Origin of the sequence: Pseudomonas rhodesiae (assembly GCF_007858255.1) — a bacterium.
GTDB classification, from domain to species: domain Bacteria; phylum Pseudomonadota; class Gammaproteobacteria; order Pseudomonadales; family Pseudomonadaceae; genus Aquipseudomonas; species Aquipseudomonas rhodesiae.
Map to the genome: position 1 here is coordinate 111,723 of NZ_VFEU01000011.1, position 51,693 is coordinate 163,415.

76 protein-coding genes, 3 tRNA genes and 1 pseudogene (2 of these 80 running past the window's edge) are annotated in these 51,693 nt (G+C 57.5%); 51 read left to right on the plus strand and 29 right to left on the minus strand.

Annotated features, from left to right (window positions below; translation table 11 throughout):
- The 5 genes from pheS to FIV35_RS17500 all read left to right on the plus strand — a co-directional run.
- Nucleotides 1–75: the 3' end of a phenylalanine--tRNA ligase subunit alpha gene (gene pheS, locus FIV35_RS17480; protein ID WP_034136894.1), read on the plus strand. It extends 942 nt beyond the left edge of the window; only the last 75 of its 1,017 coding nucleotides appear in the window; its start codon lies off the left edge, out of view; it ends in the stop codon at nt 73–75.
- A gap of 26 nt (nt 76–101) precedes the next feature.
- Nucleotides 102–2,480, plus strand: a complete 2,379-nt coding sequence (gene pheT / locus FIV35_RS17485; RefSeq protein ID WP_034136895.1) for a phenylalanine--tRNA ligase subunit beta — start codon at nt 102–104, stop codon at nt 2,478–2,480.
- A gap of 3 nt (nt 2,481–2,483) precedes the next feature.
- Nucleotides 2,484–2,786 (plus strand): integration host factor subunit alpha, encoded by a 303-nt coding sequence (gene ihfA, locus FIV35_RS17490; RefSeq protein WP_002553164.1) that lies wholly within the window; start codon nt 2,484–2,486, stop codon nt 2,784–2,786.
- The gene (locus tag FIV35_RS17495) at nt 2,767–3,123 is read left to right on the plus strand and encodes a MerR family transcriptional regulator (protein WP_003174972.1); all 357 of its coding nucleotides are present in this window, start codon (nt 2,767–2,769) and stop codon (nt 3,121–3,123) included. Before ihfA ends, FIV35_RS17495 begins: the two co-directional genes overlap by 20 nt.
- Nucleotides 3,124–3,213: 90 nt before the next feature.
- Nucleotides 3,214–3,290 (plus strand) — tRNA-Pro (locus tag FIV35_RS17500).
- An 82-nt stretch (nt 3,291–3,372) separates the two neighbouring features.
- Here the strand turns inward: FIV35_RS17500 and FIV35_RS17505 are convergent.
- The 4 genes from FIV35_RS17505 to FIV35_RS30330 are packed head-to-tail and all read right to left on the minus strand — an operon-like array spanning nt 3,373 to nt 5,645.
- A complete protein-coding gene (locus FIV35_RS17505; protein WP_231980927.1) occupies nt 3,373–4,524 on the minus strand; it encodes a tyrosine-type recombinase/integrase in 1,152 nt (383 codons plus the stop codon).
- Nucleotides 4,425–4,841 (minus strand): hypothetical protein, encoded by a 417-nt coding sequence (locus tag FIV35_RS29910; RefSeq protein ID WP_231980910.1) that lies wholly within the window; start codon nt 4,839–4,841, stop codon nt 4,425–4,427. The genes FIV35_RS17505 and FIV35_RS29910 overlap by 100 nt, the downstream gene beginning before the upstream one ends.
- 2 nt (nt 4,842–4,843) lie before the next feature.
- Nucleotides 4,844–5,065 (minus strand): hypothetical protein, encoded by a 222-nt coding sequence (locus FIV35_RS17510; RefSeq protein ID WP_083377796.1) that lies wholly within the window; start codon nt 5,063–5,065, stop codon nt 4,844–4,846.
- 43 nt (nt 5,066–5,108) lie between these two features.
- Entirely contained in the window at nt 5,109–5,645 is a 537-nt protein-coding gene (locus FIV35_RS30330) for a DUF7694 domain-containing protein (RefSeq protein WP_425543017.1), read from the minus strand.
- On the opposite strand from FIV35_RS30330, the gene FIV35_RS17520 reads away from it, so the two are divergent.
- Entirely contained in the window at nt 5,637–5,879 is a 243-nt protein-coding gene (locus FIV35_RS17520) for a hypothetical protein (protein WP_083377797.1), read from the plus strand. The two genes, FIV35_RS30330 and FIV35_RS17520, sit on opposite strands and share 9 nt — an antisense overlap.
- 35 nt (nt 5,880–5,914) lie before the next feature.
- On the opposite strand, the gene FIV35_RS17525 is transcribed toward FIV35_RS17520, so the two are convergent.
- The 23 genes and pseudogenes from FIV35_RS17525 to FIV35_RS17635 form a co-directional block, all read right to left on the minus strand.
- The gene (locus tag FIV35_RS17525; protein ID WP_083377798.1) at nt 5,915–6,094 is read right to left on the minus strand and encodes a hypothetical protein; all 180 of its coding nucleotides are present in this window, start codon (nt 6,092–6,094) and stop codon (nt 5,915–5,917) included.
- Nucleotides 6,091–6,285 carry a hypothetical protein gene (locus FIV35_RS17530; RefSeq protein WP_083377799.1) on the minus strand — a complete coding sequence of 65 codons (195 nt, stop codon included), beginning with the start codon at nt 6,283–6,285 and terminating at the stop codon, nt 6,091–6,093. The genes FIV35_RS17525 and FIV35_RS17530 overlap by 4 nt, the downstream gene beginning before the upstream one ends.
- Nucleotides 6,286–6,334: 49 nt before the next feature.
- Nucleotides 6,335–6,712: an ASCH domain-containing protein gene (locus FIV35_RS17535; protein WP_083377800.1), complete on the minus strand. Its 378-nt coding sequence runs from the start codon at nt 6,710–6,712 to the stop codon at nt 6,335–6,337.
- A gap of 118 nt (nt 6,713–6,830) precedes the next feature.
- Nucleotides 6,831–7,235, minus strand: coding sequence for a hypothetical protein (locus tag FIV35_RS17540; RefSeq protein WP_083377801.1), 405 nt, complete (start codon nt 7,233–7,235; stop codon nt 6,831–6,833).
- Nucleotides 7,232–7,912, minus strand: coding sequence for a phiTE_072 family protein (locus FIV35_RS17545; protein WP_083377802.1), 681 nt, complete (start codon nt 7,910–7,912; stop codon nt 7,232–7,234). Before FIV35_RS17545 ends, FIV35_RS17540 begins: the two co-directional genes overlap by 4 nt.
- Nucleotides 7,913–7,955: 43 nt before the next feature.
- Nucleotides 7,956–8,087, minus strand: a pseudogene (locus tag FIV35_RS29915) (reverse transcriptase); the annotation flags it as partial.
- 4 nt (nt 8,088–8,091) lie between these two features.
- Nucleotides 8,092–8,589: an HNH endonuclease gene (locus FIV35_RS17555; protein WP_083377803.1), complete on the minus strand. Its 498-nt coding sequence runs from the start codon at nt 8,587–8,589 to the stop codon at nt 8,092–8,094.
- 9 nt (nt 8,590–8,598) lie between these two features.
- Nucleotides 8,599–9,078 (minus strand): hypothetical protein, encoded by a 480-nt coding sequence (locus tag FIV35_RS17560; protein ID WP_083377804.1) that lies wholly within the window; start codon nt 9,076–9,078, stop codon nt 8,599–8,601.
- A 57-nt stretch (nt 9,079–9,135) separates the two neighbouring features.
- On the minus strand, nt 9,136–9,621 hold the full coding sequence (locus tag FIV35_RS17565; protein ID WP_083377805.1) for a protein kinase family protein: 486 nt from the start codon (nt 9,619–9,621) through the stop codon (nt 9,136–9,138).
- A 69-nt stretch (nt 9,622–9,690) separates the two neighbouring features.
- The gene (locus tag FIV35_RS17570) at nt 9,691–10,161 is read right to left on the minus strand and encodes a hypothetical protein (protein WP_083377806.1); all 471 of its coding nucleotides are present in this window, start codon (nt 10,159–10,161) and stop codon (nt 9,691–9,693) included.
- Nucleotides 10,158–10,406, minus strand: coding sequence for a hypothetical protein (locus FIV35_RS17575; RefSeq protein ID WP_083377807.1), 249 nt, complete (start codon nt 10,404–10,406; stop codon nt 10,158–10,160). The genes FIV35_RS17570 and FIV35_RS17575 overlap by 4 nt, the downstream gene beginning before the upstream one ends.
- Nucleotides 10,403–11,035, minus strand: a complete 633-nt coding sequence (locus FIV35_RS17580) for a lambda exonuclease family protein (protein ID WP_083377808.1) — start codon at nt 11,033–11,035, stop codon at nt 10,403–10,405. Before FIV35_RS17580 ends, FIV35_RS17575 begins: the two co-directional genes overlap by 4 nt.
- The gene (locus tag FIV35_RS17585) at nt 11,022–11,966 is read right to left on the minus strand and encodes a recombinase RecT (RefSeq protein ID WP_060773040.1); all 945 of its coding nucleotides are present in this window, start codon (nt 11,964–11,966) and stop codon (nt 11,022–11,024) included. The genes FIV35_RS17580 and FIV35_RS17585 overlap by 14 nt, the downstream gene beginning before the upstream one ends.
- 7 nt (nt 11,967–11,973) lie before the next feature.
- Nucleotides 11,974–13,131 (minus strand): hypothetical protein, encoded by a 1,158-nt coding sequence (locus FIV35_RS17590; protein WP_083377809.1) that lies wholly within the window; start codon nt 13,129–13,131, stop codon nt 11,974–11,976.
- Nucleotides 13,132–13,496: 365 nt separating this feature from the next.
- A complete protein-coding gene (locus tag FIV35_RS17595; RefSeq protein ID WP_083377810.1) occupies nt 13,497–13,700 on the minus strand; it encodes a hypothetical protein in 204 nt (67 codons plus the stop codon).
- Nucleotides 13,697–13,912, minus strand: a complete 216-nt coding sequence (locus FIV35_RS17600) for a hypothetical protein (protein ID WP_083377811.1) — start codon at nt 13,910–13,912, stop codon at nt 13,697–13,699. The genes FIV35_RS17595 and FIV35_RS17600 overlap by 4 nt, the downstream gene beginning before the upstream one ends.
- Entirely contained in the window at nt 13,909–14,334 is a 426-nt protein-coding gene (locus FIV35_RS17605) for a hypothetical protein (RefSeq protein WP_083377812.1), read from the minus strand. Before FIV35_RS17605 ends, FIV35_RS17600 begins: the two co-directional genes overlap by 4 nt.
- A gap of 19 nt (nt 14,335–14,353) precedes the next feature.
- Entirely contained in the window at nt 14,354–14,626 is a 273-nt protein-coding gene (locus FIV35_RS17610) for a hypothetical protein (protein ID WP_083377813.1), read from the minus strand.
- 21 nt (nt 14,627–14,647) lie between these two features.
- Nucleotides 14,648–15,061, minus strand: coding sequence for a DNA-directed RNA polymerase subunit alpha C-terminal domain-containing protein (locus FIV35_RS17615; protein WP_083377814.1), 414 nt, complete (start codon nt 15,059–15,061; stop codon nt 14,648–14,650).
- Between the two features lie 264 nt (nt 15,062–15,325).
- A complete protein-coding gene (locus FIV35_RS17620; RefSeq protein WP_083377815.1) occupies nt 15,326–15,565 on the minus strand; it encodes a hypothetical protein in 240 nt (79 codons plus the stop codon).
- Between the two features lie 413 nt (nt 15,566–15,978).
- Entirely contained in the window at nt 15,979–16,230 is a 252-nt protein-coding gene (locus FIV35_RS17625; RefSeq protein ID WP_057978916.1) for a DUF1654 domain-containing protein, read from the minus strand.
- 228 nt (nt 16,231–16,458) lie between these two features.
- Nucleotides 16,459–17,121 carry a DUF3800 domain-containing protein gene (locus FIV35_RS17630; protein ID WP_057978913.1) on the minus strand — a complete coding sequence of 221 codons (663 nt, stop codon included), beginning with the start codon at nt 17,119–17,121 and terminating at the stop codon, nt 16,459–16,461.
- A 192-nt stretch (nt 17,122–17,313) separates the two neighbouring features.
- The gene (locus FIV35_RS17635; RefSeq protein ID WP_057978923.1) at nt 17,314–18,135 is read right to left on the minus strand and encodes an XRE family transcriptional regulator; all 822 of its coding nucleotides are present in this window, start codon (nt 18,133–18,135) and stop codon (nt 17,314–17,316) included.
- Nucleotides 18,136–18,249: 114 nt separating this feature from the next.
- Between FIV35_RS17635 and FIV35_RS17640 the strand changes: the two genes are divergently transcribed.
- From FIV35_RS17640 to FIV35_RS17840, 43 genes are all read left to right on the plus strand, one after another.
- The gene (locus FIV35_RS17640) at nt 18,250–18,447 is read left to right on the plus strand and encodes a Cro/CI family transcriptional regulator (RefSeq protein ID WP_057978911.1); all 198 of its coding nucleotides are present in this window, start codon (nt 18,250–18,252) and stop codon (nt 18,445–18,447) included.
- Between the two features lie 29 nt (nt 18,448–18,476).
- Nucleotides 18,477–18,668 (plus strand): hypothetical protein, encoded by a 192-nt coding sequence (locus FIV35_RS17645; protein WP_042559999.1) that lies wholly within the window; start codon nt 18,477–18,479, stop codon nt 18,666–18,668.
- Nucleotides 18,669–18,686: 18 nt separating this feature from the next.
- On the plus strand, nt 18,687–18,875 hold the full coding sequence (locus FIV35_RS17650) for a hypothetical protein (protein WP_042559998.1): 189 nt from the start codon (nt 18,687–18,689) through the stop codon (nt 18,873–18,875).
- A gap of 127 nt (nt 18,876–19,002) precedes the next feature.
- Complete coding sequence (locus FIV35_RS17655) at nt 19,003–19,221, plus strand: hypothetical protein (RefSeq protein WP_083377816.1); 219 nt, start codon at nt 19,003–19,005, stop codon at nt 19,219–19,221.
- Nucleotides 19,218–20,225 (plus strand): replication protein, encoded by a 1,008-nt coding sequence (locus FIV35_RS17660; protein WP_083377817.1) that lies wholly within the window; start codon nt 19,218–19,220, stop codon nt 20,223–20,225. Before FIV35_RS17655 ends, FIV35_RS17660 begins: the two co-directional genes overlap by 4 nt.
- Nucleotides 20,222–21,562: a replicative DNA helicase gene (gene dnaB / locus FIV35_RS17665; protein WP_083377818.1), complete on the plus strand. Its 1,341-nt coding sequence runs from the start codon at nt 20,222–20,224 to the stop codon at nt 21,560–21,562. Before FIV35_RS17660 ends, dnaB begins: the two co-directional genes overlap by 4 nt.
- A complete protein-coding gene (locus FIV35_RS17670; protein WP_083377819.1) occupies nt 21,562–22,215 on the plus strand; it encodes a PDDEXK family nuclease in 654 nt (217 codons plus the stop codon). Before dnaB ends, FIV35_RS17670 begins: the two co-directional genes overlap by 1 nt.
- Nucleotides 22,212–22,400 carry a DUF1382 family protein gene (locus FIV35_RS17675; protein ID WP_083377820.1) on the plus strand — a complete coding sequence of 63 codons (189 nt, stop codon included), beginning with the start codon at nt 22,212–22,214 and terminating at the stop codon, nt 22,398–22,400. Before FIV35_RS17670 ends, FIV35_RS17675 begins: the two co-directional genes overlap by 4 nt.
- Nucleotides 22,397–22,996 carry a hypothetical protein gene (locus tag FIV35_RS29920; protein ID WP_083377821.1) on the plus strand — a complete coding sequence of 200 codons (600 nt, stop codon included), beginning with the start codon at nt 22,397–22,399 and terminating at the stop codon, nt 22,994–22,996. Before FIV35_RS17675 ends, FIV35_RS29920 begins: the two co-directional genes overlap by 4 nt.
- On the plus strand, nt 22,954–23,079 hold the full coding sequence (locus FIV35_RS30110; protein ID WP_282960453.1) for a hypothetical protein: 126 nt from the start codon (nt 22,954–22,956) through the stop codon (nt 23,077–23,079). Before FIV35_RS29920 ends, FIV35_RS30110 begins: the two co-directional genes overlap by 43 nt.
- Entirely contained in the window at nt 23,076–23,492 is a 417-nt protein-coding gene (locus FIV35_RS17685; RefSeq protein WP_083377822.1) for a recombination protein NinB, read from the plus strand. Before FIV35_RS30110 ends, FIV35_RS17685 begins: the two co-directional genes overlap by 4 nt.
- Entirely contained in the window at nt 23,492–24,136 is a 645-nt protein-coding gene (locus FIV35_RS17690; RefSeq protein ID WP_083377823.1) for a recombination protein NinG, read from the plus strand. The genes FIV35_RS17685 and FIV35_RS17690 overlap by 1 nt, the downstream gene beginning before the upstream one ends.
- Nucleotides 24,133–24,714 carry a hypothetical protein gene (locus FIV35_RS17695; RefSeq protein WP_083377824.1) on the plus strand — a complete coding sequence of 194 codons (582 nt, stop codon included), beginning with the start codon at nt 24,133–24,135 and terminating at the stop codon, nt 24,712–24,714. The genes FIV35_RS17690 and FIV35_RS17695 overlap by 4 nt, the downstream gene beginning before the upstream one ends.
- A 144-nt stretch (nt 24,715–24,858) precedes the next feature.
- The gene (locus FIV35_RS29625; protein WP_156796363.1) at nt 24,859–25,023 is read left to right on the plus strand and encodes a hypothetical protein; all 165 of its coding nucleotides are present in this window, start codon (nt 24,859–24,861) and stop codon (nt 25,021–25,023) included.
- A gap of 16 nt (nt 25,024–25,039) precedes the next feature.
- A tRNA-Met gene (locus tag FIV35_RS17700) sits at nt 25,040–25,115 on the plus strand.
- Between the two features lie 192 nt (nt 25,116–25,307).
- Complete coding sequence (locus tag FIV35_RS17705) at nt 25,308–25,559, plus strand: holin (RefSeq protein WP_083377825.1); 252 nt, start codon at nt 25,308–25,310, stop codon at nt 25,557–25,559.
- Nucleotides 25,556–26,071 (plus strand): glycoside hydrolase family protein, encoded by a 516-nt coding sequence (locus FIV35_RS17710; protein WP_083377826.1) that lies wholly within the window; start codon nt 25,556–25,558, stop codon nt 26,069–26,071. Before FIV35_RS17705 ends, FIV35_RS17710 begins: the two co-directional genes overlap by 4 nt.
- A complete protein-coding gene (locus FIV35_RS17715) occupies nt 26,068–26,565 on the plus strand; it encodes a DUF2514 family protein (RefSeq protein ID WP_083377827.1) in 498 nt (165 codons plus the stop codon). Before FIV35_RS17710 ends, FIV35_RS17715 begins: the two co-directional genes overlap by 4 nt.
- A gap of 57 nt (nt 26,566–26,622) precedes the next feature.
- A complete protein-coding gene (locus tag FIV35_RS17720; RefSeq protein WP_162276697.1) occupies nt 26,623–28,029 on the plus strand; it encodes a DUF1073 domain-containing protein in 1,407 nt (468 codons plus the stop codon).
- A 67-nt stretch (nt 28,030–28,096) separates the two neighbouring features.
- On the plus strand, nt 28,097–28,885 hold the full coding sequence (locus FIV35_RS17725; protein WP_083377988.1) for a phage head morphogenesis protein: 789 nt from the start codon (nt 28,097–28,099) through the stop codon (nt 28,883–28,885).
- Nucleotides 28,886–28,889: 4 nt separating this feature from the next.
- On the plus strand, nt 28,890–30,005 hold the full coding sequence (locus tag FIV35_RS17730) for a DUF2213 domain-containing protein (protein ID WP_083377829.1): 1,116 nt from the start codon (nt 28,890–28,892) through the stop codon (nt 30,003–30,005).
- A complete protein-coding gene (locus FIV35_RS17735; RefSeq protein WP_083377830.1) occupies nt 30,005–30,514 on the plus strand; it encodes a structural cement protein Gp24 in 510 nt (169 codons plus the stop codon). The genes FIV35_RS17730 and FIV35_RS17735 overlap by 1 nt, the downstream gene beginning before the upstream one ends.
- Nucleotides 30,515–30,526: 12 nt before the next feature.
- Nucleotides 30,527–31,504: a major capsid family protein gene (locus FIV35_RS17740; protein WP_083377831.1), complete on the plus strand. Its 978-nt coding sequence runs from the start codon at nt 30,527–30,529 to the stop codon at nt 31,502–31,504.
- A gap of 9 nt (nt 31,505–31,513) precedes the next feature.
- The gene (locus FIV35_RS17745) at nt 31,514–31,858 is read left to right on the plus strand and encodes a hypothetical protein (protein WP_083377832.1); all 345 of its coding nucleotides are present in this window, start codon (nt 31,514–31,516) and stop codon (nt 31,856–31,858) included.
- 52 nt (nt 31,859–31,910) lie between these two features.
- Entirely contained in the window at nt 31,911–32,354 is a 444-nt protein-coding gene (locus FIV35_RS17750; protein ID WP_231980911.1) for a DUF4054 domain-containing protein, read from the plus strand.
- On the plus strand, nt 32,351–32,848 hold the full coding sequence (locus FIV35_RS17755) for a hypothetical protein (protein ID WP_083377833.1): 498 nt from the start codon (nt 32,351–32,353) through the stop codon (nt 32,846–32,848). The genes FIV35_RS17750 and FIV35_RS17755 overlap by 4 nt, the downstream gene beginning before the upstream one ends.
- 11 nt (nt 32,849–32,859) lie before the next feature.
- Complete coding sequence (locus tag FIV35_RS17760) at nt 32,860–33,267, plus strand: hypothetical protein (RefSeq protein ID WP_146375026.1); 408 nt, start codon at nt 32,860–32,862, stop codon at nt 33,265–33,267.
- The gene (locus FIV35_RS17765; protein ID WP_083377835.1) at nt 33,260–33,817 is read left to right on the plus strand and encodes a phage neck terminator protein; all 558 of its coding nucleotides are present in this window, start codon (nt 33,260–33,262) and stop codon (nt 33,815–33,817) included. The genes FIV35_RS17760 and FIV35_RS17765 overlap by 8 nt, the downstream gene beginning before the upstream one ends.
- Entirely contained in the window at nt 33,801–34,931 is a 1,131-nt protein-coding gene (locus FIV35_RS17770) for a DUF3383 family protein (RefSeq protein WP_083377836.1), read from the plus strand. Before FIV35_RS17765 ends, FIV35_RS17770 begins: the two co-directional genes overlap by 17 nt.
- Nucleotides 34,932–34,944: 13 nt before the next feature.
- Nucleotides 34,945–35,349, plus strand: coding sequence for a hypothetical protein (locus FIV35_RS17775; RefSeq protein WP_083377837.1), 405 nt, complete (start codon nt 34,945–34,947; stop codon nt 35,347–35,349).
- Complete coding sequence (locus FIV35_RS17780; protein ID WP_083377838.1) at nt 35,346–35,792, plus strand: phage tail assembly chaperone; 447 nt, start codon at nt 35,346–35,348, stop codon at nt 35,790–35,792. Before FIV35_RS17775 ends, FIV35_RS17780 begins: the two co-directional genes overlap by 4 nt.
- A gap of 226 nt (nt 35,793–36,018) precedes the next feature.
- A complete protein-coding gene (locus tag FIV35_RS29780) occupies nt 36,019–37,560 on the plus strand; it encodes a phage tail tip lysozyme (protein ID WP_083377839.1) in 1,542 nt (513 codons plus the stop codon).
- Nucleotides 37,557–38,177, plus strand: a complete 621-nt coding sequence (locus FIV35_RS17790; RefSeq protein ID WP_083377840.1) for a phage baseplate protein — start codon at nt 37,557–37,559, stop codon at nt 38,175–38,177. Before FIV35_RS29780 ends, FIV35_RS17790 begins: the two co-directional genes overlap by 4 nt.
- Nucleotides 38,174–38,476 (plus strand): phage baseplate plug family protein, encoded by a 303-nt coding sequence (locus tag FIV35_RS17795; protein ID WP_083377841.1) that lies wholly within the window; start codon nt 38,174–38,176, stop codon nt 38,474–38,476. Before FIV35_RS17790 ends, FIV35_RS17795 begins: the two co-directional genes overlap by 4 nt.
- Nucleotides 38,469–39,419 carry a baseplate hub protein gene (locus FIV35_RS17800; protein ID WP_083377842.1) on the plus strand — a complete coding sequence of 317 codons (951 nt, stop codon included), beginning with the start codon at nt 38,469–38,471 and terminating at the stop codon, nt 39,417–39,419. The genes FIV35_RS17795 and FIV35_RS17800 overlap by 8 nt, the downstream gene beginning before the upstream one ends.
- Nucleotides 39,416–40,072, plus strand: coding sequence for a Gp138 family membrane-puncturing spike protein (locus FIV35_RS17805; protein WP_083377843.1), 657 nt, complete (start codon nt 39,416–39,418; stop codon nt 40,070–40,072). Before FIV35_RS17800 ends, FIV35_RS17805 begins: the two co-directional genes overlap by 4 nt.
- Entirely contained in the window at nt 40,069–40,434 is a 366-nt protein-coding gene (locus FIV35_RS17810) for a contractile injection system sheath initiator (protein ID WP_083377844.1), read from the plus strand. Before FIV35_RS17805 ends, FIV35_RS17810 begins: the two co-directional genes overlap by 4 nt.
- The gene (locus tag FIV35_RS17815) at nt 40,434–41,693 is read left to right on the plus strand and encodes a baseplate J/gp47 family protein (RefSeq protein WP_083377845.1); all 1,260 of its coding nucleotides are present in this window, start codon (nt 40,434–40,436) and stop codon (nt 41,691–41,693) included. Before FIV35_RS17810 ends, FIV35_RS17815 begins: the two co-directional genes overlap by 1 nt.
- The gene (locus tag FIV35_RS17820) at nt 41,690–42,349 is read left to right on the plus strand and encodes a baseplate wedge 1 family protein (RefSeq protein ID WP_083377846.1); all 660 of its coding nucleotides are present in this window, start codon (nt 41,690–41,692) and stop codon (nt 42,347–42,349) included. Before FIV35_RS17815 ends, FIV35_RS17820 begins: the two co-directional genes overlap by 4 nt.
- Entirely contained in the window at nt 42,349–43,200 is an 852-nt protein-coding gene (locus tag FIV35_RS17825) for a phage tail protein (RefSeq protein WP_083377847.1), read from the plus strand. The genes FIV35_RS17820 and FIV35_RS17825 overlap by 1 nt, the downstream gene beginning before the upstream one ends.
- Before the next feature lie 216 nt (nt 43,201–43,416).
- The gene (locus FIV35_RS17830) at nt 43,417–43,866 is read left to right on the plus strand and encodes a terminase small subunit (RefSeq protein WP_083377848.1); all 450 of its coding nucleotides are present in this window, start codon (nt 43,417–43,419) and stop codon (nt 43,864–43,866) included.
- Nucleotides 43,863–45,473 (plus strand): phage terminase large subunit, encoded by a 1,611-nt coding sequence (gene terL / locus FIV35_RS17835; protein WP_083377849.1) that lies wholly within the window; start codon nt 43,863–43,865, stop codon nt 45,471–45,473. The genes FIV35_RS17830 and terL overlap by 4 nt, the downstream gene beginning before the upstream one ends.
- A 76-nt stretch (nt 45,474–45,549) precedes the next feature.
- Nucleotides 45,550–48,093, plus strand: coding sequence for a phage tailspike polysaccharide lyase family protein (locus tag FIV35_RS17840; RefSeq protein WP_083377850.1), 2,544 nt, complete (start codon nt 45,550–45,552; stop codon nt 48,091–48,093).
- Between the two features lie 31 nt (nt 48,094–48,124).
- Here the strand turns inward: FIV35_RS17840 and FIV35_RS17845 are convergent, their stop codons facing one another.
- Both FIV35_RS17845 and FIV35_RS17850 read right to left on the minus strand, forming a co-directional pair.
- Entirely contained in the window at nt 48,125–49,306 is a 1,182-nt protein-coding gene (locus FIV35_RS17845; RefSeq protein WP_083377851.1) for an O-antigen ligase family protein, read from the minus strand.
- Between the two features lie 41 nt (nt 49,307–49,347).
- Entirely contained in the window at nt 49,348–50,460 is a 1,113-nt protein-coding gene (locus FIV35_RS17850) for a hypothetical protein (RefSeq protein WP_146375028.1), read from the minus strand.
- Between the two features lie 342 nt (nt 50,461–50,802).
- Between FIV35_RS17850 and FIV35_RS29635 the strand changes: the two genes are divergently transcribed.
- Nucleotides 50,803–50,871, plus strand: a tRNA-Pro gene (locus FIV35_RS29635).
- A gap of 503 nt (nt 50,872–51,374) precedes the next feature.
- Nucleotides 51,375–51,693, plus strand: partial view of a TonB-dependent receptor gene (locus FIV35_RS17855; protein ID WP_034136896.1) — the 5' portion only. The gene runs 2,087 nt beyond the window's last position; only the first 319 of its 2,406 coding nucleotides appear in the window; its start codon is at nt 51,375–51,377; its stop codon lies off the right edge, out of view.

Sequence of the window (51,693 nt, forward strand, 5' to 3'; positions counted from 1 at the left end):
ATGCTGCGTTACGGCGTGAATGACTTGCGTCTGTTCTTCGACAACGACTTGCGGTTCCTCGCGCAATTTCGCTAGTCGTAACGAATCTTTAGGAGAGCAGGATGAAATTCAGTGAACAATGGCTGCGTGGCTGGGTAAGCCCGCAGGTAGATCGCGACGAGCTGGTTGCTCGTCTGTCGATGGCCGGTCTTGAGGTCGATAGCGTTACGCCGGCCGCCGGTGTCTTCAGCGGCGTGGTAGTGGGCGAGGTGCTGAGCACCGAGCAGCATCCGGATGCCGATAAGTTGCGTGTGTGCCAAGTGAGCAACGGCGCGGAAACCTTTCAGGTTGTGTGCGGAGCGCCCAATGTGCGCCCGGGCCTGAAGATTCCTTTCGCCATGATCGGCGCCGAGTTGCCGGGCGACTTCAAAATCAAGAAGGCCAAGCTGCGTGGCGTCGAGTCCAACGGCATGCTGTGTTCCCAGGCGGAACTGCAGGTGGGTGAAGGTTACGATGGTTTGATGGAGCTGCCGGCCGATGCGCCGGTAGGTCAGGACATCCGCGTCTACCTGGAGCTGGAGGATGCCAGCATTGAGGTCGATCTGACCCCGAACCGCGGTGACTGCCTGTCCCTCGCCGGTCTGGCCCGTGAAGTCGGGGCTCTTTACAACGTGCCGGTAACTCGGCCCGTAGTGGCTGCCGTGCCTGCGGTGCATGACGAAGTGCGCCCGATCGAAGTGCTGGCACCGAATGCTTGCCCACGTTATCTGGGCCGTGTGATCCGTAATGTCGACCTGTCCAAGCCTACCCCGTTGTGGATGGTCGAGCGTCTGCGTCGCGCTGATGTCCGTAGCATCGACGCTGCCGTCGATATCACCAACTACGTGATGCTGGAGCTGGGCCAGCCGTTGCACGCATTTGATCTCGCCGAAATCAACGGCGGCATTCGTGTGCGCATGGCCGAAGAAGGCGAAAAGCTGGTACTGCTCGACGGCCAGGAAGTGTCCCTGCGCGCCGATACACTGGTCATCGCCGACCACTCTCGCGCGCTGGCGATTGCCGGCGTGATGGGTGGCGAGCACAGCGGCGTGTCCGCGACCACCCGCGACGTATTCCTGGAAAGTGCGTTCTTCGATCAGATCGCCATTGCTGGTAAAGCTCGCTCCTACGGCTTGCACACCGATGCTTCGCACCGCTACGAGCGCGGTGTGGACTGGAAGCTGGCCCGTGAAGCCATGGAGCGCGCCACTGGCCTGCTGTTGGAGATTACCGGCGGTGAAGCCGGCCCAATCACCGAAGCTGTCAGCGAACAGCATCTGCCAAGTGTGGCGCCGATTACCCTGCGCGCTAAAAGCGTTGAGCAGATGCTTGGCCTGGTGATCGAGCCTGCTGAAATCGAGCAGTTGTTGTCAGCCCTCGGCCTTGGCATTGCTAAGGGCGGGGAAGGGCAGTGGCAGGTAGAGGTGCCAAGCCATCGCTTCGATATCAGCCTTGAAGTCGACCTGATCGAAGAACTGGCGCGCCTGTACGGTTATAACCGTTTGCCGGTCCGTTACCCGCAAGCTCGTCTTGCTCCTCAGCCAAAGGCTGAGGCGCGTGCGCACTTGCCTGAGCTGCGTCGTCTGCTGGTTGCTCGTGGTTACCAAGAAGCGGTGACCTATAGTTTCATTGATCCAAAGCAGTTCGAACTGTTCAATCCAGGCGTCGAGCCGCTGTTGCTGGCCAACCCGATCTCCAACGATATGGCCGCCATGCGTTCGTCCCTGTGGCCAGGTTTGGTGAAAGCGCTTTCTCACAACCTGAACCGCCAACAAGATCGCGTGCGCCTGTTCGAAAGTGGCCTGCGTTTTGTAGGGCAGTTGGATGGCTTGGAGCAAGAGCCGATGCTGGCCGGTGTAGTCTGTGGCAGCCGGTTGCCGGAAGGCTGGGCCCAAGGCCGCGAAGCCGTGGACTTCTTCGACGTTAAGGCTGACGTAGAAGCCGTGCTGGGCTTTGCCGGTGCGTTGGACGCGTTCACCTTTGTTCCGGGTAGCCACCCGGCGCTGCATCCGGGTCAGACTGCGCGCATCGAGCGTGAGGGACGTTTGGTCGGTTTCGTCGGCGCGATTCACCCGGAACTGTCGAAAACTCTCGGCCTTGATCGCCCGGTATTTGTATTCGAGCTGGTGTTGGCTGAAGTGGCGACTGGCAAGATGCCCAAATTCAGCGAGTTGTCGCGTTTCCCTGAAGTGCGCCGAGACTTGGCGCTGATCGCCGATCGCGATGTCGCCGCTACTGCCGTTCTGGATGTAATCCGTGAAAATGCAGGGGAATGGCTGACGGACCTCAGGCTATTTGACGTCTATCAGGGTAAAGGTATTGATCCGCATAGAAAAAGCCTCGCAGTCGGCTTGACCTGGCAGCATCCATCGCGCACTCTTAATGACGATGAGGTGAATACCACGACACAAAATATCCTCACCTCGCTTGAACAAAGGTTAAACGCCACGTTAAGGAAGTGACGTATGGGGGCTTTGACGAAAGCTGAGATGGCGGAACGTCTGTACGAAGAGCTGGGTCTTAACAAGCGCGAGGCCAAGGAATTGGTCGAGCTGTTTTTTGAAGAGATCCGCCATGCTCTGGAAGACAACGAACAGGTCAAATTGTCTGGTTTCGGCAATTTTGACCTGCGGGACAAACGCCAGCGGCCTGGCCGCAATCCAAAAACGGGAGAAGAAATCCCGATCACGGCTCGCCGTGTGGTCACCTTTCGTCCAGGGCAGAAGTTGAAGGCCCGAGTTGAGGCTTATGCTGGAACCAAGTCATAACGACGAACTACCCGTCATCCCAGGCAAGCGCTACTTCACCATTGGTGAAGTCAGCGAGCTGTGTGCGGTAAAGCCGCATGTGCTGCGCTATTGGGAGCAGGAGTTTCCTCAACTCAACCCCGTCAAACGCACCGGGAACCGTCGGTATTATCAGCGCCAGGATGTGCTGATGATCCGACAGATCCGTGCGTTGCTGTACGACCAAGGGTTCACCATCAGTGGTGCGCGTCAGCGCATGTCCGGTGATGAAGCCAAGGACGACACCACTCAGTACAAGCAACTGATCCGCCAGATGATCTCCGAGCTCGAAGATGTGCTGGTGGTTTTGAAGAAGTAAATCCGGCTTTTAAAATACTTCCACATTTCAAAAGCTTGCGGTATATTCCTGATCGCTTCGTTGCGAAGCGAACCCAGTAACACGCCTAGTCGGGGCGTAGCGCAGTCCGGTAGCGCACTAGCATGGGGTGCTAGGGGTCGAGTGTTCGAATCACTCCGTCCCGACCATATTTTTCAATGACTTAGCCGCTTTTTAGCGGCTTTGTTGTTTCTGCCATAGTGACTTTTCGAGTGACCTTGGCCTTTTTCTTCACGCTTCCCTCCTTTTCAGAATCGTCAGCGCTGGTGCGCGCGAGTCGGTTGCTGATACCTTGTTTGCCGCCGCAATAAGCTGATCCAGTTCCGCTGCCGAGTAGTGGCTGGTGATGCTTCCGTTCTTGTGGCCGAGCAGTGCTTTCCGATCCTCCTCTGTCACCCCTGCAGCACGTAGCCTTCTCCCAAAGGTGTGCTTCAAGTCGTGAATGCGGATTCTGGCAAAGCCATCATGTGCCGGCCGCAAGAACTTCTCCTGCCACTTCTTCGCCGCCCGAATCCTCGCTTTCTTCCAGGCTGAGTCGTTCATGCGGTGAACCGTCGTTTCATTCCCCTCGCCATCTGGCTTGCCAAACGGGAACACGTAGAGCGGATGCTTGCCGCGCTGCTTCTCGATCACTGACTTGGCAACGTCATTCATCACGACCAGGCGCTCGTCGCGGTTCTTCACACCAGCCCTTGCGCTCCGCCCTCCAAATCCAGCCGGTATCAGGAACACACTCGCTCCCAGCTCAGGTACGGCAATCTCCCAATTCCACTGAAGTTTGCAAACCTCCTGCTCCCGGCACCCCGTGTTGACCTTGAACATTGCCATGGTCTGAAGGTGCGCCGGAAGCTCGGCGAACAGGATCGACTGCTCTTCCCACGAAAGCGGGTAGGGCTTCCGGCTGTTCGTCTTCTCATCAAGCAGAGAAATCATCGGAACCACATCAAGCAATGGTCGGCGCTCCTCATCTCTCCATTTGCGTGCGCAGAGGTTCAAAACCCGGATAACCCGCTGTAGCGCGATATTCACAGTCCTGTTCGTGACCGGCTTGCCCGTCGCCGGGTTCAGCTTCGATCGTACATATGGGGCAAGCGCATCGTCATCAATGTGAGTCAGCGGCATATCGCCAATGAACGGGTCGAGCTGCTCCATATAGGTCGCCGAAATATGGATGGACGCCTGATCCTTTACTTCCAGCAGGAAGCGAGTCGCCGCCTCCCGCCAGGTCCTAACCCGCCGAATGCCGTAAACCTTCTGCTGGCGCAACTTCTCCAGCTTGTGGATCAGGTACTGCTCTGCTTCGGCGCGGTCACAAGTGCCAGTACTCTCTTGAATTCGCTCTCCTCTGTATTTTTTGTCGATCTTCCAGATGCCGTTCGGCATTTGCTGGAGGCCGGTGATTGCTTTTTGGGCCATGGCGCTGCTCCTGTGGCCCGCGCCTGGCGCTCGCTGCGGGGCTGATTGTTGTCTTGATTGGTCGCCTTTTCAATCGACTTACTCTCGACGTAGGCGTCAGCCCATGCGTCAAGCTCCAACCGATCAAACCCGACCCCCTGTTTTCCAATAGGGAATTCGCGGACGTTAGGGCGTACCGTCTTGTTGAATTCGTCCCGGCACATGCCGAGGTAGCCGTAGGCATCACCGGCCCGGATGAATCGCGGGAGGATTGGCGCAGTCTGGGCCGCGCTTCGATTTGACATAGCTACCTCCCGCCGCCCGCTGTGGGCCGCGCTGTCTTGATGATTTGGATGACCAGGCCGAAGGTGATCAGCATCCAGGCACAGGTGCCGGCGAATGCGCCGAGTAGCGCCTCGGTGGTGCCGGTGCTGAGCAGGTCAGGGCCGAGCCAGGCGAACCAGTAGCCGGTGCCGGCCAGGTACAGCAAAGCGCCAAGCAGGATCAGGGTGAGTTTCGTTGCGAACATGGGGTGTCCTTGCCGCGCTGGGCGGCAGAAGGTGGTTAGTGATTTATCGAGGCGCAGACCACTTAAAGGTCAATGGTTCTGGCGGAAAGAACAGGTGCCGCATGTTCGCGACATTCACGATGTCCTGATCTGCAGGGAAAACCTCAACGGCATCCAGGCCTCCACGCCCGCACTCGCGCTTTAGGCGCATCAGCTCATCCCAGGTGACTTGGTCAACCCAGCTATCCCCGTTGTGGACGGACCGGCAGATGCTCATTCGTTGGTAGCCTGATGGCTCTGTGTATATCTGGACGAGAAAGCCGCGCGATCGCCAAACTTCAACCAGGTCTGGCGGCTTTAAGCGTGGCCACTCATCCGGTGGAACTCGCTGGAGATATGGCGGCAGCTTGGCGTTTTGCTTTTCGAGCAGGCGCCGTTGATTTCTATCCGTGTTCATGGCGATAGCTATCCTCGCCCGCCGTTCACCGGCAGGCATGTAGGGGAATGGAGTAATGGCGTTTTGCCTAGATATCTCTGTCGTTTGGATGGGTGTAAAACGGGTATTCATCCCACCCAGTCGCCAGGAGGGCGCGTGCCACATCAACTAGATGCGCCAATTGCGCACGCGTACCGCGGCCAAACGATGTTTCTCAAGTTCGTCTGGCGGCGCCCTAACGACAAAGCACCGGTCGCTGCCAAGATCATCGAGCCGGCGCCCATTCATGGCCTGGGCGAAGTCGCTGCCGAACTGATGGGGCCTTGGCCCGACTACCCAGCGGCGCTGAGTGAAGCTATGGCTGCAGCTGAGCGATGGGTCGACAGTCAGTTGCCCTGAATTACCGCACCGGCAGGCATTTAGGGGGATTGGGGTTAGGGGTAGTTCTTGCTGATCCGCTGGGCGATGGCTTCGAGCTTTTCGGCCATGCTCCACATGTCGTTGTTGTCGCGACGGGATACCACTGCTGCGCGTTGGACGTTGCGATCGATCAGGATCTTGGCTGCCAGCAGGATCAGCCAGGCTTCGGCCTTGCGCCGGAAGAACCGCTTCACGACTTCACCGCTGCGTGCCACTTCGCTTTGTACTCAGCGATGAAGTTCGCCGGGAATTGCGATACCCAGTTGCAGTAGGGGCACTTGAACTGTTCGCCGGTCCAATTGGTGCGCGGCATGCTGCAATGACCGTTGCCGCAGTACGGGGTGTAGCCAGGACGAGTCATCAAGTTTTCGCGAACTATGTTCATGGCCTACCCACCTTGTAGATGAAGACGTAGGCGAACCAGAGGGTGGCGATCATGGCGTCACCAGTTCGTCAGGTACGTCGAAGAAGTTGAGGCGACCTTTGATCGGTGAAAATGGCAACGGCTTCGGATCGCGGAGGGCAAACGCCTTCTCTCCCATGTACCAGGGCGAGGCGCTGGTATCGAGGCTATCGACCAGCTCGACCGAGCCAATGATGCCGCCGCGCTGCATATCATCCCGGTCCGGCATCGGTAATCCTCGCTCCGAGCAGTACAGCAGTGCCTGGGTGAACTCGTTGCTGGTCATGCCTTTGGCAGCATGTACCAGGAAACGACCGCGAAACTTGGTGTGCCAGCTTCGGTTTTCGATGTCCTTGCCGCCGTGGATGATCAGCCAGGCCCAGGGCTGGCGAATGGAAAGGGCTTTCATCGGCAACACTTTTCCTTGCCGCTATAGCGGCTGACTTTGAAGGGGGAGGGGTTACAGAGGTTTCAGCAAATCAGTTGTGCCAGTGCCAGCAGGCACCAGCAGTAGGCGGGGAGTTGGGTCATGGCTTCTTCTCGTAACGGGCGATCATGTCAGCCAAGCTGATGCTCTGGCCCTGTTTGGTATTGATTCGAACGAATACCTTTTTAAAGTCCTCGCGATCTTCTTCAAGGGTGGTGTCATCGCCAACACCCTCTGCTGGCTTGAGTGCGGCGTCGACACTTGCGAACAGGGTCGGATAGCCGTTTGCCCAGTCTTGCTTGCGCGCCGACTTCTGGACCTCACGCAACAACCCCTCCAGCACATCCGCCCGCTCATCCGCTGCGGTCAGGCGCTGTTGCAGTGCGTCACGCTCGGCGACAACGCGGTCATACGCCCAGTCCTTCACAACGCAAGTGTCGTCCTGATGCCAGCCTTCCTGTACCAGCCTGCTGGGGGCGATCCAGTAGCGCTCGACTTCGCTCATACAGCCTCCCTCGTTACCAGATCATGGGCATTCATAGCCGTCATGCCGGCCTGCTGTTCCTGGCGCAGCGCCTGCTGTACTGCCTCGACAACCCGCCGCAGGTACGTGAACTTGTGGTTTTCTTCGACAGCCTTGCCGTAGAGCGGGTAGTGCCATTCCTCACCGAACAGCTCGGTCAACAATCTGCTCTGGTGCCAGCATTCGTTCGGGCTCTCGATACTGCGCAATGAGTCGATGTCGTGCCAAAGCTCGCGGGCCTCGCTCTTGCTCAGCTCGCCCAGCTCCCATTCGTGTCGACCGGTCTGTTGCCGTCGGCGCTGGATGATGCACTTCTTAGCCAAGTCGTGCAGCGCGTCACCGCTGAAGACGGTGGGGCTGATTCCCCGATCCAGGCAATTCAGCACATAGTCCCAACCGCAGTTCGTGACGAACTCCGCAACGGTGCGCGGGCCCATACCACCCCAGTACGCATTCCAACTGTTGTCCCAGCAGTTGATGGTGATCTTGCCCTGGGCGGTCTGGTAGTTCGGATCGGATTCGATCGGGCAGTCGCGCCGGCCGAAGTCCTCGAGGAAGACGGTGATCGGGTCCAGCCGCGGCGCGCCGGTGATGACCAGCTTTGTGACTGTCGAGCGCTCGACCTGGAGCTGCTCGGCGACTTTGTTTTCTGTAGGCATGGGGAGTCCTAGCCGGGCCAGGCCTGGCTGTGGAGTGGGGGAGTTACTTGTTCTGAAAGGTCTTGGTGAGCGCGGCGTTGACGCTGTTGCCACGCTTCAGCACGACGCGGGCGAGTGCTGCCCGGTCTTTGTGGCTATGGCTGGCCTGGCTGAGCAGGCCGAAGTAGCTGTTTGCTGGGTTATGCCACGTGCTTCCAGATCCGTCGGCATACAATCGCGCTGATCAGCGCCTGAGTTACCCCGTACCGTTTCGCCAAGACGACGCCGCCGAACTCTCGGCTATGCGGTTTGAACATAGACCTGATCTCAATGACCTGTGCCTCGGTCAGCTTCGCCGCCGGGTGTCGCTCGCCTGTGCCGTCGGTCCCGTGGAGCTTCTTGTCGGCCTCGTTCTGGGTCGGCGTGCCATAGGCAAGATTGCCGACGCGACCGTTGGTTTTGTCGCCATCCAGGTGGCGGCAAATGTGGCCGTCCGGGATAGGCCCTATGAAGTGAATGGCGACCAAGCGGTGGATCAGGAAGCCCTTGGAAACCTGTCTGTTCCAAAGCTTTACTTTCGGATACCCCTTCCTGTCGAAGTAGTGGCTCTTGATGTGAGAGCCGCGCCTGACCCGCCCGTGACTGCTTACCTCGTAGTCCGGCCAATCCGATACTCGTCGCCATTGCTCTTCAGTCATGTTCAGTCCTCAGGAGGTGACATAGATACGGCGGACAGGGCGCGCGAGCCGCTCGGTGCTCTTGCCGTCGTAGAGGAGCCAGCCATCTCCAAAGGCCATGAAGTAGGCGCTGTAGGCGGAGCGCTGCGTGCTCAGCCAGTGGTATCGATCATCTCGAAGCTCCACCAGGCCATCAGCCTTGGCCGCCATCAGCAGTTGGCCCTCAAGGCAGGACGGAATAAAGCCGCCCAGTTCCAGCGCTTTTACGGCGATCTCGCTGCCGGCCTCGGCCATGGCGCGGGTGTTAGCTTCGCCGTCGCTATAGCTGCCGGCGCCTTCGATCTTTACGCCATACTCACCCCAGACACCGTTGAGCTCGTCAGGCAGAAGGATCAGGGCGCGCTCTACGCCGTTGAGCCAGTAGCGGGTGACGAATACGCCGCCGGCCAGAGGTTGGCCGCGCTCAGGGAGTTCGGCGGCGAGGGCGGTTTGCTGTGCTTGCTTGGTCATGGGGTTGCTCCGGGTAAGCGCCGCCCTCCGGTTACCGGATGCAGCGAGTAGGGTGGGTTATTCGTCGCCGTCGTCTTCGGCGTTCATTTGGAGCGATTCGGCAAAACCTGCTTGCCGCAATTTGAGCGCCACGTTTTCTGTTATCTCGTAGCCGTGGGGCTTAATTTCGAATAGAGGGGCGGACTTCTCCGCACCCAACGAGTGGGCATATGCGATCAGTCGCCAGATGGTTGTTCGGTCTTTTGCCTCACCCAGTTCTGCGGTGAGCTCGTCCAAACGGTCACGCATTCCCTGGCGGAAGTAGTGACGGATGATGTCGGACGGCCCTTTTACCTTGGGTGCTGCTGGCGGCAGATCTTCTGCCTTGGCATTGCGCACCAGCAGTTGCACTGCCTCGCCCACTTCCTTGATCTCATGCCAGAGCATCAAGTCGTCGAGCATCTGTCGGGTGCCGCAAGGCGTCGTATGCCGCAACTCCTGCTCGCCAAGCTCCTGCCGCTTCTCGGCCAGCCTGGCTGTTCGTTCTTCCTGGGTCACAGCCATGGCCTACCTCTTCTATTCCGCTGGCCGGCAGTGCGAGCCAGGTTTGTCGTTTGCGTTGCTGGGTGCGGGCTATGCGGCGCATGAATCGACCTTCACCTGGCGCCAAGCACCGACCGCTTCGAAGATTCGCGCGGCGTGTTCCTCGTCCAGCGACAGAGTGTCGGGGATGGCGATCCAGCCGGAGGCCACCATCTGGCTTTGGTTGGCCTCGGCGCGCAGCTTCATGTAGCAATGCTCGATCACGTCTTCCAGGTGGTCGGACAGGTAAACCCCGTCCGGCGCCAGTTCCAGCGACTTGCTGTAGCGGTCGCCGCGAGCGTCAATGCACATTGCGCTCATGTAGATCGTCCAGCGGTGAGGGATTCCGCACACGGCCTGGCCAATCTTCCCTGGGGCGATGTTCTTGAGTGACTTGTAATTGATCATGCCCTGGCGGCCGCTGGGATCGATGTTCACCACCGCGACATGGTTGGATGTCAGGAGTGACCGGCACGACCGGGCGATGCGCGCCTGCAGGTTGTGAGGCTTACGCTTGCTCATAATGCCTCCGCCAATTTGCGCAGCGCGTTACGCTCAGCCCTGGTGATGGCTGGCTTTCGGCGCTTGAGGATGGTTTCGGGATCAATCTTCGCGGATCGCTTGGGAGGGATCGGATTGCCCGCCAGGCTTGGCACCTGGGCGACGTTCCCGCCGGCAGCCAGGAACTGCGCGGTGCGTTCCGATATTGAGTCGGCGTGCTGGCGGTGCTGCTCTACCAGGCTTAGGTGGTTGCTGACGTAGGTCATGCTGCTTTGCTCCTCATCCGCTCCCGCATTTCCTTCTCAAGGTCGGCCAGCTCTTCCAGAAATGCCGTGATTTCGGATTCCATCTCGCGGGCTCGCTTGAAGTCGAACTCGTACCGGAAGCAAACGTACTGAAGCTCTTCAGGCAAGCGGTCGTCGTAGCTCACGAAGTCGGCCCACTTGCGGCCGGTGCAAGCCATCTGGGCCAGCATCTGCCATTCGTACTGAGGGTCATGCTTGCCTGACTGCATCGTCGCGATGTGGGTTGCGGTGTTCGGGCACTTGATTTCAAGAACGCCATCATCACCTGCAAGCCCATCTGGTGATGCACCGAAGCCCTGGATCTTGGGGTGCATGACAAGCCCGGTCTCTTCCACCATCAGACCCTTATCAGCCTCGTAGGCCATGCAGGCGAACGGCTCAAGCTCGACGCCGCGCTGTACTGCAGCGTTGCGCGAAAGGTCGCTACCGCCTTGCTGTCCGGTCAGGCGCTCACAGAGCAGCTCCATCATGTAATTTTTGCGAGTGGCAGAAGGTGCGCCGCCGCGCCCGCTGGCCATCACATCCTTGACGCGGCTGGCCGTGACGTTGCCCAGCCTTGCCGCAAACCATTCAGCGCTACGCTGTTCCATCTAACACCTCCTCAGCTTCACCTTCGATTGGCTCGGCTGCTGCTTTCAGGGTTTCGCTGCGCTTGGTCACTTCCGCCTTAAAGCGGGCGTGACCAGCAGCATCTTTGGCTTGCTTCATCGCGGCCGTGCCGTTGTGGTAAACCTCGGCGAGTGACTCCAGACTTCCGGCGCGCATAGCCAAATCAATCCAGTCGTTCACCATCTCAGGGTCGGTTGGAGCCGAGCCTTGAATCGATGCGAGGCCTTCGCCGCCATCGGTGTTCAGGTGATGGATGGCCTGCTCAAGTCGCTCCGTCTTCGGCCAATACTTGTAGCCGCGCTTCACCACGGTTTTCTTTGCCATTTCACCCGGGTCGGTAACCCATGGGCAGGATGACTTCTTGCTGATCCATGCTTTCCAAGCGCTTGAACGGTCACGGATCGCGTTCACGTCGTCGATGCTCATCGTCTCGGTGAGGTAGTCGCCGTCTGCCGTCTTGACCACCACATAAACGCCGACAGCCTCGCCACGATCCTTTGCGAACGGGTTGTATGAGTGGGTCGGCGGCTTGTCGAAGCCGTTGAGAGCGAAGGAGTCAGCCGTATAAACCAGCTCGGCCTGGGCCCAGCGAATTGCGCCAGTGGCCATGGCCAGGTCCATCAGACCGATATAGCTGATGTCCAAGCAGATCTTGCCGTCCCGAGGAACCAGATAGGCCTGCTTCTTCGCAGGGTTCAAGCTGATACCGATGGCGGCGATGTTCGTGATTGCGTTGACCACTGACTGCCGGTTCTGTACGGCGATCTTGGTGGCGTACTCGCTGGAGGTGATCACCTGAATGGCGAATTCAGCCTCGCGCTCGAAGTTCAGCGAGCGGTCGGTCAGGACGTTGGCGAACTGATTGCGCGCACCGTAGATGTCCTGAGTGATTGTTGCGACGGCTTGGCTCATGGCGACCTCAGTAGGAAATGGATACGGCTGGAATCTTGCGCTGGGCAATCAACTTAACGGCCTGCTTGGCGCACTCTTCTGGCATGCCGCCAGCAATAAAGGCGTCCAGGGCTGCACGGTTGATTGCGCGGCGATGCGCTTCATCAGCTTCGCGGGCCTGGGCCTGCTCCAGTTCGAACGCTACGGCTGCGGCCTGGCGTGCCAGTTCGTTCTGGCGTGCTTGCTCGACTGCCTGCTCCTGGCGCTGCGCTGCGGCGGCACGATCTTGCTCGGCGCGCTGTTCGGCGGACAGACGGCTTGACTCGGCCTGCGCCGCTGCTGCACGGGCCTGCTCGGCCTGTAGTTCAAGTCGCATGCGCTGGCGCTCGGCGGCGGCCTCGGCATCCAGTACGGCTTGAGCGGCGGCGCGCTGTGCGGCGGCGGCCTGATCAAGTAGATCCTGTTCTCGGCGGGCGGCGGCCAAGCGCTCAGTCTCAGCACGCTCAGCTGCTTCACGGCGGGCCTGATCAGCGGCGGCCTGGGCGATAGCAGCGTCACGGTCTCGCTGGGCCTGGGCTTCTGCTTCGGCGCGCAACCGGACGAGTTCGGCCTGCTCGGCTTCGTGCTGGGTGCGCTCGGCATGTATTGCGCGCAATAGTGAGAGGGTGCGGTCTTTCGCCTGGGCTGCTTCTGGCAGGAACTCTTCCCAGGAGTCGCCAAGCTCGATGGCTTCCAGCTGGACAATCACTTGCGCCACTGCAGCTGCAGTCGGCGTGGCGCCAAACACTTCCATGTCCTTGATGGCCTGGATGTTGTCGACGTGCCGGTCCTTGCGGACCTGCTCGGCATTTTCCCAGTCGGTCAGGGGCTGGCGGGTTGCATCGCGCAGGCTGTCCATCTTGGTGACGAACTCGCGTAGCTCGGCCTCGACGACCTTTGGCATTTCCTTGAGGCGCTTGAGGTAGTCGCGACCAGGCTTCTCGACAGCAGCCTTGGACTTGCTCACCGTTGCTGCCAAGGAGGCGATGCGAGCGCGACCTTTCACAGTGGTCAGATCGGGCACCTCTCCGGTGACTTCTGCTTTCACCGCTTCGAAGAACTGGCCCAGGCCGCCGGCCACGTAGATGGCCGGAGCATTGTCGGCGCTGATGTCGTCGATGGTGATTACTTGCTGTTGTGCGGACACGGTGACTCCCTGCCGCGATGCTCGCAGCGATTAGAGGTGTTGTTTATTGAGTGATCAGGCCACCGATAGCGGGGCCCAGTAGAACGATGGTGAGGAAGGTCAGGCCAACGATGGCCGACAGAGCGCGGATGGCGCGGCGCCGGTGCCGCTGGTGGGTGGTCATGTCGACCGCTGCGCCTGTGCGCGGCGCGTAGGGCCGAAAGCCATGTTCCAGCGCGAAACTTGGCGCTGGTGCGGTGTTGCATCGGCGCCCGGGTAGACCTCTTGTCCGCAGCGCGGGCAGTTGGCTTGATCGTCACAAATTGCCACCTGGCAGCAGCGCGTGAACATCGTGCTGTTAGTGGGTGAGCAGAGAAATACGCTGATCATGCCTTCACCTCATAAGCAACTGTCCACTCGCCACACATGCAGGCCCGGCCACTCCATGCGTGCACGTTGGGGATACCGGCGTCATGTGCCAACGACAGGGCTCCAAGCCACTTGGGATGGGTGAAGGCCAAGATCATGCGGTCGGCGGGCAGCTCTTCGATTTGCTCGTCGATCAGCGATTTCACGATTGGCGTGGTCATGCTGCAGCCCTCTTGAGCTCGGTATTGCGCTCGACGAACTTGGCGTCCAGCGCATCGCGGTAACGGTTGGCGGTAGGGGAGTCGACCAGGTCGGCGAACTCGGCCATTTCGATCATGCCCATGACGAAGGTGCGATCCGGTACCGGAGTGAAGGACTTCTTCATCTTGGCGATTTCCAGGCCCAGGCGGGCGAGGGCGGTAGGGGTGTTCATAGTTCGTCGTCCTCGGCCTGGGCGGCCAATGCATCGTCAGCTAGGGGCCGAAGTAGGGCCTCTGCAATTTCGCCAAGCTTGCCGAAGGGGTGGTCGCTTCGCCCCAGCAACTCGGCGGCTGCGTCTTTGTCGGCCCGCCCGCAGTTGTTGGCGATCAGCATCCAGCCAAGTGCCGGGGTGCCGACCTCACAGCTCGCCTGCCGGCTGTTCGCCAGCTCGTCCGCCGCCAGTGCCAGTTGTGCGACCGTGACGGCCTGAGGCCTACGCAGGCGACGCTGGAACTTCACATCCTGACCGAAGCGCACCAGCTGCTCGGTGGCGTTGTACAGCCACTCTGCCCGCGCAAGCTCACGAGGGGTTTCACTCACTGGAGGCGGCAGATGGTTATCGAATTCACTTTGTGCGAGCGCTGTTGCGTTCATGGTCGCCTCCAGGGTGGCGTTATTCGGTGGGCGGGGTGACTGCTCGCGTCATCGAGTATTCGTGGTAAGCCGGCTCCTGATCACGCCAAGTCCGCGCTTCGACGTCGATGATTCCATTTGTCCAAACAGTGGTAATCGGTCCGTATTGCGGGTCGCTGTTCGTGCGAGCCAAGGTGAAGTGTTTCTTTGGCTCGCTTGCCAGCATCCCAGCCATGACGTGGATCAGGTTCAGCATGCGGTAGGCGTCACCACCGTCACGGCTATTCGCGTGGATCGGTTTGATATCGCTCATGGCGACCTCCAGTGTTTGTGATTAGGCGAAACGGGCGGCGAGCATGGCGTCGGCCATTGCGTAGGAAATTTCCGCAACCGTTGCCATCTGCTGGGCAGAGCTTTCGCCGAGTGAATCAAGCGTCTCTGCCTGCCATGCGTTGGCGAGATAGCCCTGCATGGCCTTGGCGGCGAAGTAGTCGCGAAGATTCATCTCGAGAGGCCGGGAGCTTTCAGTGGCAGCTTGTCGGGCGCTCGGCGCAGGACCGTCCTTTAAGCGAAGGCCGTGGGCTTGAATTGCGTTAGCGATTTCTTGAGCAGATTTTTTGCCCATGTTTGGTATTTGCAGAAGGTCCAGATGGCTTCGCTTTACAAGCTCATCAAGGGTCAAAATGTTTTCGCACTTCAGAACGTTTATCGTCCGAACGGTGAGCCCCATCGACTCGAAAATATTCATATCGCCTCCAAGTTGGCGGGTTGTTCACCTGTATTCGTCAACACTCATGCCTCCCGCTGGTTGCCGATGGGCGCGGTGGAGGAGTGCTGACGTAATAGGGGCGCATAAAAAAGCCCGAACATTGCCCGGGCTTTACCTTCGTACGTGACTGCCGGGCGCATGTGGCGTCGGGCAGATATTGGCTAGTCCATGATGGGGATCCTCGATTGTGCGGTTGTTTTCCCGATGACCACCGCTCTGGATGGGCATCAGTGAAAAGGTCCGTCACGCCAAAGCGTTGTTGTCGTACTGCCGGGCGCCTATGTCGCAATGACTATGGCCTTGGGCAATGGCGTCGTAGTGGTAGAACAGCGAACCAGTAGCGCGGCACTCTCCGCTTTCTTCATCAGCGATCACGACCGCTGTGATCCGAGTGTTTCGAGCGCTGCTGGTGAAGTGAGCGCTGTATTCACCCAGGCGGGCGATGGTCTTGCCGTTTTCTTCTGTACTGGTGAAGTTGAACATTGCATCGCCCTCCAGGGCTCGGTTGTCATCCCAAGCAGCCCTCGCAAGAAGGCTGCTCAGTGATGCTTTCCGCCGTGACCCGCTACTGGCGTCGGTCACCGGCTTGAATCGAATGTCGCGTCTCGCCGTTTGCGTCGGTTCCCCGATCACCCCAGCTCAACTTTCCGTCTTACTTAAAGAACTTGGTTCCAGTCGGTCCCCTTGTCGGGGGCTGGGAGATCATTTCGCTGATCCCGGGCTATCTGGCGGCTTCACCAGTCGTGTGGCGAGCCTCTTTGAGGCCCTTCGCAGGGACTGTGTCGCTGCGATGGGTGAAAATTAGCACTGCTGTTATCTAATGTAAACAGCAGTGCTGATATTATTTTCACCAGTCGTAAAAAAGCCCGCACAGGACGGGCTCTCTCAGCGGGTTCTCAATCTTCTTTGGGGACGGTCCAGAAGATGCGGACATTGCCGTCGTCGTGATGGGCAAGGGTCACGTTGTCGTTCTCGGCGATCTCAGCAAGCATTTGATCCCAGTCCTCTGGTGAATCATTTGCTGATCGCTCCAGCAGGGCTGACTTGGCCACCTGCGAGCGTGGATTGTTGATCACGCGCTGAATGCGCATGCCCAGCAATTCGTAGGATGTTGGTTCTTTCGGTGCTTGGGACTTCTGCTTTGCCATGGGTAACCCTCCTTAATGAACTGTACGGATAAACAGTATTTCATGCTGATCGGAAGGGCAAGCTGAAAAGAGTACAGATGTACTCTTTCGAATCGCAGGCAATAAAAAACCCGGCTCTAGGCAGGGCTGCAACACACTCACGTCGCTGTTCCCTCAGCTGCTGTCAGGGTTAGCTCCGGGGAAGGAAGCGTTGCCAGCCAGAGACAAGAAGCTCGGCAGTAGGCCAGGCTATCGGTTGTAGATCAAAAAAGGCCTGAAGTGGCGAGCCAAAACTCGTAAGGGCTCAGAGCTTCTGTCTTCGTAGTGGCCTTGAGCGATGCCTGAGATCATGTCGGCGAATTGCACGCATAGATTCTTAGAGCTATCGCAGGGGACGGTTTTCAGCTCTGTGGCAACCCCGCGCTCCATCCACAACTGTGTTTGCAAATAGTCATGAAGGCTATTCCCGCTCTGCACCTTTATGCTGCGATCATCGGGCGCGAAGATCACCTCGTCAGCCCTGGCCATGTGATCCAACAGGAGCATGCCGATCATATAGTTGTAGAGCTTGTTGGGGTCGCGCCGTATGTGCGGCATCACATTTTCTTTTTTTGCTGTGATTGACACGTATTGGATCGAGCCAGCATTACCGGCGCATAGCTTTGCTGCCAAACGCGCAAATTCAAGCCTCTCTTCGGGGGTCATTCGCGCCCACTTCTTTTCTTTGTCTGTGGGCCACTTGAATTTGTCGTAGAGCTTTCGCATAACGCGAGCAGGCAATCGGACCGATTGCTCGGAAGCAAGTAATGCAGAGATTGTGAGATATCGGCTGGATCCGCCATCCCGATACGGGAGGTCAAATTTCCAGCCTAGATCACCGCTTTCATCCAGGAAAATGAATAATTTCGTCATTGAACGCGGTTTCAGAAGAAGGGCGGTGCATTCCCTAAGGCCGACGCTCTTACAGAGCGCTTACGATACAAATCATGCTTCGCGGTTGTCTCAGGATTTACATGCACCGTGACTGAATGTTAAGAACCAATGGTTCGTATGTCAAGAAGTGCTTGAACGTTGCGCAAAAAATGTGCTTGGTCGCAGTAAAACCTACAGATCACCCCCGCGCCATATGACTCGGCCGATGATCCGGTGCTCGTTGATCTCGCTACGTGACAGCATCAGATCTGGATACTCGCCCTTGTCTTCGTTATCGCTACGGATGATCCATCCTCCCAACGGGCTCTGCACCAGGCGTTTAACGATCACGCCCTTGTCTGCGCTTGCCATCACGAAGATCTGACCGTCGGCCGGCTCTGCACGCGACTTGTCCACCAGCAGCACATCGTGGTCGTCGATGGTCGGCCACATGCTTTCGCCGTCTGCATAGATGACGATCAGGTTCTTGGGGTTTACACCCTTGATGCGCAGCCACTCACGCTTGAACGCAAGGGTTGCCACCGATTCGACGTGTGGGTTTTCATGACCCAGTCCGGCTGCAGCTTTAGCGGAGTACTGAGGGACGAAGGCGTATTTCTCATCAACAGGCTCTATGTCAGCGCCGCCAGGGAAGGGCGTGTCTGTAGGTGAGGAGTTTGCAGCTGCGGCATTTCTTGCTGGCTTAGCTGGGCTGTCTACCGCGCGGGTAATGCCCTTCGCGAGGGTCGGACTGACGTCGGCTGGTTCGAAATCCAGCGCGACAGAAAGCTTCACAAGCGCTTCAAGATTCAGCGCCACCTTCCCATTCAAATACTGACTTACGGTGCTCTGAGGTGATTTCCATTCGCAGCGCTCGCCAACTTCCGTCTGATTTAACGTTGGCTTATCACCGCGCTCACGAGACTCCTTCACACGCTCGACGTATTTCGCGCGTAAGCGCTCGGCATCCGCAAGCTGGCAGGCCGACAAAGGGGTTCGTGTAGGTTTTTTCATGCTCGCGATTAAGTAGCACCGCTGTTGCTTTCGCAAACAGCAGTGCTAATCAACTCCTTGTTTTCTGCAAAACAGCAGTGCTAATATCACCCCAAATTAACCGGAGACCTATCAATGCAGACCGTAACCCTTGGGGAGTACCTGGCATTACACGGCACCCAGAGCGATCTCGCCAAGGCTCTGGGTGTCCAGCAGAGCGCCGTTTCTCAAATGCACCGCTCGAACCGGACGATCACCATCACGCTGATGGATGACGGGTCGATCCAAGCGAATGAGATTCGGCCTATCCCCGCCCGAAAGACAGCTGCTTAACCCACTTCCAACCACACAAGGAAACACAGATGTCGTACTTCGCACCTGACCACCTCCACGACAAGCCGACCAAGGTTCGCCTGGACGAGGCGGCTGACGACCTGCTGACAGCGATGGCCCGCTTTCAGCGGACCCAGAAAGCTGTGCTCGCTCGCGAAATCCTGGAGCGCGGCCTGAACCAAATGATGGAAGAGCTTAACGCGAAAACAGACGTGGCCTGAAGTAGCCGAGGAGGCCCTGTGCCTGAAAGAAAGCCGCTGGAAATCCAGCTCGACTGGCAGGGACTCGCTGATCTGGAGCTATTAGCCAGACGCAACGGGGTAACGCCAGAAGAGATGGCCGCAACAATCATGAACCGGGCGCTGGATCGAATGACCCGGCCACCAAAGAGCCGGAGCAACGTCGCTTCCATAGGACGCAAGGGCTGATTAGCCCCTCAGGGACTATTGAGGATCTGCCAATGAAACACCCATCAACCAAATCACAGGCACAAAAAAGCCAGGTTCGCGGCCTGGCTTTTCGTGCAGCACATACAACTAATGTCTGGAGCGAATAATGCCTATTCCCCAATCGATCGTCAACAGCAACGAATGCGCGCCACGATTTCTGCAATCGCAAAACGTGGCGCGTAGCAATTTTCACCTCAATGCCGCAATGAGCGCCGCGAAGCAGATTCGCTTCCAGTACTCCAAGCCATCCAAAAATAAGCTCGTGCATGAGTGCCTTGATCAGCTCCAGGCATTCCTGGCCTCCTCGAAAGGCGTCCGCCCATGAGCAATGTCATTCCTCTCAAAATCACCGGGGGTTTCACCCGGATGGAAAACAAGCTCATCGAGGCCTTGATGGTTGTCGATCTGCCTGGGCGCGAACTGAAGGTTGCGCTGTACGTTGCCAGAGCCACCATAGGCTATCAGGTGGCCGAAGCTCGCATCCAGGCTACCGAGATATCCAAGGCGACCAACATCCACCCTGACGTGGCTTCCAAGGCCATCAGCCACCTATTGAAACGCCGTATCCTCTATCGGGTTGGCGGGGCGCGTGGCGATATCGGCATCAGCGAGCCTTCCGAATGGATCTTCTACGACACCAAAAAAGAATGTCCGACTCAGACCATATCGTCCGACTCGGATCATTCAAGCCGAGTCGTCAGCATTGCGAGACAGACCAAATCCGACGACTCCCTTCTTTATACAAAGAAAGAACCCCTAGTAACTGTTTCTACGAAACAGATTACTGCCCCCCAGGGGGCGGAACCCGCTCAGCCTGAAATCAAAATCGGAAAAGCGGCATGTGGGGTTTTGTTCGATGGTGAAGATTTTGAAGTCGACGCCACCCTGATCACCAAGTGGGCAGAAGCCTACTCGCCGATTGACGTTGAAGCCGAGATCAAGCGTGCCGCCGCCTGGGCCAGTGGGAGCAAGCCGAAGAAGGACTGGCGCCGCTTCCTGGTCAACTGGCTGGGTCGCGAGTTCAAGAAGAACCCAAGCGGCGCATCCGAGGCCGGTGTGCCGGTGGACAAGATTATCGACCTGTACCACAAGGTCTGCCCGAACCTGCCGACCGTCACCGTTGCGAGCGACAAGGTATTGCGCAGCATGATCGCCGAGCGCTGGAACGAATCAGCATCGCACCAGAGCGGGCAGGGCTTCTGGCTCCCGTTTTTCCAGAAGGCAAATAACCGCAGCCAGGTGTTCTTCCGTGGTGCCAACGTTGCGCCGAGACTTGAGTCCCTGGTCAGTCGCGCCGTTTTCCGTGAAGTATCGGAGGCTGCTCAATGATGGATCTCCAAAGCCTTGAGGCTGAACACGGCGTGATTGGCGCCATGCTCTGCCAGCCGCACCTGATCGACGTGCTGAGCGACGACCTGTCCGCCGATGCGTTCGCATGGGAAGACAACGCCGAACTGTACCGCCTGATCCTGGAAATGCACGCCGATGGCCAGCCGGTTGACGTAGTGACGCTTCATGACCGCCGCGCCGAGCTGTCGAGCGGTGTTCGTGTGGCCGCCTACGCCGCCGAAATCCAGGCCAGCACACCCAGTGTTGCGAATGCTCAGGTGTACGCCAAGATCATTCGCCAGCGGGCCGTGTGCCGCCTGATGTCCGCCGCCGCCGCCCGAATCAACGAGATTGCCCATGAAGAGGCGAGCATCGAGGACAAGATCTCCCTTGCTCAATCCATAGTGCTTGGCCTAGACAGCACCGGTAGCGACGGTGAGTGCCAGATGATCGGCGACATCCTGATCCAGCACGTTGAGATTCTGCAGGATCGTCTGGACAAGTTCGCCGCCGGGATCGTAATCGACGGACTAGGTACCGGCATTCCGGATCTGGATGCGTACACGCAAGGGCTCAAGTCCGGACAGATGGTGGTTGTCGCCGGCCGGCCAGCGATGGGCAAGACCACCCTGGCCATGAACATCGCCGCCGACGTGGCGATCAATCAGAAAAAGCCCGTGCTGGTGATCAGCCTGGAAATGAGCAAGACCCAGCTGATGGATCGCCTGCTTGCAGCCGTAGGCGGGATTCCTCTCCCATCGCTGAAGACTGGTGAGTGCAGTAACGACCACTCCACCGAGCTGAACATGGCGGTCATGCGCCTGCGTGACGCGCCTATCGCTGTGTCGGACGTTCCGGTCATGACTATGCCGCGCATCCGCTCAATTTCCCGTCGCCAGTCGCACCGCATGGGCTCGTTGGGCCTCGTGGTGATCGACTACCTGGGTTTGGTTGAGGGTGAAGGGAAGGGTAGGACTGAGGACGTTACCGCCATGTCCCGCCAAATCAAGCTGCTGGCCCGTGAGCTTGATTGCCCAGTGATCATCCTATCGCAACTCAACCGAGGCTGTGAAAGCCGTCCAGACAAGCGCCCGGTACTCAGCGACCTGCGCGAGTCCGGCGCTATCGAGCAGGACGCAGACATCGTCATGTTCGTTTATCGCGATGAGGTTTACCACCCAAACACCCAGGACAAGGGTATTGGCGAAATCATCATCCGCAAGAACCGGGATGGCGAGATCGGCACTGTGCCGACAGCCTTCCAGGGCGCCAAGTCCAGATTCCTGCCGCTGGCCAACCACGCCCGCCAAGACAACGTCGTGAAGGTGAATTTCTGATGAGAGAGCGCAGAACGGTTTATCACCACCAAGGCTATCGCCTTAGGTCGTACACGGAGTTGCTTTGGGCGCGGGTGCTTGAGGCGGCCGATATTTTCTACCTCTACGAGCCTGATCTGGTACGTGTGGATGACGGGTTTTACTTGCCCGACTTCTGGCTTCCGAATGTCGGGATTTATGTGGAAGTCAAGGGCGACTGGCCAACTGAGGAAGAGGTTCGCAAAGCCGATGCAGTCATGGCACGCACTGGTTGTGAGGTAGTTTTCCTTTGCGGCAAGCCTGAGTCCGATATGGAAAGTCTTATCAACTGCGGAATGTACGCCCGTGGCGCAAACGGCTGGCACAGCAATATTTCGCCTTCAGACCTTCACCGCCTTGTTCGTGATCATGTAGGGCTTGCCGCTTGGGGCCTGATAAGGGCCTCGGTGCAGTCGGATGATATGGATTGGGTTAGACCGGTCGGCCACATCATTGAGGAGTTCTTTCTCAAACAGGCTGATCGGTCCGACATGGAGAAGGTTCTTCGATCCACGCACGCAGAAGCCAACTCAGATCGCTTGGCAATTGCCCGAGAAATTTCAACCTGCGAGCGTGGCCTGAAATGGTTCTTAGATCGCCAGGAGTTCCGAAAATCTCAGAGGGCGGCAGCATGAAACGAGCAAACCCAGCACAGCTACGCCAATCCCTTGAGATGGCGAACACCATGGTCAAGCACGGGATTTGTTTCGTGTGCATGCCGGTGGTGGATGAGGCGGACATGGCCAATCTCGCCAGCCAGGCCGCTGAGCGCTTTGAGCGCCTGGCATTGATCGCAGAAGCAGCGGAGAAGCGGGCATGAGCGACTACAAGGACCTACAGAAGGCCGCCGAATACGCCGCGCAGGAAACAATCAAGTTCGCCGACGAAAACGAGGAAATGCGTGCGCTCCAGCAGTTCCACGAAGAGGTCGATCCGGAAACGATCCTGGCCCTGATCGCCGAGAACCAGGCCTTGAAGGGACCGCATGACTGGCTGGCTGAAGACCTGATCAAAGAGCTGGTCGATAACGCTCAAGCGATACAGGAAAACGCTGACGATGGAGAAGATGATCCATTTGTCATTGTTCTTCTTGCTTCGGCCTCACGGATCCGTAGGCAGGAAGTGAACATCGACCAGCTCCGCGCCGAAGTCGCCGGCCTCCGCACCGGCTACGAAGCCTACGAGCGGGTGAATGCTGAGCTGAAGGCTGAGAACGAGGCGCTGCGAGGGGTTATGAGCGCCGTAGTCAGTGAGATTCCAGGTGCGCGCATCAGCCGTGCTGGGAATGCCCCCGGCCACTGTCACTCAATTCCAGGTGTATGGGATGAAGACAACGGCTCCAAGGCCGGCAAGGAGTGCGCATGGTGCAAGGTTTGGAATTACGCCGTCTCCATGGGCAAGGGAGACCGGCCATGACCACCTTCGGCGTATTCGTGCTGGGCCTGCTGATCGGTGGTGCCCTGGTGTTCTACCTCGAAAGCCTGGAGAAGCGGCCATGACCAATCTCCAGATCCGCAATGAATCAGACCGCACCAGGGCCATGGGCTACATCGCCGGATTGGACCTGGCCAGGCCCAAGAAGCTGGCCATCACCGAAGTAGACCGCAGTGGGGAGCAGAACAAGGCCCTGCACGCGGCATTGGCCGATATCGCCGCCCAGGTCGAGCACGCCGGGAAGAAGTGGGACGTCCTGATCTGGAAGCGCCTGCTGACGGCCGCCTGGCTGCGTGAGTCAGGCGACCAGCCGCAAATGATCCCGGCGGTAGACGGCAACGGCTTCGACGTCATCTACGAGCGTACCAGCAAGCTCACCGTGAAGCAGTGCGGCGAGTTGATCGAGTGGGTTATGGCTTTCGGCGCCGAGCATCAGGTGCGGTGGACGCAGAAGGATAACTGGGGAGGGCGGTACTGATGGCGATCGAGCGGAAACAGCCCAAGCCAAAGAAGTGCCGCGTCGCTACGTGCAGGGCCTCATTCGTCCCCCAGCGCATCGGTCAGGCGGTGTGCAGCCCTAAGTGTGCGCTGGCCACCGTAGAGGCGCAGAAGACCAAGGAGAAAAAGTCGCTGGCCCTGGCCGATCGGCGAGAGATCAAGGTGCGCAAGGAGGCCCTGAAAAGTCGCGCCGACCACATGAAGGATGCCGAGAAGGCCGTGCGGGACTACCGGCGCACCTACGAACTTAGCATCGGCAGTGGGTGCATCAGTTGCGGCGAGTCGCAGGAATCAATCCTCCACGCCCAGGGCTGGAAGACTGGCGGTGCGTTCGATGCGGGCCATTTCCTCGGCAAGGGCGCCCGACCCGAGCTAAGGCTGGTGCCCACCAATATCTGGCTCCAGTGCAAAAGCTGTAACGCGGGCTCATCCAAGTTCGCCGGTAAAGGCGAGACGGTTTCCCAGGGTTTCCGCACTGGCCTTATCGACCGAATCGGCCTGGAGGCTGTCGAGGCGCTGGAAGCCGACCACACGCCACGCAAAGAAACCGTAGAGCAACTGAAAGCCATCACCGCCGAATACCGGGCAAAGACCAGAGAGCTGAAAAAGGGGGAGGCAGCATGAAGATCAACTCAGCGCGCCAGGCGTGGCATGACTGCAAATACAACCCTGCCCCCGGCCAGACCTCTGACGTTGTGCAGTTGGGCGTGGTGGTGCAGAACACCGAGCGCGGGCCCACGGCAAACCACGCTGTGCACGGGGCTTTGGCTGGGCACATCCAGTCGGCAATCGCTCGCCTGCATCCGCAGATCCGCGTGTTCGGTGACTTCATGTACGCCGCCGAACAAAGCGACGATATCCGGGAGGCAGCGGAAGAGGTGGTGTTCCTGCTGGTGCAAAACCGGTCCCCACGGATGACGGCGGCTAAGCGCGAGAAACTAGAGTTCGTGGTGAAGGGCGTGCTGCGCCGGTACCGGCATATGCATCAGGGAGGGCAGTCGGCCAATGAAGATCCGCTGGCCAATGCCGAGAAGTTCCGGGCGTGGATGTGGCAGTACTACGGCGTTCGCCTGGAGTCGTGCAATTGGGAGCGGGATTGGGGTGGTGTGCTTCAACTGATCTTCGAGTGCTGCGAGGATCTGGACCGTCGCGCATTGAGCCCCGTTGCAGCGGTAATTTACGAAATGCGCGAGGCCGCATGAGGGCCTATTGCGTTCCCGTGCGGCTGGTGGCATTATCTCGCCACTGTTAGAGTTTTGCCTTCGGCAACTTACTTAATGACCCAAACAAACCCGGCCACAGCGCCGGGTTTTTTATTGCCTTAATTCTACTGCCGGTAGGTGCGCATGAAGCTGAAGACCAGAATCAACACGCTGGAGCGCGCCCGTACGGCCTGGGAAGCAGTTGCGCGGCAGGTTGGCGAGACAAACTTTTCGCGCCATCCGCAGACCGGCGAATACCTGCATCCTGGTGTCGCCATGGGCTGGCGCATCCACAAAAAGAACCTGTAGTCGTCCCCCTGATTTTTGCGTGGTAGAGCAGCGGTCAGCTCGTCGGGCTCATATCCCGAAGGTCGATGGTTCGAATCCATCCCTCGCAACCAATTCAAAGGTTCTCATTGAGGGCCTATTGAGGCCTCGGCATTGATCGAGGCCTTTTCGTTTTCGGCTCCACCACACCCATTGCTCCGAGCTGGGAGTGCTGTGTGAGCCGATTCAATATGTAAGCCCTGCCATTGCGCGGGGCTTTTTCATATCTGGAGGCCCCTATGGCAGCCCCAGGCAGGAGTAAAAACATGGCCAACCCGACGCCCGAGAGCATCGTAGAGGTGGTGGGTGCGTCAGTGGCCAATAAGGGCATGCTGGTTGGTGGTGCTGCTGGCATGGTGGGATTCTTCTCCCAGGTCAATTGGATCGGTGTCGCGGGGGTGGCGGTCGCGGTACTTGGCCTGATGATCAATTTCTACTTCCAGGTGCGCAAAGATCGCCGCGAGCATGCCGAGAGCATCGAGCGCATTAAGGCCTTGCGCGAGCAGTGCCGGTCATGAATCTCGTAATCCGCCAGCGCATCGCCGTCGCGGTGTTGAGCTTGAGCGCCGCCGGCTTCGCCAGTTGGCAGGCAAGCGAAGGGTTCGCGCCTGTCGCTGTGATCCCCACCAAGGGCGATGTACCGACCCTGGGCCACGGATCCACCCGCTACGAAGACGGCACGCCAGTCCGCATGGGCGACACCATCACACCAGTCCGCGCCGAGGTCTTGGCCCGCAACCTGAACAGCCAGGCCGAGAAGCAGTTCGCCGCGTCACTGCCCGGTGTCACGCTGCATCAAACCGAATTCGATGTGTACATGGACTTCGTAGGCCAGTACGGCATTGGCACATGGCTCAAGGGCTCGCCGCGCCGTGACCTGCTGGCCGGCAATTACGCCCAGGCCTGCCATGACCTGCTCAAGTACAAGTTCGCCGCTGGCTTCGACTGCTCCACGCCGGGCAACAAACGGTGCTGGGGCGTCTGGTCTCGACAGCTTGAACGCCATGCGAAGTGCATGGGTGCGCAATGACTCGCTATCTGGTTGCCGCAATTGCCGCCATGGCAATCCTGCTGGGCATCCAGACGCATCGCCTGGATAGCGCACAGACCGATCACGCGCAATACGTTTCCGACATCGCGACCAAGGCCCAGCAAGACAGCGAGAAGGCCCGCCAGACCGAACAGCAGCGCCAACGAGATATTGACCAGGTACGCACCGATGCAGCCAATCAAAAGATCAGCGATGACGCTCACGCTGCTGAGCTTGTTGCTGTGGGTGTCAGCCTGCGCGAACAGCAAGCCAGGTTGCTTGCCGACCGCGCCACCCTCCGTGCCCGCCTTGCCGCAAGAGGCAAGACAATCGAAGACCTTACCGATCTGCTCGCCCAGCTGCGCACAGAGGCTGACAACCATGCGGGCGAACTGGCAGCAGCGCTTGATGCAAGTCGTAGGGCCGGATTTGCCTGTGAAGCAAGCTATGACGCCGTGAGGGGAGATTCATCCCCGCTGCCACAAGGGGGCTGATTTATCGGCGCCACGTTTTCGCTGATGCCCATTTCGTGGCGCGAGATAGATCAATTTATGACCACATCAAAACCGCGAATTCAGATTCAGGGCGGTCAGGTCGTCACCACTGACAGCCTTTCCAACATGGTTGCCAACATCGGCACCAACCGAGACAAGCGCACCCACAACGTATTCGGCTTTGAGTTCGTCAATCAGATTGAGCTTGAAGCGGCGTATCAGTCGAACTGGATTGCTCGCCGTATCGTGGACAAGCCGAACGAGGATGCCCTGCGAGAGTGGCGCAAGTTCTCTGGCAAGCAGTCCAAACAGATCGAGACCGAAGAGCGACGTCTCGGTGTGCAGCAACACTACCTCGACACTTGCTGCTGGGGTGACCTTTACGGCGGGGCGGCATTGCTGGCGGTGACCAACCAGAATCTGAGCGATCCGCTCGACCTGGACAGGGTAAAGAAAGGTAGCCTGAAGAACCTGGTGGTCCTCGATCGCTGGGACATCCAGCCAACCGAATTCAACCTGACCGACCCGCTTAAGCCGAATTGGATGCTTCCCGAGTTCTACATGATGGTGAACGGCGAGCAGAAGATTCACTACAGTCACATAATTCGCCGCACCGGGGCTCGCCTGCCGCGCCGTATGCGCATGTTCGAACAGGGCTGGGGTGATAGTCGCCTGCGTCGTTGCATGTCCGACCTACGTGATGTGGTGGCTACCAAGGGGGGTATTGCTTCCCTGGTGCTAGAGGCCAACGTCGACACTGTCAGCGTGAAAGGCTTGCAAGGTGCTCTCGCCAGCGCCCAATGCGACAAGATCACCGAGCGTTATCGTCTATTCGGGATGATGAAGTCGCTGATCAATCTTGGTCTGCTCGACGCCGACAATGAGACGTACGAGCGCAACAGCATCTCGTTCTCCGGTCTGAGCCAGATCATGGAGCAGTTCATGGTGTGGACGGCAGGCGCCGCCGAGATGCCGGTTACCGAGCTTTGGGGGCAATCAGCCTCAGGTTTGAGCGCAACCGGCGAAGGTGACCGCAAGACCTACGAAGGAACCATTAAGGGCAAGCAGGACGGCCAGATGCGCCTTGACCTTGAAAAGCTCGACCAGATCCTTATTCGATCGGCGCTGGGTTATTACCCTGACGACATCGAGTTCGAATGGAATCCGCTGTCGCTGCCTTCGGGCGATGAACAGGCTCAGGAAGATCTAGCCGACGCTCAGGCCGACGCGATCAACATCGAAAGCCGCGTGATCCGCCCAAGCCACGCTATGCGCCGCGCTCAAGGGAAAGGCACCTACGCCATTACCGACGAGCAGATCGCCGCCCAAGAGAAGATCGAGAAGGATCAAGACAATGGAATCGGCGATGACGGCGAAGGCCTCCCAGGCTTCTCCCTTGGAGAAACTGAAGGCGACAAACCTGGCGATGCTGGAGCAGCGGAAAAAGAAACCCCGCGCCCCTAAGCCTGTTCTGCCAAGCCAAGAGGCTGAGCGCTACTATAGAGGCCAGCTTCGAGGCATGGTTAGGCTGATGGCTGAAGAGTTGGTAAAGGCGCTTGATCCTGAACTGAAGCGTTTGAAGCGTGACTACATCGCCGATGCCAAGCCGACCATGGACGGCTGGACTGATGAAGTCCTCGCGGCAATACGCGGGGTCTCACGCCGGTTCAGCTCTTCCCTGTTCGAGTCGCAGATCCAGCGGGTGGCGGCCAGCACTGTCAGCCGAGCAGACGCAGATAACGCCGAGGACTTCCGCAAGTCGGTTAACCAGGCCGTTGGTGTCGACTTCCAGCTAATCACTCGGACCAAAGGCATGCAGGACTACCTGGAGGCCTCCACCGCCGAAAACGTCAACCTGATCAAGTCGATACCCGACGAGTACTTCAAAAACGTCGAGACGATCGTGCTGGGCGGCATGAAGGATGGTCTCGCGCCTACCGCCATAGCCAAGCAGATCCAGGAACAGACCGGTGTCAGTGCTAGGCGGGCCAAGCTCATTGCGCGTGATCAGGTGTCGCAGCTCAATAGCGACCTGACCCGCCAACGCCAGGCAGCGGCCGGCATTGAGTTCTACAAGGCGGTTGATGCAGGAGATCAGCGCGTATCTGGTGCGCCAGGTGGGAAATACCCTAACGCCAAGATAAGTTGCTACGGCATCGCTCGGCAGGACATTGGTTACGGCCCAGGCGTCTACAAGGTCGCTGACGGTGCCCCGTGGGGTGGAAAGACAGGCCTGCACCCCGGCAAGCATCACGTCCTTTGTCGATGCGTCGGCCTGGCCATGATCCCTGGCGTGAACTACTTCCCTAAAGACGGGTAACCCAATGCAAAGAATGACCATCGATGAGGCCTTCAAGCCTACGTCGCGAACGCTCACGCCTGAAGGTTTCCTCTGTGTGAAAGGGGTTGCAGCCCGAACAGGGGTTTATCAGTACCTGTCGAGCGAGCTGGATCTGGATGGGCCCGAGCGCATCGTGAACGTCTACCGGTCGCCTGAAGAGGTGTTCAAGCCAGAGTCGATGGCTACCTACCTCGACAAGGACGTGACCAACGACCACCCGGACGATCTGGTCGACTCGACCACCTTCAAGGAAGTGTCGGTAGGTCACGTGCGCGGTGTTGAGCGCGACGGCGACAACCTGGTGGTGGACATGATCATCAAGGATCAGTCGGCCATCGACGACATCCAGTCCGGCAAGGCCGAACTATCCCCCGGCTACCTCGCTGAATACGTGGAAGCCCCTGGCGTTTCCCCCGACGGCACCGCCTACGAATACGAGCAGCGTGACATTCAAATCAATCACAACGCCGTTGTAGAAGCAGCGCGGGCCGGAAAGGTCGCCCGCATTTTTGACCACAAACCGAAAGGTATTACCCATATGGCGACCCGGAAAGTCTTTCTGGACTCCAAGAAAAGCCGCTCCATCATCCTGGACGAAGAGGCCGCAACGGTAGTCGAAGACGCCGTGTCTGCCTTGCAAAAGTTCGCGGATGAAGAGTCGGAGCGCGCAGACAAAGCTGAAGCCACCAAGGATGAAGCTGAAGAGAAGCTGGAAGAGGTCAAGAAGGAAACTTCCGACGCCGCTATCGGCCTGCGCGTGAAAGCAACCCTCGACACCATCGGACTGGCTGGCAAGGTCGTTAAGTCCTTCGACGCCAAAGGCCTGGTCTCCCCACTGGAGATCAAGCGTGCCGCAATGGCTCAACTCAAGCCGACTCGCGACTGGGCTTCAAAGTCTGAAGCGTACGTCACCGCCGCCTTCGACTCAGCCGCTGACGAGGCGGATGAGAAGAAAACCGAGGACGAAGATGACGATGACGACAAGTCGAAAGTCAACGACAGCCTCCGCCAGTTCGCTAAGGACGCAGCATCGCGAGGCCTGAAGCCGACCACTGACGGGACCGACGCCTACAACACATTCCTGCGGGGTGGCAACTAATGGGCATTGCAATTGATACCTTCGGCCAGTACGCCGGCAAGGCCTATGAAGGCCAGATCAATGACCTGAGCATGGCGGACGTAACCACCGCCGTCGCATCGGTCGCCATTCCATTCGCGCGCGCCGTGGTGTCCGCCACTGTCGACAAGCAAGGCGCACTGCCTGCCGCCGGTGCTGGTTTCTTCCTGGGCATCTCCGTACGCAAGCCGGTCGGCGTGAGCGGTAACTACATGACTGGACAGGTCTCCGACAGCGGCAACACCGTTGGCGGCTATCGCCTGAACGAAGAAGTCAGCCTGCTCAGCACTGGCCGCATCTGGGTCAAGACCCTGGCCGGCGCCACCAAGGGCGCCCAGGTCTACGCCGTGCCGCTGACTGGCGAACTGACCAACGCCGCCACAGCAGGCAATCACCTGCTCCCGGGTTGCGTATTCAAGACCACCGCCGCGGCGGGTGAGTTGGCGCTGGTACAGGTCAAGTCCGACGTCACCACCACCATCGCCGCTTAAGGATCAGATCGAATGAAGACTTTCGACGCTTCCCCCCAGGCGCAGCTGGGCTTCCTGTTGGGTCAACTGACCTACGTTGAACAGGAAGTCCTGCGCCAGCCATACCCAGAAATCAAATACCCGTCGATCCTGACCGTCGATACCTCGGCACCGGACTACACCGAGTCGATCGCCTTCAAGGTTCTCGACTACAAGGGTGAGCCAGCGCCAATTGGTGACGTTTCCCACGACTTCCCGCTGGCTGAAATCGCTGCCAAGGTTGGCGGTGTTGACGTGGTTCAGGCTGGCCTGGGCTACACGTACACCCAGATCGAAGTCGGCAAGGCCATGCAAATCGCCAACTCCGTCGGCTTCGGCGGTGCGATCAACCTGTTGGCCGAGAAGCCAATCGCAACCCGCACCCTGACCGAGCAGTGGCTGGACCGTGTAGCGTTCGTCGGTGATGCTCGCTGGCCTTCGCTGACCACTGGCGGCCTGCTGAAGTATCCAGGCGTGCCAGTCGTTGCTACCGGCACCCTGCTCGGCGGCGCGAACAAGACCATTGCCCAGATACTGGCTGGTGGCGGCGAGACAGCGGCAAACGAAATCCTGACCCTGCTGAACAACGCGATCCTGCGTGTTTACGCCACTCAGACCAACTCGATTTTCCGCCCGACTCACATCCTGCTGCCGCTGGTTGAATACGGCCTGTTGACCACCTTCCGAATCCCGAACACCTCGGAAACGTTGGTCAGCTACCTCGAGCGTGTGCTGAACATCAAGATTGAGCCAATCCTGCAGGCGGCAACTGCCGGCGCTGGTGGCGGCAATCGCATGATGGTCTACACCAAGAACGCCCAGTTCGCCAAGTTCCACCTCCCAATGCCTTACACGCTGAACGCGCCGATCCCGTCTCACGGCGGCCTGCGCTTCGAAGCTGCTGGCGTGGTGCGCACTGCTGGTACTGAGCTGCGTGTTCCGATGTCCCACCTGTACGTTGACGGCATCTAAGGGGGTCACATGGCTGCGAAGAAAAAGCAAACCGGTGAATCCTCTTCGTCGGAAGCGACTGTCTGGACCAACGTCAGCAAGAACCCGGTGATCCTGGGCGACGGCAGCACTGTGGGGGCTGGTGAGCAAACCACCCCAGAGCAGTCTGAGTTCGCCGAGGGCTCCTTTTGGGAAGAGCATGGTGTGCTGGTCTCTGGCGCGCCGGTTCTGACCGATGACGGTGCTGGTCAGATCGAAGTGTTGAGCGCTGAGATTGAAACTCTACGCGCTCAGTTGCTCACCGTTGGTGGCGAGAAGTCCGCGCTGCTGGCTGAAGTCGAAGAGCTGAAAAAGCAGATCCCTCCTAAAGAGTGATCGACCTATAGCCCCGCCCAGTGCGGGGCTGTTTCATTCTGGAGTCTGACCCGTGGCTGAACTGACCATTGAAGTGACGCCGGCGATCATTGCGGACTTCCGAGCGTTCTACCCTGAATTTTCGAATGTCACCGCCTGGCCTGATGCATCCATCACCCGGGCGCTGTACATCGCACGCGGCGAGTTTGGCGGCTGCGGTTGTGCTGGATGGGGCGACTACAAGCCTTACTCATTCCTCCAGCGCGGCTGGTTCGCCCTCGCAGCGCATTACCTGACCTGGAACAAGCTGGCGACCGACGCCACTACGGCAGACGGCAGCGCCTCAACACCCTACGCCCAGTCCAGCAAGAGCGTCCGTGATGAGTCGGTGTCCTACGCCATTCCAGGCGCGAATGACTCGCTTACAACCTGGGAAGCGGCCCTTGCCCTGACTCCATACGGCGTCGAGTATCTCCACCTGCGCTCTCGGGCCGGCATGGGAGCGATCTGCGTATGATCGAGCCAACCATAAGCATGATCGGTACGCAGCAGGTCGAGGAGGCGCTGAAGCAGCTCGCCAAGCGACTTGAAGGCCAGACCCGCGTTCTTGTTGGTGTTCCAGAAGGCGCAGGCTCATACGAAGATGGTTTGACCATCGCCACCATTGCCGCAGTGAACAACTTCGGATCGGCTGATGGGCATATCCCCGCGAGGCCGTTCCTTGAGCCTGCAATCACGAAGGGCGCGCCTCAGTACCAGCGCCTCGCCGAGATAATGATTCCCAAGGTTCTTTCCGGCTCCATGGCCATGACAACCCTGCTTGAACAGATGGGCAGCCTGGCCGAAGGGCACGTCAAGCAAGAGATAACCGAGCTGGACACGCCACCAAACGCACAGTCAACCATCGACAGAAAGGGCTCAAGTAGCCCACTGATCGATACGGGGGCTCTTCGCCAATCCATCCGCTACGTCATCGACGAGAGCACGGAACCACTCGAAGAGGGTTTGTGATGGGGCTCAACATGCGCGGCCACGTCAGCGGGCCATTCATCACCCACAAGGGTGTGGTGCTCAACCGCTACTCCAGCGAGATCGTGGACTTTGAACCGGTCCTGGCCATCACCTACACCGACGCGTTCGACGCAAACGTGCAGCCGGTCAGTGACAAGGAAATCGAATTTCTAAACATCGGCGCTGAGCGAATCAATGATGTGCGGGTGATCCACCGCAACGACGGTAAGGGTATCGAGGTTTCGACCCCCGGAAAGTTGGCCGACATCCTGGTATTCGCCGAGACGCCCGACAAGCCTGCAACCTGGTGGAAATCCATTGCTACCGACTACAGGCCCTGGCACAACTTCTGCCGCGCCGTGGTGGCCAAGCTTGACCCTGCCGAGATAGCCAGCCTGGAGGCGCACACCGATGCTTGACTCCAAAGCCCTATCCAAGGCGGTTTGCCGGATTGTCGTGGCTGTTACTGGCCTGCCGGCCGACAAGGTGATCCTTGCGGACAACAACACGGCGGCGCCATCTGGAAGCTACTGCGCGGTGCGCCTACAGAACCCTGAACAGTTCGGCCAGGCGCTCAACTCGCAAACCAACGTCCCGGCAATTGACGATCCTCAGTACGAGGACATCATCGCCAAGGTGGCTACCCAGTTCACGCTGGGGTTCAGCATCAACTTCTACCGGGCCGGCGCCGTGATGTATGCCGCCGCCCTGTGTGAGGCGAACAAGCGCGAACCGGTGAAGACCATCTTGCGCGCTGCAAAGCTTGGATGGTCCCGCGTGTCACCAATCAACAACCTGACCGGCCTATATCAGGCCGCCATGGAAGAGCGATCCCAACTCACCCTCTACCTGTATGGCGAATCCATCGCCGAAGACCGCGTACAGCGGATCTATCGCGCGGGCTTCTCCGTGCAAACCGAACAATCTGGCGCTGTCGCGCAAGGGGAAGTAAATGGCTTATCCGGCTGAAAGCATCATCAACATAACCACGCTGATCAATTCGGCCGGGCTTGGGACTTCCAACTTTGGCGCCGGCATGGTGTTCGCCGACTTTGATTCGTCAAGCGACGCGACGTTCGTGGCCGGCACCTACCGGGACTACGGCACAGCGGCTCAGGTAGCTGAGGATTTCAACATCGCCTCCGACCCATACGCCGCCGCACTTGCGTGGTTCTCGGCTATTCCCAAGCCGAAAACCCTGCGCATCTACCTGCGTATCGAAGAAGACACTCCTGTCGAGTCGCTGAATGATGCGATCAACAAAGGCATCTGGTTCTATTGGTTCGAATTCGAGACAGGTGTTCGCGCAGTCGATGCTGACGTGCTGGCCCTGGCTGCCGCCGGCGATGCCGCTGGCAAGTTCTTCGCCTACACCTCGAACCAATCCACCATCCGTGACCCATCAGTCACTACCGACATCGTCACCAAGGCTGTGACCCAGGGTTCCCGACGTGTGTTCGTAGCCAGCCATGCGACCGAACTGTATGAAGGCTTTGAAATTGCCGCGGTTTTCAGTCGAGTCAACTTCAATGCATCCAACTCGACCATCACTGGCGAGTACAAAAAGCTCCCTGGCATCGACGCCGAAAGCCTGACGCCGACAGCCTACAGCACTATGAAATCGAAGGGCGCAGTGTTCTACACCGTCGTCGAGACTGGTGGTGAGCGGGATAATGGCCGGGTCATCAATTCGAAAACTACGTCGACGTTTGGCGAATACATCGATGATGTGTTCAACCTGGACGCCTTCACCAACTTCATGACGGTGGCCCTCTACAACGCACTGACGAAAGTTCCGACCAAGCTTCGCCAAACCCCAGCTGGCCAGCAAGTGCTTATTGATGCTGCCGCTCAAGTGGGCGAAAAGTTTATCGGTAACGGCTACTTGGGTGAGCGCCTGTACCTCGACGACGAAACCGGCGAAGAGAAGCTGAGCCGCGGCTACGAGATCCTGACCAAGGCTGAAGACATTCTGCTGCTCTCCGACGCCGAACGTGCTGCTCGCGGTGCCGCACCGATCAGCATGCGCATCTTTCGCGCCGGTGCCATCCATACCGTCGATCTGACGGCCAACGTTGAATAAGGGGCGCTAGAGCATGTCACTGACTGATCTTTCTGTAGAAAACACCATCGTCGTCATCACCACCGTAGGCGTGATTGACGACTGGGGTCGCACAGACCCGCCATTCACCTTTGAAAATATCGACGACAAATCGACTCTGAGCCGCGGACTTGGTGGCAATGCTGTCAAGTTCACTCGCAAGAATCCAGGTCTGCGCGTGACTCTGAACTTGATGCCAGGCAGTCCGCAGGCGATCGCTCTGCAAGCTATGGTCAATTCTGGCATCGAAGCTTCTGGCTCTTATGCATCGATCGCCGGCCTAGAGGGCGCAGTATTTGCTGAGGGCGTGTTTACTCGCGGCAAGTCGATGGCCCGTGGCGGTCCAGGCATGAACGATGCGACCTTCATCGCCGAGTTCAACAGAGAGGCGATCGTATGAGTGATGCCGCATCGCATATCCGCACCATCACGCATGACGGGGTGACCTACCGTTTCGGCATGCCCAGCGCCGAGAAGCAGCGTGCAGTTCTGTTCCGCCTGGGGAAATACGGCGTAGAGCCAATGATCAAGGGCCTGGCCCTGGCTGAGCTTGGCGGCGCGTCGTCGTTCATCGTTGCCGGCGGCATCGTTGGCGCCATGCTCTCGCGTATGCCCGAGGACGACTTCAACTTCGTCTGTGACTCCATGCTGGGCAAGCTGTTCAAGGAAGGCAGCCAAACTCCGCTGACCATGGAAGACTTTTCCGGGCGCCTGAAGACCTACTTCACCATTGTGGTGCTGGCTCTCGGGAACGCCTTCGAGGATTTTTCCGGACTCCTGACCCCATTCCAGAAATCTACCGCTTCAGCCGAGGCGCCGGATTCGAGTCAGGAGAACGCCTAAACCCGGCTGTCGATTGGGAGCTGTGGCGCCCGTGCGTTGGTATACCAGGGCTTTGCCCGCCGCTTTGCACCTATAACCAGCTCACGGATGGCACCCATTCGCTTGGATGGGTTAAGCGGGCCAACCTGGTCATGGACGAAATGATCTACGCCAGTCACCTGGCTGAATCCAATCGACCGAAATAGCCCTGCACTCGCGGGGCTTTTGTTTTTCAAGGGGCTGAAATTTGAAAGTTCTCGAAAGCTTCTTGATCGCCCTCGGCATGAAGGTCGATGAAAAGTCATTCCAGAAGGCTGACGCGGCGTTTGGTGGACTAACCAAATCAGCCCTACAGCTTGGCGCCGTATTCGCTGGGAAGCTGGCGATCGATAAGGTAGTGGGAGATTTCAAGCAGGCCGGCACAGAGCTGAACAACTTCAACAAGCTGACCGGGCTTAGCACTCAAAACGTGCAATCCCTCGGACAGGCACTGAAGGCTCAAGGCGGAAGCGCATCTGATGCCTTCTCTGCGATGAAGAAGATTCAAGACCTGATGGCATCACCGATCACTGGTGATACCGGATGGTTTGGTGATGTCGCCAAGCTCGGGCTTGACCCTGACGTGATCATCGGTGCGAAGAACACGGCTGACGCCCTAGCCGGTATTGCCGGCGAGTTCGAACACATGAGCGCGCTCAACCAGCGCCTCGCAGGCCAGGCCCTTGGGTTGGACGACTCCACTGTTCGACTGCTGATGCGCGGCCGTGATGAGGTAGAGAAGCAGTTGGACTCCCGCGGCAAGCTTGCCGTGATGACCCAGAAGCAAATCGACGACTCGGCGCGCCTGACCAAGGCAACCAGCGAGCTTGACCAGGTGTTCACCGACATCGGCAACACCATTGCGGGCGAACTCACCCCCGCCCTGGCTGATATGGCCGAGGATTTCGTAGCGTTCTACCGAGACAACAAGGAGTTGGTTGACTCGGGCCTGAAAGAGTTCTTCGGCGGCCTGGCTGACAACATTGAGCTTGCCGCCATTGCCATGGCACTGCTTGGTGGTGGCGCTGCACTCAAGGGTTTGGCCGCTCTGCGCGCCATTGTTGGGCTTGGTGGCGTTGCTGCTGCCGGATCTGCTGGTGGTGCCGCGGCTACCGGTGGTGCGTCAATGCTCGCCGTTGCCGGCGGTAGCGCAGCAGCTCTTCTGTACTCCAGCAGCCTGAACAGCGGCGAAGACACCGAACTGCTGAACAACCGCCTTAAGAAAGGCGGCGGTGAGGCTATTGGCGCTGTCGTCGACTACTTCACTTCGAAAGGCTGGAGCAAGGAGCAGGCCGAAGGTATTGCGGCCAACCTGGAGGCGGAGAGCGGCTTCAAGGCCAATGCCTCAGGCGACGGTGGTCAGGCATACGGCCTGGCGCAGTGGCATCCAGACCGTCAGGCCGAATTCGCCAAGCAATATGGAAAAGACATTCGCAATTCTACTGGCGCCGAGCAGCTTGAGTTCATCAATCACGAACTCACCCGCGGCAACGAGAAGTCTGCCGGCAACAAGCTTCGCGCCGCTACCAGCTCCTACGATGCTGCCTCGATCGTCTCCCGCGAGTATGAGCGGCCTGCTGATGCAGCCGGTGAGGCATCTAGGCGCGGGGCAAGCGCGGCCGGATACACCGACAACCGCGTGTACCACATCAGCGGCGCCGACACAGAGAAGGTCAAGCAGGTGCTCAACGAGCAAATGGGCCAGATGACCGAGCAGACCATGCAGGACTTCAAGAGCCCAGAACTATGAGCCTGATGAGCATCTTTACCAAGACACTGCCGAAGATCGGCCCTCTTGAGTTCGACGCAAAGCTGGAAGGGATCACAAGCAAGGCCATTACCCTGACCCAGTACCCGGTGGAGTTCGGTGCCAACACCAACGACCACGCGATTCTCATGCCGAACCGATACCTGCTGACTGGCGCCGTATCGAATAGCCCTCTCGGTCTCGGCCTGGATGACATCGGGATGATGGGCGCCGGCGCGCTGGCAACAGTCGTGGGCGGAGTTGGTGGCGCGGCGATCAGCGCTGTATCTGCCTACCTTTTATCCGGCAGCGACGATACCAGGGCCTCCACGGCCTGGGCGTCACTCACTGCGATCCAGGAGGCCCGCGCCAAGTTCGACCTGGATACCGGCAAGGAAATCATGCGGGACATGATGATCATTCGGCTTGACGAGCGTACGCGGCCCGAGAACGAGGATGGTCTTGTTTTCATCGCTGAGCTTCAGCAGGTCAGGATCGTAAAGTCTCTGCTTGGTCGCGGGGTCAATTCTGCTGATCAGCTCATGCAGAACGACACTGTTTCCACTCAAGGCGCGCCAATGGTCACCACGGGTGATGCTGCCGTGGAGGTCATCCAATGAGCCGGTATAGCGTTTCTGTGCAACCCCTGCCGGCTCAGACGCTGGTGGCGAGGCTCGGCAAGAACTCACTCACTATCGAGCTGCAGTGGATGGTAAGGCTTGGGGTCTTCCGGATGAATATCTTCACGGCTCTTGGCGTTCCGCTGACAAGTGGTCGGTTCCTCTTGCCGAACGTCGATCTTCTATCTGGACTTTACCCGCCGCCGGCGATCCGTTACGGCTCCCTGTCTCTAGTGGGCAGCCTGGCTACCCCGGACAACCTGGGCGTGGACAATACTTTGGTGTGGTCAGATGAATGATGAAATATTCCTGCGCAACTACCGGCTGAAGATTGGGCGAAGTACCGGTTCGAAGGTCTACGAAATGAGGCCCGGCGAGGAAAACCCCAGCGAAGATGGGCTTCGCATTACCTTTCAGGTCACACACTTCGCCGGCGGTGCCTTCAGCGTGGCCGAGATCACCATCTACAACGTTTCGCGGTACTCATCTCGGCAGATGCTTGGAGATGGATCCGCAGGAAAATATGAGTTCATTACGCTTGAGGCTGGGTATGACGGCCTATTTGGGTCGATTTTTTCCGGCCAGATAACGAACGCCCAACTTCACCTTGAGGATGGCGGCGCTACCCGTGGGATTCGCTTCTTCTGCAAGTCCTCAGCCAAGGAGCGCGATCAAAACCTGATCAACCTCACGTTGTCGCCGGAAACTGATCCTGTTCAGATCATCGAGGAATGCGCCTCGGTGTTCGGCGCAGAGATCCAGTTCTACGGTGACTTCTCAAAGCTCAAGCGTCGATCAAGGGGCACTGTATTACAAGGCAGTCCAACCGCCTGCATGAATGAGCTGGCCGAGACCTTCGCCTTCGATTGGATGGTCGAGAACGGCGCGACCAAGATCATCAAGCGAGACTTTGCGCTGGATAATCAGGTCTACGTGATCAGCGCCGGCACTGGGATGATCGGCTCCCCAGTGGTCAGCGATACCGAAGTCGGCATCCGTTACACCCTCAACCCCAAGATCAAGCTCGGCGACACAGTCAAGCTTGAATCTATGGCGCCTCGCTTCGAGTTCTCTGGGGCTTTCTTCTACGACGTGCCTCGCACCATTGGCGAGGGTTATTACAAGGTCAACTCTCTAGTGTTCGCCGGAGACTCCCATGGCGATCAATGGGAAAGCCAGATCAGCTGCCTACGCCTAAGTGCGGCGGCCCAGGCCGGTATTTCAGAAAGGGCAACCCGATGAGTGATCCGCTCTCCTCAAGAACGCAGGCTGAATACTCCAAGATGCTGCGCGGGATATTCGGCGAGTACCTGAAAGACAACATGCGCACCAGCGTTCCTGGTCATGTCCTGAGTTTCGACCCGGCCACGCAGATGGCAGAGGTTCAGATCGGCCTGATGCTGGAAGACCGCCTTGGCTCGCAGCAACCGCGCCGTCCAATCATCCATGTTCCAGTTCAGTTCTGGGGCGCCGCCGGCGGCACGCTGGAATGCCGGGTGGCAAGCGGCACTGAGGGAGTTCTGTTCTTCTCGCAAGAGTGCATCGACTCATGGGTCGACCAAGGCGGGGTGGCTGTCAAGTCAGAGCCTCGGCGCTTCTCGATCAATGATGCCTACTTCATCCCTGGGGTTCGGTCCATCCCCGGCGCGATCGGTGACTTCTCCAATGATGGAATACGCCTGCGCAGCAACGATGGTTCGGCTTATTTCTGGATCCACGACAACAAGGCGCTGGAGATTGGGGGTGTTTCGCTGAACGTGAAGTGCCCAGCAAACTTTGAACAAGCGGTCACCACTTCGACCACGATCCATAACCAGGGTGTGAACATCGGCAGAACGCACACCCATAACGGTGTTCAGTCAGGAAGCGGGAACTCTGGAGTAGTGAACCCATGACGGTACGAAAACTGGACGCCACCGGCGACCTTGCGCTGGGGCCGCAGGAATTCCTGACAGGCTACACCGCTGAGGAAGTCGCGCAGAACGTGGTTACCCGCCTCAAATTCTTCTTGGGGGAATGGTTCCTTGACACCACTGACGGCACGGATTGGTTCGGAAGCGTGCTGGGAAAAGGGTCTGTCCTGGCGTCTCGTGAGTCGGTGATTCGTCGCCGCATCCTACTGACGCCCGGGTGCGCGGGGATGACGGCCTTCAGTCTTACCACGGACATTGCCACGCGCCAGCTCACCGTCACCGCGTCAATCGTCAGCACTTCAGGCGATAACGCAGAAATCAATTATGTTCAGGCGATCGTCTAATGGCTCAAATCACCGATCAAGGCATCACTGGGCGCTCACTTAATGAGTACCTTGGCGACATTAAAGAAAAGACGCTGGCGATTGACCCTGAATGGAACATTGACCCAGACAGTCCGGATGGCCAGCGAGTCGGAATCGAAGCCGAGATGTTCGCCAACCTCGACGAGGCGGTAGTCGCGGCATATCGCAGCAAGGATCCGGATAGCGCCACCGGTGAAGCTCTTCGCAACATTGGGAAAATATCAGGCATACCGATCCGTGATGCGACCTACTCGGTAGCACCAATCACTGTTACCGGACAAACCAGTACCCCAATACCAGTCGGCTCTCAGATCAGGAGCCGCATCGACAACACCCTTTGGCTGACGACTGCGGCGATTGTTATTGGCGTTGGTCAGACTGCAAGCGGCTTTGCTACATGCACTACTCCAGGGCGCGTGCTGGCCTCTCCCGGTGATTTGACGATTATCGGCACGCCGATCGGTGGCTGGTCATCTGTTACCAATGGCGAGGCAGCGGCAGGAGTTCCAGCGGAGAGTGACGAAGACTTCAGGGTGCGCAGAAACAACGGAGTCTCCCGAGCCGGCAGCAACATGCGGGACAACATGGAAGCCAATATCGCCAGCGTCTCCGGTGTTACTGACGTAAAAGTCCTTGAAAACAGTAGCGACTCGCCTTTCGACATTGACGGAGTGCCATATACCGGAATTGCGGTGATTGTGAATGGAGGGACTGACGCCGATATCGGCATGGCCATGTACCAGAAGCACAATCCGGGAACGCCAATGCTTCCGCGCTACAGCGCCAAGACGGACACCTGGATCGATGCTCCTGGAGCGAATGGCGTCAAGGTAGACGTGGTATCGCCGGTGACAGGAAACAAAGCTGTCATGACTTTTCAGCGAGCCACGGGGTTGCCGATCTTCGTCGCTCTTGCCATTCAGAAGGAAGGTGACCTTCCTAGCGATATCGAAACACAGCTCAAGAACGCTATTGTCGCTGACTCAACGCGAAGCCTGTTCAATGGTGAAACCACTACCGGCTTCAACAAAGGCGGTTATGACATTGGTGAAAAGGTAGTTCAGGGCCGTCTGTACACCCCAGTGAACAAGATTCTCGGGAAGTACGGAGATAGCTATGTGACGTCACTAACTATAGGCCTGAGCGCAGGGTCCCAAGGGCTTACGCCGATTCAGCCGACCATCTCGCAGATAGCTACTTTTGACGCCGACAACATCGCGGTTACGGTGATCCCATGATCATGGACCATGCTGAAAGAGCCAAGTCGCGGATCATCAACGAGTATCGCGACAAGCAGAGAATGGTCCGATGGCTGACTATTACCCCTGAAATTGCCAACCAGCGCTTGGAAGCCCCAATTGAAGTTGTGTACGGCAGCTATGACGTGGACACCGTCAGCGGTCACATGCTTGAGGTGATAGGGCGAATAGTTGGTGTTTCCAGGCCTATCTTGAGAGCGGCTGAATTCGATGTTTTCGGTTACCTGGGAAACGATAGCTACACCAACTACAACATCGCGCCATATATCGGTGATGGCGAAGCTTTTGACGCGCCGCTGAATAACGACCTCTACCGCAAGCTGATCAAGGCGAAAATCGCCAGAAATATAAGCGACGGAACTGCCGACAGCATCATTCAGCTGTTGGAGATCATCATCGGAATGAAGGTTACGGCACTGGTTGATAACGGCGATAAGTCATTTGATATCGGAGTTGCGGCCCAACTCGACAACACCACTCTCTACCTTATTCATAACTTTGACCTGGTCCCAAGGCCGCAGGGCACAAGGATAGGTCAGGTGTTCGTTCTTCCGCTGAACATAGGCGAAATTGAGTACTCGTCAGATCGAATCTACGAATACGCAAACTTCACCCTCCCCGGAGATTTAGACTGATGCCAAGACAGCCTTTCAATACGCGCTGGGCGCAAGGTGTTGAATCCGAAGATAACCTCAACACCTTCAAAGACCCCGGAGCTGTACGCGTCAGCACTGGCTGGGAGGGCGGCCAAGATAAGGACGCTCCACCTGCTGGGCATGAAAACTATTGGCACAACCGTGTAGATAGCGCCCTGCAGGGAATCGAGCGAACTGGCGTGATGACCTACCACTCCCAAGCTGTTTATGGGATTGGATGCCCTACATACGCACCTGACGGGAATTATTACGAAAGCCTGGTAGCCAACAACACTGGCAACGATCCCGCAAGCACAAGCGGATACTGGAGATTTATCGGGTCCTCGTTTTTTTCTGGCTCCGACCCCGGAGACATCAAAATTGTCGGACACAACAATGTTCCATCTGCAGGATGGCTTAAGTGCAACGGAGCAGCGGTTTTGCGCGCTTCGTACCCAAGGCTTTTCGAGCAGATCGGAACAATTTGGAATATCGGCGGAGAATCTAGCCTTCAGTTCCGAGTTCCGGATTTTCGAGGTGAATTTCTGAGGGGGTTTGATGATGGAAGGGGCGTGGATACATCGAGGCAATTTGCCTCATTCCAAAAAGGCACTCTTGTTTCTTTTGATTCGACCATCGAAACAACTTCTGTGGTCGGGTTGAGGAATGTCAGCGTCAGTCCTGAGCAAAACTATAGGGACTTCATTGGGGCGGATCGGCCAAATAACGACTATCCCGGGGCGGTTTTGGCCGCAACAGGTGGTAGCTCGGGTTCGATAGAGTCAACCCCAAACAACTTTGGTGTTACGCGCCCAAGAAACAGGGCCGTTAACTTTTGGATTAAGTACTGATTATGCAAAAACTACATCCAGGCCAAAAGATCGTGTACCAGGCAGATGCAAATGGTCTTTATGTTGGAGAGACCACGGCTGACCCTGACCCGCAGAACCCCGGCCAATGGCTGATCCCGGCCGGCTGTTGTGATATTGCGCCACCCACTCTGACCTTTGGGAAAATACCCAAATGGGTCGGATATAAATGGAAATTGATCAGCCCGTAGGTGAAATATGGAACGCAAGCGCAAGCGTCACTTCAGCGACAAGATGGAAAAGTTCTGTCTTGCGTATGTCGAGACAGCCAATGCCGCCGAGTCCTATCGAATCGCCTACAACACCGAAAAAATGGCAACCGCCACCATCGGCCGCGAAGGCTACAACACTCTGCAGAAACCCCAGGTTCAGACCAGGCTCGAAGAATTAAGGAAGAAAGTCATGGAGCGTCACGAAATCACCGTGGACACGCTCCTTGCCGAACTTGAGGAGGCGCGCAAGGCGGCGCTCGGCGCTGAAACACCGCAAACCTCTGCGGCTGTCTCCGCCACCATGGGCAAGGCCAAGCTACTGGGCCTTGACAAGAAGATCGTGGAGCTCACCGGCAAGAACGGCGCTCCGATTGAAACCAGTTCTACGGTCACGGTCGACCAGAAGGCGTTGAGCTCTGTGCTGGGCTGCCTATGAGCAAGCTGCTCGACTGGGATGTAATGAGCAGCGCAGAACGACAAGCAGCAAAACTCATCAGCGAGCATTCACCGCTGTCGTTCATGCGCGTTTTCTTCCAGCTGAACCAGGGCATGAAGATGCTCTGCAACTGGCACCACCGCTACATGGACCACACAGCATTGAGGGTGCTTTCTGGCGATCTGAAGAACGTAGTTTTCAACATGCCGCCCGGCGGCACCAAGACCGAATTCTGGTCAATCCATGTGCCTTCATACGCCATGACCAAGTTCGACCGCACGCGCACGCTCAACGTCTCCTACTCCAAGGCTTTGGTTGAGGAAAACTCGAACCGCATCAAGTCGATAATCACCAGTAATGAATATCAGGATTTGTGGCCGTGCGACCTGGGGAAGGCCGATGTGGCCAACTGGGTCATCACCGACGAGCGCGGGCGCAACAAGCATCAGATATTCAGCAGATCCACTGGCGGCCAGATCACCGGTGTGCGTGGCGGCTACATCTCAGAGGGCTTCACCGGTTTCATAAATCTGGATGATCCGGAGAAGGCCGATAGCGCCTTCAGCGCAACCATGCGGGCCAAGGCCCAGCGGATTGTCACCAATACCCTGCGTAGCCGCCGGGCATCACCAGACACGCCTGTCATCTGCACGCAGCAGCGCCTGCACACCGATGACGTGTCGGGCTTCCTGCTCAAGGGCGGGATGGGTCTGGACTTCGCGCACATCAAGGTTCCTGCGCTGGTCACCCGCGAATACATCGCCAGCTTGCCGGATGAGATCCGCGAGCACGCCGAGCGTGATGTTTTCGGCGCCCCGTCAATCGTCCGCGGCGGCGTCGAGTATTGGTCGTACTGGCCGGCCAAAGAAACTGTCGTCGACCTGATGGCGCTGTGGGATCGTGACCCATACACCATGGTCAGCCAATACCAGCAGGAGCCGGTGGCGCTCACTGGGGGCATGATTGATGCCGACTGGTTCAAGACATACGAGCAGTTGCCTTTTCTGGTTTGGCGCGGCGTGTACGTCGATACCGCACAGAAAACGGGCGAGCAGCACGACTTCTCGGTGTTCAACCATTGCGGCCTGGGGGTTGACGGAAACCTCTACATCATCGATGTGCACCGCGGCAAATGGGATGCCGGCGATCTTGAAACGGAAGCCCTACGCATCTGGCAGAAGTGGAGGGATTGGGATCCGTTCCGGCCCGCCGTGCTGCGATATATGCGGGTAGAGGATAAATCGTCAGGCACTGGACTGATTCAAACCATCAGCAAGAAAGGCTCCATCCCAATTGAGCCTCAGCCCCGCGGACCGGCGGCAAACAAGGTTACCCGATGCATGGATGCGGTGCCTTGGATCAAGTCCGGCCGAGTTTTCGTGCCAGCAATTTTCGATGACCAGGGACGAAAGATAGAGCATGTGAAGGATCATCGCGGCGAAACAATCGCCAGCACCGACTGGGTCGCGCCTTTCCTTACAGAGGCATCAGCCTTCACGGCCGATGACAGTCACGACCACGACGACCAGGTAGACACCATGTTCGACGCAGTCGCGGACATGCTCATCAGCAACAGCGGCGATTTCTTCTCCAGCAACTGGCTTTAACCCAAAACCCTAACCCGCCCCAACTTTCGTTGGCCGAACTCGGCTGCGCTCATTAAACACGCCCCAAGGAAATGACATGACTGACCAGACTCAGCGACTTGAGATTGCCACGGTTAAAGCAGAGGTCGGCAGTAACATCCTCAACCGATTCTCGAATGACGCGATCGAAGCGGACGAGATCCCGACAGACAGCGGACCAATCCCCAACCTGAAGCAGGTTATGAAGGTCATCACTGACAAGGCCAGCGTCTCCTCATCGATCTATCCAACAGTGGCGGCCGGCCTTGCGGCGACGGCAGAGGGCGCAATCTTTTTGGTCGCATCCAGCGAAGATGACGAAATTTACGCCGTATGGAAAAAAGTTGGTGGAGTGGCCGTCGATACCGGCAAGCGATCCCTGTCATCGCAGGCCGTGGAAGAAGCGAGAGAAGCGGCCCAGGCGAGTGCCGTAGCATCTGCCGACTCTGCGATTGAAGCCCAATCTGCGGCATCTAATGCGGCGGAAGAATTCCAGGCGATTTTCGATGCAGATCAAGCAGAGCGAGAGACTGAATTCAACGCGTTCATGGCATCTCTCGGCTATGAGTCTACATACCTGGTCTACGGCCCCGGTGTCATCGTCGAGCGTCAGACCCAGCTTATTCAGCGTGAGGGCGAGCTGTACCGAGTCATGAACGCATCAGACATTCCGCTTAACTTGACTGGAACCTGGTCCAGTGATTCGCCGAAGCTTCAGGCTGTCGGGGATGCAGCGCTAAGATCAACTCTCGCTAGTGCCGAAGGAGCCGGTCATGTGGGCTATGGATCTAGGACGGTGGGTGATCGGCTTGGAGACACTGTAAACCCCAAGGATTTCGGTGGCGTATGTGACGGCGAGAGATATCCGCTATCCGATCGGTTCGCTACCTTGGCGGCGGCCCAGGCGGTCTACCCGCACGCCACGTCTCTGACCAATACCATCGACTGGGCCGCGTTCCAGGCGGCACTCAATACTGGCTTGCCTGTTCGGTACAGCGGAACCCCATTAATCAACAAGGAACTGAAAGCAGTTCCTGGTAACGTAAGCATTACCGCCGAGCCCGGGGCACTCATCGACGCTACAGCAAGCGACTTTGTAGGCGTGAACGCCATCAGCTGCACGGGCTCAATCACTCAGATTGCATCTCTGGCATCCAACGTCACCGCGGGGTCTCATGCGCTTCCCTTTGCGACACCGCACGGCCTCGTCCCTGGCGACTGGATTTGCATCTGGAACCCAGTTGGCACCAGTTTCTCGGCGTTCCGCAGCTATTACCATGCGGGCGAATGGGTGCGCGTGGACAAGGCTCCTACGACGACGACAGTGAATCTAACGGGAAGCCTGTACGCCGATTACTTGGCTGCAGGCGTGCAGATTTACAAACTTGCAAAAAACGATGTGACGCTAATCGATGTTTACGTCCGTAGCGGAACGACTGCCACCAACACAATTTTCCTCGAGTCGATCACCAGGTTGAGAACTCGAGGTCTCCGCGCAAACGCGCAAGGTGAGGCGGGTATTGTGATATCGAAAACGCCTGACGGGGTGCTGCTGGACGGGTCGGCATTCAACCCCGGCACCAATGGAGATGATTACGGGATCATCACAGCGAACTCACAAAACATCCTGGTATCTGGTGGCCAGTACCACGCGCGCCGACACGGCTTTGCAATGGGTGGATATGCAGGACCAGGATGCGTGCCTTGTCGGAACGTGGTTGTCAATGAAGCCACGATCACAAATGATCAGGCATCGGGCGTGCACGCCGCTGACATGCACGGAAACTCCGAAAACTGCTGGTTTGTAAACTCTCACGTACGTGGCGGCGGCACTTGGCAGGGCAAGAATAATGGCTTTGTTGGTGGCAGTATTAGCGGAATGGATATCGGCTGCGTTATTTATTCGTCTGAAATGCTCGGCGGCAACTTCACGCTTGATGGTGTCGCGCTCTCCACGTTCAATAACCCACAAAGCACGGGTCGCGGGATCATTGACGTCGGCGGCCAGAACGATGCGCTCACAGCCAAGACCGACGGTCCGGTCAACCTTATCGTTAAAAACTGCACGCTGAATGGGAAAAACCTCACCAACTTAACGTTCTTCTTGCTGTTTCGAAATGCAGGCTCAGTGAACAAAATCAGTTACGACATTAATGGCGTAAATTTCAACGTGAACAATATGGGCTTCGTAACTCGAAGCGCGCTTGATTCCGGCACAGCGTCTTCAAATGGGTTCTCGATACAAGGCCTGTCAGGCAACTTGCCACAGGGGATCGCACTGCATGGCGCATCGTCGGGCACTTACACATCGATGCCTCACCGCCTGCCTGGGCTTACCTACACGCAGACCGTGACGACATCAACATCGGCAAGCTTCGTGATAGGCACGCCTATTGCTTACAGATACACGTATCCAAAGGTGCCAGCTGTTGTGGTGAGTACATCAAAAATCACGTTTATCGGGTCTATCACGCCAATTGCTGGCGCTGATCCAGACACCGAAACAGGATTTACTCCATCCATCAGGACTCCGAACGCTAGCAATTTCTCTGCTGCCGTCGCGGTCAAGTTGAATTGCGTGGTTGGGTTGTCGGAGTTTTAAGTGGTAAGCGGCCGGTCCACCGGCCGCAGTTTCAGGCGGGCTGACGCACGATAGCTGAACGAGATTTGAATTCACTGGAGGCCATGCCTAGGGCGACGGCCACCAGTGGATAAGCAAAGTATTTGCCGAAGATCAGCAGCACGATGGTGGCAGCGAGCATGCCCAGGCACAGCGCCGTGCCGCGGCTTCTGTCGCCGTAGATCAATGCGTTCACAGCGAATCGTTTTGTTGGCGAGTAAATCAACAGAAGGAAATACACGAAACCGAAAATTCCAAGTTCCTGCCACGCGGACAGGATGTTATGGATGTAGTAACCCGGTTCGTAGTTCCCGTAGTCCCCGAACACAGGGCTTTCAAGTATCTTTTCAAAGCCCTCTCTAGATATTTCATCCCTTACATTTGACGACTCGTCTTTAGACAGATCCATCAGTTGGGTGATTCGGTTGTCTGCCATTTCTGGATCAATTGAAGCTACTGCTACTAGGGCTATAGCCGCCAATGCAATGGCAACTATTGGCGTTACAATTCTGTACTTAGAGGCAGACGCTTCGAAGACAAGAAAGAATATAACCAGTCCTACAAACTCACTTCTTGCACTGTTCAAGTAAAGACAGATCATGCCGAGAGCAAAAAATACATTCCTGTAAAGTCGCGACTTTGTTTTTCCGATTGTGAGAGCAAGTGGGCAAATGTACGCAATCGCAAAGGTTTGATAGCTTGCAACGCTTTCCGGTGTTTCCGACAAAAGCTCAATGGAGAAGCGACCGCCAGTAGAAAGGTAAAGTATGGTTGCGCTCATTAACAGTGTTGAAACTGTTACTGTCTTTTTAAAAGTTTCATCTGTGATGTTTATGCTTTTGAATATATAAAAGCATACGAGCAGGTTTATGAATAGCAGGAAGTTAGATTGCGCATTCTCCACATGATAACCATTTATGTAGCTTATGGCTGATATGGAGCCGAACAAAAGCATGAATGCATAAAAGTGCAAGTCGTACTTTTTAACCTTCTTGTCTTTCATTGTTGCGATTGCTGAATGCGCCAAAAAAACCGACAGGAGCGCAGCACCCACGAAGCTTATATAGCCGCCAAGGACATGCGGTATGTACCCAATCCCGGTGCCAACGTGGTAGAAAAAGGCGCCAGGGAATAGCAGCACGAAAGCAAGCACGGCGAATTTTTCAATTTTCGTGGGCGTTATGGTGGTCGACATGTCCGTTGCTCCCGGTCTTCCGTGGGTGAAGCGAACCTGCATTATTGCAGGTTTCTCGCGTAGCTTGTTGTGCAGCCTGGCTTGGTCACTTTATAGATAGCCCCGTACTCAGCAGCCTTGGCTGGAGGGATTTTTGACAGCGACGAATCTGTTGCCGTCCAGGCCCTCAGGTTTGAAGTGGTCACATACAGCGAGCCTTCAAACGGAACCATGGCGGTAATGCGCTGACCGAAGAACGCCGGGTTTAGGTCGTCGTCTGGTCGGTACGAATGGGGGATGAAGGGTTCGTCTTCTTCTACGCTGAAAAACCTGTTGAAGAATACCCACTTCCGGGCTAAATGGTCATACCGCCAGACCTCCCCCTTTGGCCAATACCCTACAAACAAATCTCCACAGTAAGAGGCCATCGTCTGCGCCTCATAGCCCATACGCTTATCTGCAAGCTCTGCAATTTTTGGCGGGGTCATGTCCGAGGGTTTTAGCTCGTAGCCATCAAACTCATACAGACGGCCCGTCGGCCACTCTCCCAGGAAAACCCGGCCCTGATAGTTTATTGAGCTGTAAAACTGTATCCCCCTGGGCGCGGACAATGCCGAGGGCTCTGAACCGGCGCATGTGTAAATGTCGTCACGCATTGACATTCTGCACCACTTGCCATCTTTGAAAAGAAGGGCGTCACCGTAGTTTGTTATGGATAGTACGGAGTCTTTATTTTTTGCGTAGACGTATGGGTAAGTGCCCTGTAGAAAATCAATCGTTGGGCACCCACCATCACCCAGCAGCGGGCAGGCTGAAATAGTCCCTGCATAAGAATCGTAGTCGAATATATAGTTTTCAGTTTTGTATGTGTTGTCAGAAGATATCTTTGAAGTGTTGTAGATGCCTAACCAATTTCTCTTGTAGCTAACGCTGTTGCCTCTGTCCTCAAAGTACAAGTGTCCACCGTCGACGAAGGCGTATCCTGTGTGAAAATCTGGTGCTGGTTTATTTATTTTCTTTATTGAAAATCTTTTGTTGCTTTCAATAAATTTATGAGTGCCGCCGGGCGCACTCGGTGAGTATGTTTGCCAGTGCTCGACGGGGGAGATTGTTTGTTTCTGCGGGTCGACTGCCTCAGTATTGGCATGTGCGCCCAGTGAACTGGTAGTAGCCAATGTAACAGCCAATAATCTAAAGCACTTTTGCGTACGTCTTAACACTGCCTAATCCATCGGTCGTAATTTATTTTTCCGCTCGGCCTGCCTCATGAGGCAAAGGCTGAGTCGTTCGCGCTGCCTTCCTTAGCATTCTTTTCACTGAAACAGCCATGTTCCCAGCGGCGGCATTCTACAAGCGAACGCCGGGCGTGTCAGGTTTGCGGTTTGGTGTTCGTCGGCAGGACGCCGGGAAGGGTAAGTCAAAAAGGCTCAGTGACTTTTCGAGTGACTTCGTAAATTACGGTTCCGCACTGTTATGCATCGTTGCAGCGAGCGACAGTCGCGAAGCCTTGTATTTAGCGGGCTGTAGAGGTGTCCGCTTGCATGGGGTGCTAGGGGTCGAGTGTTCGAATCACTCCGTCCCGACCATATTATTCAATGACTTAGCCCAATCTACCCAGGTTGGGCTTTTTCATGCCCAAAAAATATCCCACGACTGCCACCCGTGCTCACGCCCATGCGCTACGCAACGGCAATGGATAAGCCAATCAAAGCGTCCCCTGTGCCCTGTACAACCCTGATCGGCTAGCCGGCGTGCTCGACTGAAACGGCAGGTGTCTCCACTGCTTGGTGTGGCTTGATACATCGCGTCGGCGGCTTTAGCGAGAAGCGCTCCGACGGTGCTGTCGTTGTGGGGGCAGAGCAGTAGGTTGGCTCATAAACTGCTGGCGGCGGTTTTGAGATCCGCTGCTGACGCGAAGTCTGCTAGGCGAAGGCAAAATATTGGCGATGAGGCATGTTCACCGCGGATTTTCCACCAGATCCTTTTTACGGCGCGCATAGCCATCGACAAAAAATAGGGGTGAAGCCTGTCCCTTTTTTTCACCTCGCCTGTCATTCCAGGCAAGTGAACATAATCGAGAGCTTCCCCAATGCCCGTCGTCCGCCCCTTGCGCTTGCGCCCGTTGCTGAAACTGAGTTTGCTGTTGAGCCTGAGTACCAGCCCGTTGTTCGTCCCCGTCAGCTATGCCGAAGACAGCGCGCCGCGCCGCAGCTACCAGGTGCCGGCCGGCAGCCTGAGCGCGGCGTTGACCCGGTTTGCCGGGCTGGCGGGGGTCAATCTGTCGGTGGCCCCGGCGTTGGTCAGCGGGCGTAGCAGCCAAGGCCTGACCGGCGAGTATGGTGTGGAAGAGGGCTTTGCGCGCCTGCTGCAAGGCTCCGGCCTGCAGCTGCAACCCATGGGCGAGCAGG

Excerpts from the sequence above, each read along its gene's own strand:
- FIV35_RS29625 (WP_156796363.1), top strand. The coding sequence starts at position 24,859 with ATGAAGCTGAAGACCAGAATCAACACGCTGGAGCGCGCCCGTACGGCC.
- FIV35_RS17685 (WP_083377822.1), top strand. The coding sequence starts at position 23,076 with ATGACCAATCTCCAGATCCGCAATGAATCAGACCGCACCAGGGCCATG.
- FIV35_RS17600 (WP_083377811.1), bottom strand. The coding sequence starts at position 13,912 with ATGAACACCCCTACCGCCCTCGCCCGCCTGGGCCTGGAAATCGCCAAG.
- FIV35_RS17535 (WP_083377800.1), bottom strand. The coding sequence starts at position 6,712 with ATGAAAGCCCTTTCCATTCGCCAGCCCTGGGCCTGGCTGATCATCCAC.
- FIV35_RS17690 (WP_083377823.1), top strand. The coding sequence starts at position 23,492 with ATGGCGATCGAGCGGAAACAGCCCAAGCCAAAGAAGTGCCGCGTCGCT.
- FIV35_RS17820 (WP_083377846.1), top strand. The coding sequence starts at position 41,690 with ATGATCATGGACCATGCTGAAAGAGCCAAGTCGCGGATCATCAACGAG.
- dnaB (WP_083377818.1), top strand. The coding sequence starts at position 20,222 with ATGATGGATCTCCAAAGCCTTGAGGCTGAACACGGCGTGATTGGCGCC.
- FIV35_RS17715 (WP_083377827.1), top strand. The coding sequence starts at position 26,068 with ATGACTCGCTATCTGGTTGCCGCAATTGCCGCCATGGCAATCCTGCTG.
- FIV35_RS29910 (WP_231980910.1), bottom strand. The coding sequence starts at position 4,841 with ATGTCAAATCGAAGCGCGGCCCAGACTGCGCCAATCCTCCCGCGATTC.
- FIV35_RS17840 (WP_083377850.1), top strand. The coding sequence starts at position 45,550 with ATGACTGACCAGACTCAGCGACTTGAGATTGCCACGGTTAAAGCAGAG.
- FIV35_RS17790 (WP_083377840.1), top strand. The coding sequence starts at position 37,557 with ATGAGCCTGATGAGCATCTTTACCAAGACACTGCCGAAGATCGGCCCT.
- ihfA (WP_002553164.1), top strand. The coding sequence starts at position 2,484 with ATGGGGGCTTTGACGAAAGCTGAGATGGCGGAACGTCTGTACGAAGAG.
- FIV35_RS17660 (WP_083377817.1), top strand. The coding sequence starts at position 19,218 with ATGAGCAATGTCATTCCTCTCAAAATCACCGGGGGTTTCACCCGGATG.
- FIV35_RS17625 (WP_057978916.1), bottom strand. The coding sequence starts at position 16,230 with ATGGCAAAGCAGAAGTCCCAAGCACCGAAAGAACCAACATCCTACGAA.
- FIV35_RS17555 (WP_083377803.1), bottom strand. The coding sequence starts at position 8,589 with ATGACTGAAGAGCAATGGCGACGAGTATCGGATTGGCCGGACTACGAG.
- FIV35_RS17755 (WP_083377833.1), top strand. The coding sequence starts at position 32,351 with ATGATCGAGCCAACCATAAGCATGATCGGTACGCAGCAGGTCGAGGAG.
- FIV35_RS17630 (WP_057978913.1), bottom strand. The coding sequence starts at position 17,121 with ATGACGAAATTATTCATTTTCCTGGATGAAAGCGGTGATCTAGGCTGG.
- FIV35_RS17800 (WP_083377842.1), top strand. The coding sequence starts at position 38,469 with ATGAATGATGAAATATTCCTGCGCAACTACCGGCTGAAGATTGGGCGA.
- FIV35_RS17725 (WP_083377988.1), top strand. The coding sequence starts at position 28,097 with ATGGCTGAAGAGTTGGTAAAGGCGCTTGATCCTGAACTGAAGCGTTTG.
- FIV35_RS17635 (WP_057978923.1), bottom strand. The coding sequence starts at position 18,135 with ATGAAAAAACCTACACGAACCCCTTTGTCGGCCTGCCAGCTTGCGGAT.
- FIV35_RS17510 (WP_083377796.1), bottom strand. The coding sequence starts at position 5,065 with ATGTTCGCAACGAAACTCACCCTGATCCTGCTTGGCGCTTTGCTGTAC.
- FIV35_RS17570 (WP_083377806.1), bottom strand. The coding sequence starts at position 10,161 with ATGAGCAAGCGTAAGCCTCACAACCTGCAGGCGCGCATCGCCCGGTCG.
- FIV35_RS17505 (WP_231980927.1), bottom strand. The coding sequence starts at position 4,524 with ATGCCGAACGGCATCTGGAAGATCGACAAAAAATACAGAGGAGAGCGA.
- FIV35_RS17595 (WP_083377810.1), bottom strand. The coding sequence starts at position 13,700 with ATGACCACGCCAATCGTGAAATCGCTGATCGACGAGCAAATCGAAGAG.
- FIV35_RS17580 (WP_083377808.1), bottom strand. The coding sequence starts at position 11,035 with ATGGAACAGCGTAGCGCTGAATGGTTTGCGGCAAGGCTGGGCAACGTC.
- FIV35_RS17645 (WP_042559999.1), top strand. The coding sequence starts at position 18,477 with ATGTCGTACTTCGCACCTGACCACCTCCACGACAAGCCGACCAAGGTT.
- FIV35_RS17610 (WP_083377813.1), bottom strand. The coding sequence starts at position 14,626 with ATGAGCGATATCAAACCGATCCACGCGAATAGCCGTGACGGTGGTGAC.
- FIV35_RS17670 (WP_083377819.1), top strand. The coding sequence starts at position 21,562 with ATGAGAGAGCGCAGAACGGTTTATCACCACCAAGGCTATCGCCTTAGG.
- FIV35_RS17780 (WP_083377838.1), top strand. The coding sequence starts at position 35,346 with ATGAGTGATGCCGCATCGCATATCCGCACCATCACGCATGACGGGGTG.
- FIV35_RS29920 (WP_083377821.1), top strand. The coding sequence starts at position 22,397 with ATGAGCGACTACAAGGACCTACAGAAGGCCGCCGAATACGCCGCGCAG.
- FIV35_RS17770 (WP_083377836.1), top strand. The coding sequence starts at position 33,801 with ATGGCTTATCCGGCTGAAAGCATCATCAACATAACCACGCTGATCAAT.
- FIV35_RS17615 (WP_083377814.1), bottom strand. The coding sequence starts at position 15,061 with ATGAATATTTTCGAGTCGATGGGGCTCACCGTTCGGACGATAAACGTT.
- FIV35_RS17730 (WP_083377829.1), top strand. The coding sequence starts at position 28,890 with ATGCAAAGAATGACCATCGATGAGGCCTTCAAGCCTACGTCGCGAACG.
- FIV35_RS17495 (WP_003174972.1), top strand. The coding sequence starts at position 2,767 with ATGCTGGAACCAAGTCATAACGACGAACTACCCGTCATCCCAGGCAAG.
- FIV35_RS17545 (WP_083377802.1), bottom strand. The coding sequence starts at position 7,912 with ATGCCTACAGAAAACAAAGTCGCCGAGCAGCTCCAGGTCGAGCGCTCG.
- FIV35_RS17805 (WP_083377843.1), top strand. The coding sequence starts at position 39,416 with ATGAGTGATCCGCTCTCCTCAAGAACGCAGGCTGAATACTCCAAGATG.
- FIV35_RS17705 (WP_083377825.1), top strand. The coding sequence starts at position 25,308 with ATGGCCAACCCGACGCCCGAGAGCATCGTAGAGGTGGTGGGTGCGTCA.
- FIV35_RS17655 (WP_083377816.1), top strand. The coding sequence starts at position 19,003 with ATGCCTATTCCCCAATCGATCGTCAACAGCAACGAATGCGCGCCACGA.
- FIV35_RS17760 (WP_146375026.1), top strand. The coding sequence starts at position 32,860 with ATGCGCGGCCACGTCAGCGGGCCATTCATCACCCACAAGGGTGTGGTG.
- FIV35_RS30330 (WP_425543017.1), bottom strand. The coding sequence starts at position 5,645 with ATGTGGCACGCGCCCTCCTGGCGACTGGGTGGGATGAATACCCGTTTT.
- FIV35_RS17810 (WP_083377844.1), top strand. The coding sequence starts at position 40,069 with ATGACGGTACGAAAACTGGACGCCACCGGCGACCTTGCGCTGGGGCCG.
- FIV35_RS17845 (WP_083377851.1), bottom strand. The coding sequence starts at position 49,306 with ATGTCGACCACCATAACGCCCACGAAAATTGAAAAATTCGCCGTGCTT.
- FIV35_RS17675 (WP_083377820.1), top strand. The coding sequence starts at position 22,212 with ATGAAACGAGCAAACCCAGCACAGCTACGCCAATCCCTTGAGATGGCG.
- FIV35_RS17745 (WP_083377832.1), top strand. The coding sequence starts at position 31,514 with ATGGCTGCGAAGAAAAAGCAAACCGGTGAATCCTCTTCGTCGGAAGCG.
- FIV35_RS17530 (WP_083377799.1), bottom strand. The coding sequence starts at position 6,285 with ATGAACATAGTTCGCGAAAACTTGATGACTCGTCCTGGCTACACCCCG.
- FIV35_RS17585 (WP_060773040.1), bottom strand. The coding sequence starts at position 11,966 with ATGAGCCAAGCCGTCGCAACAATCACTCAGGACATCTACGGTGCGCGC.
- FIV35_RS17815 (WP_083377845.1), top strand. The coding sequence starts at position 40,434 with ATGGCTCAAATCACCGATCAAGGCATCACTGGGCGCTCACTTAATGAG.
- FIV35_RS17735 (WP_083377830.1), top strand. The coding sequence starts at position 30,005 with ATGGGCATTGCAATTGATACCTTCGGCCAGTACGCCGGCAAGGCCTAT.
- FIV35_RS17640 (WP_057978911.1), top strand. The coding sequence starts at position 18,250 with ATGCAGACCGTAACCCTTGGGGAGTACCTGGCATTACACGGCACCCAG.
- FIV35_RS17605 (WP_083377812.1), bottom strand. The coding sequence starts at position 14,334 with ATGAACGCAACAGCGCTCGCACAAAGTGAATTCGATAACCATCTGCCG.
- FIV35_RS17795 (WP_083377841.1), top strand. The coding sequence starts at position 38,174 with ATGAGCCGGTATAGCGTTTCTGTGCAACCCCTGCCGGCTCAGACGCTG.
- terL (WP_083377849.1), top strand. The coding sequence starts at position 43,863 with ATGAGCAAGCTGCTCGACTGGGATGTAATGAGCAGCGCAGAACGACAA.
- FIV35_RS17560 (WP_083377804.1), bottom strand. The coding sequence starts at position 9,078 with ATGACCAAGCAAGCACAGCAAACCGCCCTCGCCGCCGAACTCCCTGAG.
- pheT (WP_034136895.1), top strand. The coding sequence starts at position 102 with ATGAAATTCAGTGAACAATGGCTGCGTGGCTGGGTAAGCCCGCAGGTA.
- FIV35_RS17575 (WP_083377807.1), bottom strand. The coding sequence starts at position 10,406 with ATGACCTACGTCAGCAACCACCTAAGCCTGGTAGAGCAGCACCGCCAG.
- FIV35_RS17775 (WP_083377837.1), top strand. The coding sequence starts at position 34,945 with ATGTCACTGACTGATCTTTCTGTAGAAAACACCATCGTCGTCATCACC.
- FIV35_RS17830 (WP_083377848.1), top strand. The coding sequence starts at position 43,417 with ATGGAACGCAAGCGCAAGCGTCACTTCAGCGACAAGATGGAAAAGTTC.
- FIV35_RS17620 (WP_083377815.1), bottom strand. The coding sequence starts at position 15,565 with ATGTTCAACTTCACCAGTACAGAAGAAAACGGCAAGACCATCGCCCGC.
- FIV35_RS17825 (WP_083377847.1), top strand. The coding sequence starts at position 42,349 with ATGCCAAGACAGCCTTTCAATACGCGCTGGGCGCAAGGTGTTGAATCC.
- FIV35_RS17540 (WP_083377801.1), bottom strand. The coding sequence starts at position 7,235 with ATGAGCGAAGTCGAGCGCTACTGGATCGCCCCCAGCAGGCTGGTACAG.
- FIV35_RS17765 (WP_083377835.1), top strand. The coding sequence starts at position 33,260 with ATGCTTGACTCCAAAGCCCTATCCAAGGCGGTTTGCCGGATTGTCGTG.
- FIV35_RS17740 (WP_083377831.1), top strand. The coding sequence starts at position 30,527 with ATGAAGACTTTCGACGCTTCCCCCCAGGCGCAGCTGGGCTTCCTGTTG.
- FIV35_RS17710 (WP_083377826.1), top strand. The coding sequence starts at position 25,556 with ATGAATCTCGTAATCCGCCAGCGCATCGCCGTCGCGGTGTTGAGCTTG.
- FIV35_RS17720 (WP_162276697.1), top strand. The coding sequence starts at position 26,623 with ATGACCACATCAAAACCGCGAATTCAGATTCAGGGCGGTCAGGTCGTC.
- FIV35_RS17695 (WP_083377824.1), top strand. The coding sequence starts at position 24,133 with ATGAAGATCAACTCAGCGCGCCAGGCGTGGCATGACTGCAAATACAAC.
- FIV35_RS17565 (WP_083377805.1), bottom strand. The coding sequence starts at position 9,621 with ATGGCTGTGACCCAGGAAGAACGAACAGCCAGGCTGGCCGAGAAGCGG.